The 56,913-nt window shown below is 61.4% G+C and carries 50 protein-coding genes and 1 pseudogene (1 of these 51 only partly in view); 17 read left to right on the top strand and 34 right to left on the bottom strand.

Translation table 11 applies throughout. The features are described 5' to 3' along the window. Window positions 1–956, bottom strand: partial view of a DNA helicase II gene (uvrD, locus tag AUK77_RS13675; RefSeq protein ID WP_296130542.1) — the 5' end (the start) only. It extends 1,249 nt beyond the left edge of the window; the window shows 956 of its 2,205 coding nt (coding positions 1–956); the start codon lies at window positions 954–956; its stop codon lies beyond the left edge, outside the window. A 333-nt stretch (window positions 957–1,289) separates the two neighbouring features. Here uvrD and AUK77_RS13670 point away from each other — a divergent pair, with 333 nt between their 5' ends. From AUK77_RS13670 to AUK77_RS13660, 3 genes are all read left to right on the top strand, one after another. Then, window positions 1,290–4,172: an EAL domain-containing protein gene (locus AUK77_RS13670; protein ID WP_296130540.1), complete on the top strand. Its 2,883-nt coding sequence runs from the start codon at window positions 1,290–1,292 to the stop codon at window positions 4,170–4,172. Between the two features lie 66 nt (window positions 4,173–4,238). Continuing rightward, window positions 4,239–5,507, top strand: coding sequence for an MFS transporter (locus AUK77_RS13665; RefSeq protein WP_296130539.1), 1,269 nt, complete (start codon window positions 4,239–4,241; stop codon window positions 5,505–5,507). 147 nt (window positions 5,508–5,654) lie between these two features. Then, window positions 5,655–6,329, top strand: coding sequence for a hypothetical protein (locus AUK77_RS13660; protein ID WP_296130537.1), 675 nt, complete (start codon window positions 5,655–5,657; stop codon window positions 6,327–6,329). 55 nt (window positions 6,330–6,384) lie between these two features. Here the strand turns inward: AUK77_RS13660 and zwf are convergent, their stop codons facing one another. Then, on the bottom strand, window positions 6,385–7,872 hold the full coding sequence (gene zwf, locus AUK77_RS13655) for a glucose-6-phosphate dehydrogenase (protein WP_296130535.1): 1,488 nt from the start codon (window positions 7,870–7,872) through the stop codon (window positions 6,385–6,387). 112 nt (window positions 7,873–7,984) lie between these two features. Between zwf and hexR the strand changes: the two genes are divergently transcribed. The 3 genes from hexR to AUK77_RS13640 all read left to right on the top strand — a co-directional run bounded on the left by hexR (window position 7,985) and on the right by AUK77_RS13640 (window position 10,353). Continuing rightward, window positions 7,985–8,851, top strand: a complete 867-nt coding sequence (gene hexR / locus AUK77_RS13650; RefSeq protein WP_296130534.1) for a transcriptional regulator HexR — start codon at window positions 7,985–7,987, stop codon at window positions 8,849–8,851. 181 nt (window positions 8,852–9,032) lie between these two features. Beyond that, window positions 9,033–9,242 carry a PA3496 family putative envelope integrity protein gene (locus AUK77_RS13645; RefSeq protein WP_296130532.1) on the top strand — a complete coding sequence of 70 codons (210 nt, stop codon included), beginning with the start codon at window positions 9,033–9,035 and terminating at the stop codon, window positions 9,240–9,242. 100 nt (window positions 9,243–9,342) lie between these two features. Next, window positions 9,343–10,353 (top strand): Ldh family oxidoreductase, encoded by a 1,011-nt coding sequence (locus tag AUK77_RS13640; RefSeq protein ID WP_296130530.1) that lies wholly within the window; start codon window positions 9,343–9,345, stop codon window positions 10,351–10,353. Between the two features lie 72 nt (window positions 10,354–10,425). Here AUK77_RS13640 and AUK77_RS13635 read toward each other — a convergent pair whose 3' ends face one another. From AUK77_RS13635 to AUK77_RS13565, 15 genes are all read right to left on the bottom strand, one after another. Then, window positions 10,426–12,006: an aldehyde dehydrogenase (NADP(+)) gene (locus AUK77_RS13635; protein WP_296130528.1), complete on the bottom strand. Its 1,581-nt coding sequence runs from the start codon at window positions 12,004–12,006 to the stop codon at window positions 10,426–10,428. Between the two features lie 140 nt (window positions 12,007–12,146). Beyond that, window positions 12,147–13,094, bottom strand: a complete 948-nt coding sequence (locus AUK77_RS13630; protein WP_296130526.1) for a dihydrodipicolinate synthase family protein — start codon at window positions 13,092–13,094, stop codon at window positions 12,147–12,149. Window positions 13,095–13,242: 148 nt separating this feature from the next. After that, entirely contained in the window at window positions 13,243–14,274 is a 1,032-nt protein-coding gene (locus AUK77_RS13625; RefSeq protein WP_296130524.1) for a proline racemase family protein, read from the bottom strand. A gap of 10 nt (window positions 14,275–14,284) precedes the next feature. Next, window positions 14,285–15,007 (bottom strand): amino acid ABC transporter ATP-binding protein, encoded by a 723-nt coding sequence (locus tag AUK77_RS13620; protein WP_296130523.1) that lies wholly within the window; start codon window positions 15,005–15,007, stop codon window positions 14,285–14,287. Continuing rightward, the gene (locus AUK77_RS13615; RefSeq protein ID WP_296130522.1) at window positions 15,000–15,650 is read right to left on the bottom strand and encodes an amino acid ABC transporter permease; all 651 of its coding nucleotides are present in this window, start codon (window positions 15,648–15,650) and stop codon (window positions 15,000–15,002) included. The genes AUK77_RS13620 and AUK77_RS13615 overlap by 8 nt, the downstream gene beginning before the upstream one ends. Before the next feature lie 10 nt (window positions 15,651–15,660). Beyond that, window positions 15,661–16,326, bottom strand: a complete 666-nt coding sequence (locus tag AUK77_RS13610) for an amino acid ABC transporter permease (RefSeq protein ID WP_296130521.1) — start codon at window positions 16,324–16,326, stop codon at window positions 15,661–15,663. A gap of 11 nt (window positions 16,327–16,337) precedes the next feature. After that, window positions 16,338–18,086, bottom strand: coding sequence for an aconitase family protein (locus tag AUK77_RS13605; protein WP_296130520.1), 1,749 nt, complete (start codon window positions 18,084–18,086; stop codon window positions 16,338–16,340). Between the two features lie 25 nt (window positions 18,087–18,111). Further along, window positions 18,112–18,930, bottom strand: a complete 819-nt coding sequence (locus AUK77_RS13600) for a transporter substrate-binding domain-containing protein (RefSeq protein ID WP_296130519.1) — start codon at window positions 18,928–18,930, stop codon at window positions 18,112–18,114. Between the two features lie 262 nt (window positions 18,931–19,192). Next, window positions 19,193–19,963: an AraC family transcriptional regulator gene (locus AUK77_RS13595; RefSeq protein WP_296130517.1), complete on the bottom strand. Its 771-nt coding sequence runs from the start codon at window positions 19,961–19,963 to the stop codon at window positions 19,193–19,195. Window positions 19,964–20,027: 64 nt separating this feature from the next. Continuing rightward, window positions 20,028–21,272 carry an FAD/NAD(P)-binding oxidoreductase gene (locus tag AUK77_RS13590; RefSeq protein ID WP_296130516.1) on the bottom strand — a complete coding sequence of 415 codons (1,245 nt, stop codon included), beginning with the start codon at window positions 21,270–21,272 and terminating at the stop codon, window positions 20,028–20,030. Further along, a complete protein-coding gene (locus tag AUK77_RS13585; RefSeq protein ID WP_296130515.1) occupies window positions 21,272–21,505 on the bottom strand; it encodes a 2Fe-2S iron-sulfur cluster-binding protein in 234 nt (77 codons plus the stop codon). The genes AUK77_RS13590 and AUK77_RS13585 overlap by 1 nt, the downstream gene beginning before the upstream one ends. Next, the gene (locus AUK77_RS13580) at window positions 21,496–22,605 is read right to left on the bottom strand and encodes an FAD-dependent oxidoreductase (RefSeq protein ID WP_296130514.1); all 1,110 of its coding nucleotides are present in this window, start codon (window positions 22,603–22,605) and stop codon (window positions 21,496–21,498) included. Before AUK77_RS13580 ends, AUK77_RS13585 begins: the two co-directional genes overlap by 10 nt. After that, a complete protein-coding gene (locus AUK77_RS13575) occupies window positions 22,602–23,537 on the bottom strand; it encodes a 4-hydroxyproline epimerase (RefSeq protein ID WP_296130513.1) in 936 nt (311 codons plus the stop codon). Before AUK77_RS13575 ends, AUK77_RS13580 begins: the two co-directional genes overlap by 4 nt. A 113-nt stretch (window positions 23,538–23,650) precedes the next feature. Next, window positions 23,651–24,331: a GntR family transcriptional regulator gene (locus tag AUK77_RS13570; RefSeq protein ID WP_296130512.1), complete on the bottom strand. Its 681-nt coding sequence runs from the start codon at window positions 24,329–24,331 to the stop codon at window positions 23,651–23,653. Between the two features lie 73 nt (window positions 24,332–24,404). After that, on the bottom strand, window positions 24,405–25,370 hold the full coding sequence (locus AUK77_RS13565; protein WP_296130511.1) for a LysR family transcriptional regulator: 966 nt from the start codon (window positions 25,368–25,370) through the stop codon (window positions 24,405–24,407). A gap of 188 nt (window positions 25,371–25,558) precedes the next feature. Here AUK77_RS13565 and AUK77_RS13560 point away from each other — a divergent pair, with 188 nt between their 5' ends. Both AUK77_RS13560 and oadA read left to right on the top strand, forming a co-directional pair. Next, complete coding sequence (locus AUK77_RS13560) at window positions 25,559–26,974, top strand: acetyl-CoA carboxylase biotin carboxylase subunit (RefSeq protein ID WP_296130510.1); 1,416 nt, start codon at window positions 25,559–25,561, stop codon at window positions 26,972–26,974. 76 nt (window positions 26,975–27,050) lie between these two features. After that, on the top strand, window positions 27,051–28,874 hold the full coding sequence (gene oadA / locus AUK77_RS13555; protein WP_296130509.1) for a sodium-extruding oxaloacetate decarboxylase subunit alpha: 1,824 nt from the start codon (window positions 27,051–27,053) through the stop codon (window positions 28,872–28,874). Here oadA and AUK77_RS13550 read toward each other — a convergent pair. Beyond that, window positions 28,871–29,062 carry a hypothetical protein gene (locus AUK77_RS13550; RefSeq protein WP_296130508.1) on the bottom strand — a complete coding sequence of 64 codons (192 nt, stop codon included), beginning with the start codon at window positions 29,060–29,062 and terminating at the stop codon, window positions 28,871–28,873. The two genes, oadA and AUK77_RS13550, sit on opposite strands and share 4 nt — an antisense overlap. A 149-nt stretch (window positions 29,063–29,211) precedes the next feature. Between AUK77_RS13550 and AUK77_RS13545 the strand changes: the two genes are divergently transcribed. From AUK77_RS13545 to glsB, 3 genes are all read left to right on the top strand, one after another. Continuing rightward, window positions 29,212–30,153 (top strand): sodium-dependent bicarbonate transport family permease, encoded by a 942-nt coding sequence (locus tag AUK77_RS13545; protein WP_296130507.1) that lies wholly within the window; start codon window positions 29,212–29,214, stop codon window positions 30,151–30,153. A gap of 1 nt (window position 30,154) precedes the next feature. Further along, window positions 30,155–30,457, top strand: coding sequence for a transcriptional regulator (locus AUK77_RS13540; protein WP_296130506.1), 303 nt, complete (start codon window positions 30,155–30,157; stop codon window positions 30,455–30,457). A gap of 264 nt (window positions 30,458–30,721) precedes the next feature. Then, window positions 30,722–31,630 carry a glutaminase B gene (gene glsB / locus AUK77_RS13535; RefSeq protein ID WP_296130504.1) on the top strand — a complete coding sequence of 303 codons (909 nt, stop codon included), beginning with the start codon at window positions 30,722–30,724 and terminating at the stop codon, window positions 31,628–31,630. A gap of 26 nt (window positions 31,631–31,656) precedes the next feature. On the opposite strand, the gene AUK77_RS13530 is transcribed toward glsB, so the two are convergent. From AUK77_RS13530 to AUK77_RS13515, 4 genes are all read right to left on the bottom strand, one after another. Then, window positions 31,657–33,012, bottom strand: a complete 1,356-nt coding sequence (locus AUK77_RS13530; protein WP_296130502.1) for an 8-oxoguanine deaminase — start codon at window positions 33,010–33,012, stop codon at window positions 31,657–31,659. A gap of 142 nt (window positions 33,013–33,154) precedes the next feature. Beyond that, on the bottom strand, window positions 33,155–33,610 hold the full coding sequence (locus tag AUK77_RS13525) for a GNAT family N-acetyltransferase (RefSeq protein WP_296130500.1): 456 nt from the start codon (window positions 33,608–33,610) through the stop codon (window positions 33,155–33,157). Window positions 33,611–33,686: 76 nt separating this feature from the next. Beyond that, complete coding sequence (locus AUK77_RS13520; RefSeq protein WP_296130498.1) at window positions 33,687–34,673, bottom strand: asparaginase; 987 nt, start codon at window positions 34,671–34,673, stop codon at window positions 33,687–33,689. An 81-nt stretch (window positions 34,674–34,754) separates the two neighbouring features. Next, the gene (locus tag AUK77_RS13515; protein ID WP_296130496.1) at window positions 34,755–36,197 is read right to left on the bottom strand and encodes an alanine/glycine:cation symporter family protein; all 1,443 of its coding nucleotides are present in this window, start codon (window positions 36,195–36,197) and stop codon (window positions 34,755–34,757) included. 152 nt (window positions 36,198–36,349) lie between these two features. Between AUK77_RS13515 and AUK77_RS13510 the strand changes: the two genes are divergently transcribed. After that, window positions 36,350–37,168, top strand: coding sequence for a helix-turn-helix transcriptional regulator (locus AUK77_RS13510; RefSeq protein ID WP_296130494.1), 819 nt, complete (start codon window positions 36,350–36,352; stop codon window positions 37,166–37,168). A 94-nt stretch (window positions 37,169–37,262) separates the two neighbouring features. Here AUK77_RS13510 and AUK77_RS13505 read toward each other — a convergent pair whose 3' ends face one another. The 3 genes from AUK77_RS13505 to AUK77_RS13495 form a co-directional block, all read right to left on the bottom strand. Further along, the gene (locus AUK77_RS13505; protein ID WP_296130492.1) at window positions 37,263–37,946 is read right to left on the bottom strand and encodes a GNAT family protein; all 684 of its coding nucleotides are present in this window, start codon (window positions 37,944–37,946) and stop codon (window positions 37,263–37,265) included. Next, complete coding sequence (locus AUK77_RS13500) at window positions 37,943–38,593, bottom strand: FMN-binding negative transcriptional regulator (protein WP_296130490.1); 651 nt, start codon at window positions 38,591–38,593, stop codon at window positions 37,943–37,945. Before AUK77_RS13500 ends, AUK77_RS13505 begins: the two co-directional genes overlap by 4 nt. Window positions 38,594–38,764: 171 nt before the next feature. Beyond that, the gene (locus AUK77_RS13495) at window positions 38,765–40,192 is read right to left on the bottom strand and encodes an aspartate ammonia-lyase (RefSeq protein WP_296130607.1); all 1,428 of its coding nucleotides are present in this window, start codon (window positions 40,190–40,192) and stop codon (window positions 38,765–38,767) included. 239 nt (window positions 40,193–40,431) lie between these two features. On the opposite strand from AUK77_RS13495, the gene AUK77_RS13490 reads away from it, so the two are divergent. Continuing rightward, the gene (locus tag AUK77_RS13490) at window positions 40,432–41,337 is read left to right on the top strand and encodes a LysR substrate-binding domain-containing protein (RefSeq protein ID WP_296130489.1); all 906 of its coding nucleotides are present in this window, start codon (window positions 40,432–40,434) and stop codon (window positions 41,335–41,337) included. A gap of 276 nt (window positions 41,338–41,613) precedes the next feature. Here the strand turns inward: AUK77_RS13490 and AUK77_RS13485 are convergent, their stop codons facing one another. The 8 genes from AUK77_RS13485 to AUK77_RS13450 all read right to left on the bottom strand — a co-directional run bounded on the left by AUK77_RS13485 (window position 41,614) and on the right by AUK77_RS13450 (window position 50,784). Beyond that, on the bottom strand, window positions 41,614–42,933 hold the full coding sequence (locus tag AUK77_RS13485) for a sigma-54 dependent transcriptional regulator (RefSeq protein WP_296130487.1): 1,320 nt from the start codon (window positions 42,931–42,933) through the stop codon (window positions 41,614–41,616). Continuing rightward, window positions 42,926–44,845 (bottom strand): ATP-binding protein, encoded by a 1,920-nt coding sequence (locus tag AUK77_RS13480; RefSeq protein ID WP_296130485.1) that lies wholly within the window; start codon window positions 44,843–44,845, stop codon window positions 42,926–42,928. Before AUK77_RS13480 ends, AUK77_RS13485 begins: the two co-directional genes overlap by 8 nt. A 191-nt stretch (window positions 44,846–45,036) precedes the next feature. Beyond that, complete coding sequence (locus AUK77_RS13475; RefSeq protein WP_296130483.1) at window positions 45,037–45,771, bottom strand: amino acid ABC transporter ATP-binding protein; 735 nt, start codon at window positions 45,769–45,771, stop codon at window positions 45,037–45,039. Further along, window positions 45,768–46,436, bottom strand: a complete 669-nt coding sequence (locus tag AUK77_RS13470) for an ABC transporter permease subunit (protein WP_296130482.1) — start codon at window positions 46,434–46,436, stop codon at window positions 45,768–45,770. Before AUK77_RS13470 ends, AUK77_RS13475 begins: the two co-directional genes overlap by 4 nt. Continuing rightward, entirely contained in the window at window positions 46,433–47,179 is a 747-nt protein-coding gene (locus AUK77_RS13465; protein WP_296130481.1) for an amino acid ABC transporter permease, read from the bottom strand. Before AUK77_RS13465 ends, AUK77_RS13470 begins: the two co-directional genes overlap by 4 nt. A 181-nt stretch (window positions 47,180–47,360) precedes the next feature. Next, window positions 47,361–48,269 carry a glutamate/aspartate ABC transporter substrate-binding protein gene (locus AUK77_RS13460; RefSeq protein WP_296130479.1) on the bottom strand — a complete coding sequence of 303 codons (909 nt, stop codon included), beginning with the start codon at window positions 48,267–48,269 and terminating at the stop codon, window positions 47,361–47,363. Between the two features lie 264 nt (window positions 48,270–48,533). Further along, on the bottom strand, window positions 48,534–49,646 hold the full coding sequence (locus tag AUK77_RS13455) for a polyamine ABC transporter substrate-binding protein (protein ID WP_296130477.1): 1,113 nt from the start codon (window positions 49,644–49,646) through the stop codon (window positions 48,534–48,536). 109 nt (window positions 49,647–49,755) lie between these two features. Further along, window positions 49,756–50,784, bottom strand: coding sequence for a histone deacetylase family protein (locus AUK77_RS13450; RefSeq protein ID WP_296130476.1), 1,029 nt, complete (start codon window positions 50,782–50,784; stop codon window positions 49,756–49,758). Window positions 50,785–51,042: 258 nt separating this feature from the next. Between AUK77_RS13450 and AUK77_RS13445 the strand changes: the two genes are divergently transcribed. From AUK77_RS13445 to AUK77_RS13430, 4 genes are read left to right on the top strand one after another with little or no spacing between them, the layout of a single operon-like run. After that, window positions 51,043–51,348, top strand: a complete 306-nt coding sequence (locus tag AUK77_RS13445; RefSeq protein ID WP_296130475.1) for a PepSY domain-containing protein — start codon at window positions 51,043–51,045, stop codon at window positions 51,346–51,348. Next, the gene (locus tag AUK77_RS13440; RefSeq protein WP_296130472.1) at window positions 51,345–52,658 is read left to right on the top strand and encodes a sialidase family protein; all 1,314 of its coding nucleotides are present in this window, start codon (window positions 51,345–51,347) and stop codon (window positions 52,656–52,658) included. The genes AUK77_RS13445 and AUK77_RS13440 overlap by 4 nt, the downstream gene beginning before the upstream one ends. Further along, complete coding sequence (locus AUK77_RS13435; RefSeq protein WP_296130471.1) at window positions 52,655–53,266, top strand: hypothetical protein; 612 nt, start codon at window positions 52,655–52,657, stop codon at window positions 53,264–53,266. Before AUK77_RS13440 ends, AUK77_RS13435 begins: the two co-directional genes overlap by 4 nt. Next, window positions 53,263–55,299, top strand: a complete 2,037-nt coding sequence (locus AUK77_RS13430) for an alkaline phosphatase family protein (protein ID WP_296130470.1) — start codon at window positions 53,263–53,265, stop codon at window positions 55,297–55,299. Before AUK77_RS13435 ends, AUK77_RS13430 begins: the two co-directional genes overlap by 4 nt. Window positions 55,300–55,439: 140 nt before the next feature. On the opposite strand, the pseudogene AUK77_RS13425 reads toward AUK77_RS13430, so the two are convergent. Continuing rightward, window positions 55,440–56,403: pseudogene (locus tag AUK77_RS13425) on the bottom strand (AraC family transcriptional regulator). Between the last annotated feature and the right edge of the window lie 510 nt (window positions 56,404–56,913).

Here is a 56,913-nt window from a genome sequence, read left to right as displayed (position 1 = left end):
GGCTCGCCGTCGCCGTCTTCGGTCCACAGTTCTTTGCCCAACCGGCCTTGGTTGTTGGCGATCAGCGCGTTGGCGGCCTTGAGGATGCCCGCGGTGGAGCGGTAGTTCTGCTCCAGGCGGATCACTTCGGCATCGCTAAAGTCGTCAGAGAACTGCTGGATGTTCTCGATTTTCGCGCCGCGCCAGCCGTAGATCGACTGGTCGTCATCACCCACCACCATCAAGCTGTCGCCGCCCTTGGCGAGCAGACGTAGCCAGGCGTATTGCACGGCGTTGGTGTCCTGAAACTCGTCGACCAGGATGTGCCGGAAGCGCCGCTGGTAATGCTCCAGCAGGCCTGGCTTATCGCGCCACAAATCGAGCGCGCGCAGCAGCAGTTCGGAAAAGTCGATGACCCCGGCGCGTGCGCAGGCAGCCTCGTAGCCTTCATAGATTTTCAGCATGGTGGCGAGGAACAGGTCGCCGCCGGGCTGGATGTTCTTCGGCCGCAGGCCTTCATCCTTCTGCCCGTTGATAAACCACTGCGCCTGTTTTGGCGGCCAGCGTTGTTCATCCAGACCGAGGTCGCGGATCACCCGTTTGACGATGCGTTGCTGGTCGTCGGAATCGAGAATCTGGAAGTTCTCGGCCAGGCCGGCTTCCTGCCAGTGCGCGCGTAACAGACGATGCGCCAAGCCGTGGAAGGTACCCACCCACATGCCGGCCGGGTTCTGCCCAAGCATCTGCTCGATGCGGTGGCGCATTTCGGCGGCGGCTTTGTTGGTGAAGGTCACCGACAGGATGCTGTGCGGCGAGGCCTGCTCGATCTGGATCAACCAGGCGATGCGGTGCACCAGCACGCGGGTTTTACCGGAGCCAGCACCGGCCAGCACCAGTTGGCGGCCCACGCGTGCGGCTACTGCCTGGCGTTGGGCATCGTTTAGTGAAGCAATCAGGAGTTCGGGATCATTGTGCATCGCGGCATTCTAGGGGGCTGCGTCAGGCAGGGCAAACAAGGCCGTGGTGCGTGATGCGCTTTGCTGGGTTTGGGCCGCTTGTGCCCAGCCTCACCCCACCCGCTTCTTTCCCTTAAAGCTCAGATGCGTGCAAAAACGCAGGCGGTTATCAGTAAGGGCGCGCAGGTTTACGGGGTGATTGATGAGTCAGCTGTGCAGGTTGAGTGGGCCTGTACTGCGCCCATCAAAAGTTAGGCTTCCGGGCTGTTAATTCGCATACGTACAGCTTGGACGATGCGTCTAGCTCGGGTATGCTGGCCCGATATTTAGGCAACCACTATAAGAAAATCGCCTATGACTGCATCACCTGATTTTGCTCAGGTTAATGGCGTTAAGCCGACTTCCACGCAGGAAGTAACGCGGCTATTTGCCACCGACATTGCCGCCGAGCGCACCCGTATGCTGTACCAGGGTTCGCAGGTACTGACCCTCTTTATGCTGCTCTGCGGTGTGGCCTGTGCCTTTTTGTTGTGGGGCACTTTGCCTGCGCCGCTGCTGGTTGGCTGGTCCATATGGCTGGTCATTCTGGCCGTGCTGCGCCTGGTGCAGGTGCGCGCGTTCAACCGGGCCTTGCCCAGCCAGCAGGCCGAACAGCGTTGGCGTCAGTTGTTTTTGCTGGGTTCGGCTGTCAGTGGGCTGACCCTGGCGTTTGCCGCGATTTTCCTAGTGCCGGGCCATGTGTTTTTCCTGCAGGCGTTGGTCTATGGGCTGATCGCGGCGGCCATTCTCTCGGCCAGCGTGGCTTATGCCATCAGCCTGACGGCTTTCCTGAGCTTTGCCTTGCCTTGTCTGGTGCCGGCCTTGGCGTTTCTGCTGCTCAGCGACAGCCCCTTGCAACAAGGCTGGGGCCTGATGGGCAGCATTCTGCTGGTGGCCTTGCTGGTGGTGGCTTGGCAGGTCAATCGGCTGGTGCATCGCAGCTTGTTGCAGCAGTTTCAGAACCGGGCGTTGATCAGTAACTTGGAACACGCCAAACAGCAGGCTGAAGGGTTTAACAGCGAACTGGCGCATGAGGTGGAGCAGCGTTGCCGCGCCGAGGGCGAATTGCGTCAAGCCCATGATGAGCTGGAGAGGCGCGTGGCTGAGCGCACCCAGAAACTGGATGAAACCACCGTTGCCCTGAGTAAAAGCCGCGCACGGCTGACCCTGGCCATTGAAGCCAGCGAGCTGGGCCTGTGGGACTGGGACCTGCAAAGCGATGCGGTGCACCACTCGCGCCTCAAGGAGATTTTTGGCCTGGAGCCGCACGAGGTGCAGGTGATGCTGCGCGACCTGACTCCACGCCTGCACCCGGATGACCTGCCGGTGCTGCGCCAGGCCCTGATTGAACACATGAAAGGGCGCAGCGACGACTATCGCGTTGAATACCGCATCAAGCACGCCGACGGCCACTGGGTGTGGATCGAAGACCGTGGCCGCGCCGTTGAGCGTGATGCCGACGGCCGCGTGTTGCGTATGCTCGGCACGCGGCGTGATATCAGTGCGCGCAAGGCCGAGGAACAGCAGCATCAATTGGCTGCCACGGTGTTTGAAGCGGCCAGCGAAGGCATCGTCATCCTCGACCCGAACTACCGGCTGCTGTCGGTCAACCAAGCCTTCAGTGACGTCACCGGCTATCGCCTGGACGAGGTCGTCGGCAAGAGTGTGATCAGGCTGGCGAGCAGCGATGACAGCCGCCGGCAGTACCAACTGATCCGCCTGGAGCTGGAAAAAACTGGCTCCTGGCGTGGCGAACTGATCGAAACGCGGAAAAACGGCGAGCTCTATCCGCAATGGCTGCAACTCAATCTGGTGCGTGATTCACGCGGGCTTGCCAGCCATATCGTCGGCTTCTTCGCCGACCTCTCCGCGCGCCGTGAAGCTGAAGAGCGTCTGCGTTACCTCTCGCATTACGACGAACTGACCGGCCTGGCCAACCGCAGCTTGTTCAAAGAACGGCTGCATGAAGCCAGCCAGCGTGCCCGGCAAAGCGGCCGCAGCATTGCCCTGCTGCACATTGATCTGGATCGCTTCAAATTACTCAACGACAGCCTTGGCCATGAAGTCGCCGACCAGTTACTGCGTCAGGTCAGCCGCCGCTTAAGCCAGGCCGTGCCAGAAGCCGATACCTTGGCGCGCTTGTCCGGCGATGAATTTGCCATTCTGCTCGACAGCTACGGCAGCCTCTCCAGCCTGGCGCGCACTGCCAGCCGGCTGCTGAGTAAAATACGCATGCCGATGACCCTGGGCGGGCATGAACTGGTGGTCAGTGCCTCACTCGGCATTAGCCTGCTGCCGGATAACGCGCGGGAAATCTCGGCCTTGGTCAGCCAGGCCAACATGGCCATGCAACATGCCAAGCATTTGGGCGGCAATACCTTCCAGTTCTTCACCGACAACCTGCAAGCCTGCACCCTGGAGCGCCTGCAACTGGAAAATCAGCTGCGCAAGGGTATCCACGAAGGGCAGTTGGAGGTGTTCTATCAGCCCAAGTTGTGCCTGGCCACCGATAGCCTCAATGCGGCTGAGGCGCTGGTGCGTTGGCGTCATCCGGAGTTGGGGCTGGTGCCGCCCAGCGACTTTATCGGCCTGGCCGAAGAAACCGGGCTGATCGGAGCCATCGGCGAGATCGTTCTGCGTCAGGCCTGCTTACAGGCGCGCGCCTGGCAGAAACAGGGGCTGGCGCAGATTCGCGTGTCGGTGAACCTCTCGGTGCATCAGTTGCGTCAGGGCAACCTGCTCAGCCTGGTGCGTCAGGTGCTCGATGAAACCGGACTAGAGGCGCAGTTTCTGGAGCTGGAACTGACCGAAAGTCAGCTGTTGGACAACGTCGAAAGCGTCATCAGCACCTTCCGCCAATTGCGTGAACTGGGCGTCAAGTTGGCCATCGATGACTTCGGCACCGGTTATTCCTCGCTCAGCTACCTCAAGCGCTTCCCGGTGGATTACGTGAAGATCGACCAGACCTTTATCCGCGACCTCACCCCCGGCAGCGAAGACGCCGCCATCACCCGTGCCATCATCGCCATGGCCCACAGCCTGGAGCTCAAGGTGGTGGCGGAGGGGGTGGAAACCCAAGCGCAGATGGACTTCCTCAAGACCCAGCGTTGCGACGAGATTCAGGGTTACCTGATCAGCAAGCCGGTGCCGGCCGAACAGTTTGCTCAGTTGTTGCGCGAGCAGGGGGATGACCTCTAGCGTGCAGGCTTGTGTGCGGCGGTGCTGCTCGTTACTGTCGCGCTTTTTTGCCGTGCAGGATCATCCATGCTGCCCACCTCTGCTGCACTGACGGCCCGCCCGGCCAATGCCACCCTGATTCTGTTGGCTTCGTTGTATTGCGCACAGGGCTTGCCAGCGGGCTTGATGGCGCATTCGCTGCCGGTGCTGCTGCGCCAGCAGGGGGTTGATCTGGCGATGATCGGCTTGCTCAAGCTGCTGGCGCTGCCCTGGTTGCTCAAGGTGCTGTGGGCGCCGTGGGTGGACCGTCTGGCGTCGCCGCGGCTGGGCCATCACCGGGGCTGGATTGTGCCGCTGCAGATGAGCGTGATTGCCATTGTCAGCGGTCTGGCGCTGTTCAATCCCGAGCGGCTGTTTGACGCGTATTTCCCGCTGCTGATCGCTTTGTTGCTGCTGATCAACCTGGCCGCCTCGACCCAGGACATTGCCACCGACGGCCTGGCCGTGCGCCTGTTGCCGGAGCGTTGGCGCGGGCTGGGCAACAGCCTGCAGGTGGGTGGCTACAAGGTTGGCATGCTGGTCAGCGGCAGCGGTCTGTTGCTGGCCATGGATACCTTGGGTTGGAACCTCAGTCTGGCGCTGGTCGCGTTGTTGCTGGTGCTGATGACGCTGCCGATCTGGCGGTTTAACGAAAAGCGCGAGTTGCCGTTTCAGCCGGCGCTGGCCGAGCCTGCCGGCCCCGGGCTGTTGCTGCGGCATTACCGGGGTCTGTTGCTGCAGCCCGGCATGCTGTTCTGGCTGGCGGTGTTGCTGAGCTTCAAGCTGGGCGATGCGTTGGGTTCGCCGATGATCAAGCCGATGCTGGTGGATCAGGGCTGGAGCAACGCTGCGTTGGGCCAGCTGACCCTGATCAGCAGCCTGGTGGGGATCGCCGGGGCGTTTGCCGGCGGGCTGCTGTATGCGCGCCTGGGCGTGATGCAGGCGTTGCTGCTGTTTGGCCTGCTGCAAGCGGCCGGCATCGGCGCGATGGCCTTGTTGGTGGACGCCGGCGCGGACACGGCGCGGGTGTACGCGTTGGCGTTGTTTGAGCAGGCGGCCGATGGCATGTCCACGGTGGCCCTGTTCGCCGCGATGATGCGCCAATGCCGGCCTGAGCATGAAGGGGCCGACTTCACCCTGCAGGCCAGTGTGCAACTGCTGCTGGCCGGGCTGGTGGGTGCGAACAGCGGTTGGCTGGCCGAACAGCTGGGCTATGCCGGTTTGTTTGTCGGTGCGGCGCTGCTCGGGCTGTTGGCGTTACCGCTGGTGTGGTTGTACTTCTGGCGTCAGGGCCGGCCGGTACAGCGCGCAGCGTAACCCTACGCCCACCTGCGGCTGTTTCCTCTGTTCCCATTTCGCCGCACTGATGCAGGCCTTGCGCGCCAGTAACTGGCGCAAAGATGGCTGCCTTGTATCAGCGTTCGGGCAATCCTGCGCGCCTGTCTGGACTGATGAGAGGTGCCTATGCCAAAACTTCCGAGCCTGAGTGTGGGGCTGCGCCTGTTGCTGGCGTCGCAAGCCATGGCCCCGCTGAGTGTGAAAGTGGGCATGGTGCAGCAACTGGGCGCGCAGAAGGCTGCGCAGCTGGCCCCGCACATGCCGCCCGAGCAGCTGCGCGAGCTGATCATGGCCATGCCGATTGAGTTTGCGGCAGCGGTGACGGTGCACCTCGATCCCCGCTTGATCCTCGATGCGTACCTGAGCTTGCCAGACAGCCTGCATTTGGACGTGGCCCGGCAGTTATGCGCCGATGGTGAGTTTGCCACCGCGGCACGCTATGCCGAGTGCCTCTCGGCCAAGCAGATCAAGCTGCTGATTTACGGCATCAACGATGTGCAGCACGTCCTGCAAATCGCCCGGCACATCGTCAACTTATCGCTGATCAGCGCCAGTGTTCACAGCTTCTCAACCGGCTATTTATGCCGGCTTACCGAGGCCGCGCTGGCCGATCGCAATCTGCCGGTGTCCGCGCAAGTGCTCAGTGGCCTGTCGTTGGCCCGTCAGGCCGATGTGTGCGCCGGTCTGCAACCCGAAACGCTGCGCCAGTTGCTGCCGATGCTGCTGTTGATCAGCGGCGAAAAGCTGCGTGAGCAACTGTCGGACGTGGTGCTGGAGCGTTTCGAACAGCAACTGGCCTAAGCCTTCTACCCGTTGTGGCGTTTCAGCTAGGCCGCGAATAAAACGGCAACAGCCCCTAGAGCATCCACTGCCGTTCGTGTCGCTCCAGCAGGTTGCTGGCCTGTTCCGGGCCGTCGCTGCCGGCCGGGTAGGGGCGCGGGCTTTGGTAGTGCTGGTCCCAGCCTTTGATGATCGGGTCAACCCAGCCCCAGGCGGCTTCCACCTCGTCGCGGCGCATAAACAGCGTCGAGTCGCCTTCGATTACATCCAGCAGTAAGCGCTCGTAGGCATCCCAGCGGCGCTGTTTGTGGAAGGCGTCCGCCAGGTTGAGGTCCAGCTCCACGGGCTGCAGGTGCATGCCCTTGCCGGGGCTTTTGCCCATCAGTTGCAGGCTGATGCGCTCTTCCGGTTGCAGGCGGATCAGCAGACGGTTGGCTTCGCCGCCGCCGAATAACTGGTGTGGCACCGGTTTGAACTGGATAAGAATTTCCGAGGTTTTGCGTGCCAGGCGTTTGCCGGTGCGCAGGTAAAACGGCACGCCGGCCCAGCGCCAGTTGTCGATCTCGGCCTGCACGGCAACAAAGGTTTCGGTGTCGCTGTCGTTGTCCACGTTCTTTTCGAAGTAGTAGGCCGGCACTTCCTGACCGCCGATCTTGCCGGCGGTGTACTGGCCGCGCACGGTTTTGTCCTGCACATCAAGGCCGCTGATGGGCTTGAGGGCTTCAAGGATTTTCACCTTCTCGTTGCGCACGGCTTCGGCGTCAAAGCGCACCGGCGCTTCCATGGCCACCAGGCAGAGCAGCTGCAGCAGGTGGTTTTGGATCATGTCGCGCATGGCCCCGGCTTTTTCGTAGTAAGCACCACGATTTTCCACGCCGAGGGTTTCGCACACGCTGATCTGCACGTGGTCGATATGCCCGGCGCGCCACACCGGCTCAAACAGCGCGTTGGCAAAGCGCAGCGCCATGAGATTCTGCACCGTCTCTTTGCCCAGGTAATGGTCGATGCGGAACACCCGCGATTCGTCGAACACTGCGCCGATGGCAGCGTTGATCGCTTGTGCGGATTCCAGCGAATGGCCGATGGGTTTTTCCAGCACGATGCGCGTTTTGGGCCCGGCCAGGCTGGCGATCTTCAGGTGCGAGGCAATGTCTTCAAACAGATCCGGCGCGGTGGCCAGGTAATAGATGCGCACACGCTCCGGGTCGTCGCCGAGGCGCTTGGCCAGACGGCCGAAGTCAGCGCTTTGGCTGGCATCCATGGCGAAGTAGTCGAGGCGCGCCGCAAAACCGGCCCAGGTGTCGTTGTCGAAGTCGTTGCGGGCCACCTGGGCGCGGCAATGCCGTTCCGCCAGTGCCTGAAAAGCGCCGCGCGTCAGGTGGCTGCGGGCCAGGGCCAGAATGCGCGTATCACCATGCAAGCGACCGGCGCGATGCAGGTGGTAGAGCGCCGGCAGCAGTTTATGCAGGGCCAGATCGCCGGTGCCGCCAAACACCAGCATGTCGCAGGCAATGCTCAAGGTGGGAACTCCGACTCGGTTTAACCGTGCGAGGCCGGCGGCCATGTAGTATAACTACAAAGCTACTACAACCCCTTGTGCGCCGATCATAACCGAGTCATGCCTGCGAAAGCGGCACGCTTGATGGAATCGTTAGCCAAATGCCGAGCCTAAGCCTGTGAACCTGTTGCAACACATTGCCCAGTCGCGCCCCCTGTTACGCAAATCCGAATTAAAGGTGGCGGATCACGTGCTGCTCGACCCTGCGTCGGTCATGCACAGCTCCATGGCCGAGTTGGCGCACAGCGTCGGCATCAGCGAGCCAACCATCGTGCGTTTCTGTCGGACGATTGGCTGCACCGGTTTTCAGGACCTCAAGCTCAAGTTGGCGCAAAGCCTGGCGGCCGGTGCCAGTTTCGGCCAGTTCGCCATTCACGAAGACGACTCGGTGGCGGACTTCAGCCTGAAGATCTTCGACACCACCCTGCACACCCTGATCGACGTGCGCGAAAAGCTCGACACCCAAGCATTGCAACAGGCCATCGCAGCCATCGCCAATGCCCAGCGCGTGGAGTTTTATGGCTTTGGTGCGTCCGGTGCGGTGGCCGCAGACGCCCAGCACAAGTTCTTCCGCTTGCTGCTCACGGCTGCGGCGTATTCCGACCCGCACATGCAGGCCATGAGTGCGGTGACCTTGAAGCCGACCGATGTGGCCATCTGCATCTCCCAGTCTGGCCGCTCCAAAGATTTGCTGATCACCGCCAATCTGGTGCGTGAGGCCGGCGCCACGTTGATTACCCTGTGCCCGAGCCAAACGCCGTTGGCGGATCTGGCCAGCGTTAACCTGGCCATCGACGTGCAGGAAGACACCGAAATCTACACCCCGCTGACCTCGCGCATCGCCCACTTGGTGGTCATCGACGTGCTCGCCATGGGTGTGGCCATGGCCCGTGGCCCAGGGTTGGTCAACCACCTCAAGAGCGTTAAACGCAGCTTGCGCAGCCTGCGCCTGTCGCCCAAGGCGCACAAAAACAACGACGACTGAGCGCCACCCAGCCCTATAGCCTGAGCATGCCTTGGCGTAACCCAAGGCCGATGGGTTACGCGCCGCCGCCAGGCTTAGGCCCCTCGCTGCTAAATTCATCGCAGCGTTATCGTGCAGCCATCAAAGCGTCATCTAGGCGATCGAAGCTGGTACTCCCTTATTCAGCTTGGGAGTTGCCTCTATGTCTGGTTATCTGGATAAACCGCAGTCTCACGAAAGCAGCGACGCTAAGGCCCGGCGCAAGCTGGTGGATCAACGCCGCATGGAATACCGCCGCGCCATTGAGAGCTATTCCGAGCAGCGGCAGTTGCAACATGAGTTAGTCGACTATCCAGAGTTGCTGGTCTTCAACTACCTCGAGTTGAGCCGCAACATGCAACCCCGGCTGTAAGAGGCTATGCCGAATTCGTCATAGTTCGAGCGCAAGGCGATCAAGTCCGATCCACTGTGATGAGCCACTCTTGAGGTAATTAACTTTAAGGGAGGCTGTTATGCAGCGGTTGACGTTGGTTGAAGCTGAACAACTGGCACAAGCGATTCTGCGCCGACATGGGTTTAGTGACGCGTTTGTTGAAGCCATTGCCGCCACTCTAGTGGCGGGTGAACGCGACGGTTGTGCATCCCATGGGTTGTGGCGTCTGCTCGGTATTGTGCAGACCCTGCGCGCGGGCAAAGTGGAGCCTTGTGCCGAGCCGCACGTGTTTGATCTTGCGCCAGGTTTAGTCAAAGTGGACGCGGCCGGCGGCTTTTCCCAGTTGGCTTTTGCCGCGGGTATGCCGCTGCTGGCGGACAAGGCCCGTGCTAACGGTATAGCCGCTTTGGCGATTAATCACTGTGTGCACTTCTCCGCCCTCTGGGTGGAGTTGGAGACGCTGACCGAGCTTGGGTTGGTGGCCTTGGCCTGCAACCCGACTCAGGCTTATGTGGCCCCGGCCGGCGGCAGTCGGCCCTTGTTCGGAACCAATCCGATTGCCTTTGGCTGGCCGCGCGCTGGGCAGGCCCCGTTTATCTTTGACTTCGCCACAAGCGCTATTGCCAGGGGCGAGATTGAGTTACACCGCCGTTCAGGCGAAGCCTTGCCGGCAGGTTGGGGCGTGGATCGACAAGGACAGCCATGCACGGATGCCGCCAAGGTGTTGGATGAGGGCGCCATGCTGACGTTCGGCGGGCACAAGGGTTCGGCCCTGTCCGCGATGATTGAGCTGATCGCGGGCCCGCTGATCGGTGATCTGACCAGTCTTGAGTCCAGTGCCCATGACGCGGGGAGCAAGGCCCTGCCTTACCACGGTGAACTGATTATTGCCCTGGACCCACAGCGTTTTCTTGGCGACCAGGTTGAGCAGCATTTGGCGCGCGCAGAGGCGTTGTTTGAGGCAATCCAGGGGCAGGGCGCACGTCTGCCATCGCAACGTCGTTACGCTGCTCGTGAACGCAGTCTGGTGCAGGGTGTGCAGCTGGCTCAGCCGCTGTATGACGAACTTATGGCACTACTGGACGAATAAAAAGCAGGGTGTGGCGGGATCGATTGGTTTGCCGACACAGGTCGATTCCCACCACCCCTACTACTCGTTTACCTACAACGCGTCTCGGCTGTTCTGGCCATCCAGCAAGCGCATGATACCCAGCGGATTGGCATTCTTGAGTGCGTCAGGCAGCAGCGTGTCAGGGCAGTTCTGGTAACAAACAGGGCGCAGGAAACGTTCGATGGCCAGGCTGCCTACAGAGGTGCCGCGTGCATCTGAGGTGGCTGGGTAGGGGCCGCCATGAACCATGGCGTCGCACACTTCCACCCCTGTTGGATAACCATTGAACAGAACGCGCCCGACTTTCTGCTCAAGCAGGGCGAGCAACTCGCCGCAACCGGCCAGGTCGTCATCTTCGCCGATCAGAGTCGCGGTCAGCTGGCCTTGCAGACCGGCGAGGGCCTTGTGCAGTTCAGCCGCGTCTGCCGCTTCGATGACGATGCTGGTGGGGCCGAAGACTTCCTCTTGAAGCAATTCATCACGCTGCGTCAGCAGAGCAATATCGGCTTGGAACAGCTGTGGCCAAGCCTGACGCCCTTGCTGCGGTTGGCCCGCCAGGTGGTGGATGGCGGGATGCCCATGCAAGCGTTCGACGCCCTTGGCGTAGCTGGCCAGGGTGCCGGCATTGAGCATGGTCTGCGCTGATTGATCGGCCATCTTGGCGGCAAACGCATGGAGAAAATCGCTGAACGCCGGCGAGCGGATACCGATCACCAGGCCCGGATTGGTGCAGAACTGTCCGCAACCCATGGTCACCGACGCGGTGAGTTCCTCCGCAATCTTCGCACCGCGCGCCTTGAGCGCCTCAGGCAGCACAATCACCGGGTTGATGCTGCTCATCTCGGCAAATACCGGAATCGGCTGTGGCCGCGCTGCCGCCATGTCATACAACGCACGGCCGCCTTTGAGCGAACCGGTGAAGCCAACGGCCTGGATTGCAGGGTGCTTGACGAGCCATTCGCCGACCCCGTTGCCGTAGAGCATGTTGAAGACCCCGTTCGGCATGCCGGTGTGCTGCGCCGCCCGTAGGATTGCGCTGGCCATGTAATCGGCGGTCGCCATATGACCGCTATGGGCTTTGACCACCACCGGGCAGCCGGCGGCCAGCGCTGCAGCGGTATCGCCGCCGGCGGTAGAGAACGCCAAGGGGAAGTTGCTGGCGCCGAACACCGCCACCGGGCCAACGCCGATGCGGTATTGGCGGATATCCGCGCGCGGCAGCGGGTGACGTGCGGGCAGGGCACGGTCGATACGCGCGCCATAAAAATCGCCACGGCGCAGCACGCTGGCGAACAGGCGCAGCTGGCCGCTGGTGCGGCCGCGCTCACCCTGGATGCGCGCGGCCGGCAGTGCGGTCTCGCGGCACACCAGCTGGACGAAGTCATCGCCGAGAGCGTCGATCTCGTCGGCGATGGCGCTGAGGAACTGCGCGCGTTGCTCCGGGCTGACCTGGCGGTAGGTCAGGTAGGCGGCCTCGGCGGCGCGAGCGGCGGCGTCCACCTCGGCCTCGGTGGCTTGATGGAAGCGGTAAGGCAGGGCTTCGCCGGTGGTGGCGTCGAGGCTCTGCAGGATGACCTCACCGCCAGCGCTGCGGCCGCCGGCGATGAAGTTGTGGCCGATGGTAGCGGGCATTGTTAGCTCCTGTTGGGGGCCTAAGCACAGGGACGTAAAGGCCCTGACTGTTCAGTTGAACTCGGCAGACTGCCGGTCAAGGTGGCTATTGCCTGGCGGGTCAGCCGGATGCGCGGGGGCATCCGACCGACGTACCGCGATTAGCCGAGGTTCTGCTCAGCCGACCAATTGGCGTACCACTGGCGGAACAGGGTGTACTGGGTCTCGGCGTAGTGGCGCTGAGCGTCGCTGAGCGCATCGGTCTCGTTGAAATGCAGGGCGTATTCCTGGTCACCGTTGAGCACCAGCAGGTGCTTGTAATACAGAACCAGGTCGCAGCCTTCGTCGAAAGACGACAACACGTTCAGCGCCTCGGACAGTTCTGAGGCTCGGCGGCGGGCAACGGCGTCGCCCTTGGCGGCCTGCTTGCTCAGCTCAACCAACTGCAGCACTTCGCGCGGCAGGGCGTTACCGATACCGGTGATGGCGCCGGTCGCGCCGCAATTGACGAAGCCATGCATCACGTGGGTATCGACGCCCGCCATGAGAATCACTTTCTCATCCTGCGAGGTGATGTGCTCGGCGGCATAACGCATGTCGGCGGCACCGCCGAACTCCTTGAAGCCGATCAGGTTGGGGTACTGACGGCGCAGCTTGAAGAACAGCTCGGCGCGAGTGGCAAAACCGTAGTACGGACTGTTGTAGATCACCGCTGGCAGCGTCGGGGCCGCTTCGAGAATGGCGGCGAAGTGTGCTTCCTGGGCGGCTGGCGAAGCGCCACGGGACAACACGCGGGGGATGACCATCAGGCCATGGGCGCCGACCTTGGCGGCATGGGCCGCATGGGACACGGCTTCGCGACTGTTCACCGCACCGGTGCCGACGATGGTCGGGATGCCGGCAGCCACCAAGCGCGCCACGCCTTCCTGGCGTTCGGCTTCGGTGAGCAACGGCCAGTCGCCCATGGAGCCGCAATAGACCACGGCGCTCATGCCCGCTTCGATCAGCTCGCGGCCTTTGCGCACCAGCGCGTCGAAGTCCGGCTTGCGCTCGGCAGTGCAGGGGGTCATCAGGGCGGGGATGGTGCCGGTGAAGATGGTGTTGCGCATGGTGTGCCTCCTGGGCAGATTAAAAGTATTTCGTATACGAAAATAATTGGCCGTTTTAAGCCCTTGTTTTCATGGGTGTGGGCCTTGGCCCGGTTTAGCGCGCCGCTGAGGCGGCGGTTATCAAATCGGGAGAAAACAGATGGTACGGTTAAGGCTCAACCGGCCAGGTATCCGAGAGGCGGTAGCCTTCGGGCCAGGGGTCGCTCGGGTCCAGCAGATGCTGGTGGACACCGGTGATCCACGCGCGCCCCGTAATGCTGGGAAGAATTGCAGGACGTCCGGCCACTTCGCTTAAGCCTTCGATATGGCAGTGGAACGTTGAACCGATGATCGAGCGCCCAACAAACCGTTCGCCCACCTTCAACTGACCACGGGCATGCAGCACCGCCATACGCGCCGAGCAACCGGTACCGGTGGGCGAGCGATCGACCTTGCCGGGACGGATGACCACCGCATTGGCCGCAGTCAGTACGCCATCCTCCCGTTGCAACGGACCCGCCAGTTGGCAGAAGGAAATGTGTGCCCAGTCCTTGTTCAGCGGATGCACGAAGCCCAGTTGCTCGTTGGCGGCCCGGGTGATCTTCAAGCCGGTGGCGGCAAGGTCAGCGGCTTCATCAGCATTCAGGGAAAATCCCAATGCCTGCGCATCGGCGATGACAAAACTGTCGCCGCCGTAGGCCGTATCCACCGTCAGCGTGCCCAGCCCCTCGACTTCGAGCGGAACACCGAGTTGGTCAGCGAAAGACGGCAGGTTTTTCATCTCAACCCGCTCGACTTTGCCGCCTTGGCAATGGGCCACGATGTGGATGAGCCCGCCCGGGGCTTCCAGACACAGCCGGGTGAGCGGTTCGTGCATCGGTAAAATGCCGGTTTCCAGCAGCACCGTGGCCACGCACAGCGAGTTTGAGCCCGACATGGGCGGGGTATCCGCTGGCTCCATGATGATCCAGGCCATCTGCGCCCGTGGGTCTTTGGCCGGCAGCAGTAAGTTGACGTGACGGAACACGCCACCGCGTGGCTCGTTGAGTACGAAGTTGCGTAATTTCTGGTCTTGCGCGATCCAGCGCGACTGCGCCCACAGTGTGTCGCCCGGCGGCGGCGTTACGCCGCCGACAATGACATCGCCGACTTCGCCCTCGGAGTGGCAGCTGACCACATGAATAATTTTGCTCGAACGCATGTTGGTTTTCTCAGTTGACCGACTTCAGGAAGTCAGCAGTTTCGGCTTTCTGCGGGTTGCCAATGACCTGATCCGGGGTACCAATCTCATGCACCAGGCCATTGCGAAAGAACGCCACGCGGTCGGACACGTCGCGGGCAAAGCGGATCTCATGAGTCACCAGAATCATGGTCATGCCGTCTTCGGCGAGCAGGCGCATGGTATCCAGCACCTCACCGACTAATTGCGGATCAAGCGCACTGGTTGCTTCATCGAACAGCATGTAATCCGGGCTCATGGCCAGTGCGCGGGCGATGGCCATGCGCTGCTGCTGGCCGCCGGAGAGCTTGCCGGGAAAGACCTTGAGTTTGTCCGCCAGGCCCACGTGAGTGAGCTGTTTAACGGCCATGGCTTCGGCGTCCTGTTTGCTCAGGCCGAGCACTTTGCGCGGCGCGAGCATCACATTCTCCAGCACGGTCAGGTGGGGAAAGGCGTTCCACTGCTGGAACACGATGCCGATCTTCTGCCGCAGCCGATTCAGGTCGGTGCCTTTGGCGTGCACCTCGGTGCCATCCACGCGAATGCTGCCGCGCTGGATCGGCTCCAGGCCGTTGATGCACATCAGCAGGGTGGACTTGCCTGACCCGGAACCGCCGATGATCGACACCACCTCACCCTTGTTCACCGTCAGGCTGACGCCCTTGACCACTTCCAGGTCGCCAAAGGACTTATGCACCTTGTCGATTTCAATCATTTTCCTGCCACCTTTTTTCCAGACGGTTACCCAGCTGGGCCACCAGCAAACTCATGAAGTAATAGATAAGACCCGCGATGCAGAGCACCAACAGCGGCTCCTGAATACGGGTGACGACGCTTTGCGAGGTGCGCATCAGCTCGAAGATGCCAATCCACATCACCAGAGCGGTGTCTTTCATCACGCTAAGCGCCAGGTTGAGCCAACCCGGAAAGGCCACGCGCGTGGCCAGTGGCAGCACCACATAGCGCAAGTCCTGCCAGTAGCTCATGCCCAAAGAGCGGCCCGCGCGACGCAGGTTGGCCGGGACGGCCTGAATACCACTGCGCACGATCTCGCTGCAGAAGGCGGCGGCATAAACCCCGAGTACCAGGCAGCCGACGGTAAAGGCGCTGATATCCAGCCCGGCGATACTTTTCATCGAGTTGAACAGGACGAACTGGATCAGCAGCGGCACGCTGCGAAACACATCCAGCACCCAGGCCAGCGGCAAACTGGCTTTGGGCAGGGCGGCGCGTAGCAGGCCGCATATCACCCCGGCCAAGGTACCAATCACCATGGCGGCCGCGGTCAGTTGCACGGTGACCCAGGCGCCCTGAAGCATAAAGAGCAGGTCGCTGGCGGTCAGACTTGTAGAGAACATGACGTGATCCTCAGTAGCGGAACAGCCGCCAGGCCATGAGCCGAGCGCTGAGTACGATGGTCTTGGCGATCAGGTAATAGAGCACTGCTGCCAGGGCGAAGTACTCGAAGGTGCGGAAGGTCTTAACGTTGTAGTCCTGAGTCACACCAGTGAGGTCGTTGTTTAACCCCACGATCACGCCAAGTGATGTCATCAGCACCGCCCAAACCATCTGGTTCGATAGCGGGTGGAAAACGATGCGTAATAGCTGCGGGATGATGATCAGGCGATAGGCCTGGAAGGCGTTCATGCCCAGCGACCGTGCGGCGCGCATCTGAGTCTCCGGTACAGCCTTAAGACCGCCACGGAAGTTTTCCGCCAGATACCCGGCGTTGTTGAAGGTGATACCGGCCAGCAACGCCAACCACGAGCTGACATGCAGGCCGAAAGCGCCCAGGCCGAAGTAGAGGATGTAGATCTGGAACAGCGACGGTGTATTGCGTGCAATTGACACCCAAGTCTCGGCGAAGCCGCGCAGCAGCAGGTTCTCTTGCTGGCGCATCAGCGTCAGCAACAGGGCGATAAACGTACCGATCAGCATCGATAAGGCGGCGGTTTCCAGCGTTACCCAGGCACCAGCCAGCATGTCCGGCAGTGCCTTGAGCGCGACATGCCATTGGAAGTTGTAATCGAACATCAGTGGCGTCCTTAGGGTTGAAGGGTGGCAAGCCAAGCGGGCATTTGCTGCGGGTTTCGTCCACTGCACGCAGCCTCTACACACGCGGCAAGGCTGCCGAAGTGCACCTGTCGGCCAACCAGCCCCGGGGCGTAATGGGCGTATTTGCCTGAGTTGGTCATCAGGCTGTGCGTCTGCCGTGGCACCACCGGCTCGCCCAACATGCACCAGCAGGTGTCGGTGAGTACCTCGGCACCGAACTGACGCAGTGTTGCCAGGTAGCCGGCGGCGTCAGCCCGTTCGTGCACGGCACGGCCACAGGTCACCACCAATGCGCTGTCCGGGTGCTTTTGCCGGCCCGTGCAGAGCGCTGCTAGACGGGCTAACTCGGTTAACGAGCAGTGTGGGTTGCCAAGCGCGACCAAAGGCACCTGCTCATCCTCAGCACTATTGAGCGCCTGCCAGCTTTGCATCAGTTCGGCGTTAGTCACGCGCAGGGTGCGCAGCAACCCTTGCCCACGCGTGGCATCGCGGGCTTCCGGAGTAATACCGGCGATATGGAACATGGGTGCCGCCGAGGTGGTGGCGAAGGTGGCGCCGAATGCTTTCAGGTCGTCGTGGCTGGCACCGCTCTGTTCCAGACCGGTCAGCAGCGGTATCTCGCGGCCTGCCAGCAAACCTATGTGGTAGCCGAGCAAGGGCCAGAAGCTGTCATCCGGCGTTTGCGGGTACTGCACATCAATGAGCAACGTCGCACTGCGGCCCTCGTCGAGATGCGCGCCACAACGCGGTGCACGGCCGGTCAGGGCGATGCAGATGTCCATGTAGTCCGGGTACTTGAGGGTGCGCGCACCCAGCACGCTGTTGGCGTACACCACCGCGTTGGATTCGGCCCAGACGATCTGTTCACCCAGTGCCGGCGCGCTGTCCAGCACATAGGGTGCGCAGGTGAAGCTGAGTTGCGCACCCATTGCCATGTACACATCGCCCAGTTCGCTGGCGGGTTCGCCAAACGCCGGATCAATGCCGAGGGCGCGCCACTGGCGTTGGTCCACCGAGATTGCGTTGAGGGTGGTCGGTATGCAGACCGCAGCCCCCCAGTCGCGCAGTTGTTGGGCGAAACGCAGACAGGCTGGACCGGTGTAGATGCAGCCGTCGATATGCGCCTGCGTCACATCCAGCAGCTCGGTTGCCCCCATCAATTCAGCCATACGCACCACCAGCTGCATGGCCACCTGGGCAGCCTTACCGGACTCGCCGGCGAGCAGGGCCTGGTCGCGCGCATTCAGTGAAAGCGAGGTATGCGGTCTTTCTGTGGCCGCGATGGGCTCGGCGCACCAGAGGTCGTCTGGTGTGCTGTTAATAAGTTGTAAGTGCTCGCCGTCGATGCGCACGGTACGGCCAGCATGCTGTTGCAGGTCGGCGAAGGCCGCATGGCCAATGCACAGCACCGGCAGTTGCACGTTAAACACCTGCTCGGCGACCAGCGCGCCGAGGGTGAGAATTTCGTCGGGTTCGGCCAGCACCAGCGCTGCAGGTGCCGGGCCGTTGAGGATCAACTCCAGCAGGACGCTGCTGCCTGTGCAGGAGCCGCGTCCGCTGGGAATGGCCAGAATGCGCCCGGCCAGCGATTGACCGCTCAGCGGGTGGTGTCGATCGATCACCTCCGCGCTGAACGGATCGACACCCCCCCAGAAACTCAGACCCTGATCGGCCCAGAGCAGGCTGCCCTGCCCACGACCGGCCACCAGACTGCGGCCCGTGATTCTTGTTGTAGACATACTTCTCGCTCCCGAGCGCGATCGGTCAGTAATACACGCCAGGGACGGTCAAGTTGGCCGGGCTGATTTCATCGCCCACCCACTTGGTCCACAGTTCTTGATAGCGGCCGCTACGCACTTGCTGGTTGACGAACAGGTTGAGGTAGTTGATCAGGCCGTATTCGTTCCGCTTGGCTGCCAGGGACACGTAATCGACCACATAGGGCGCATCGCCAACGACCTTGAGGCCTTTGTACTTGCCCGATTTAAGGGTGGCGGCGGCCACGGTATTGGTGACAACGGTGGCGTCGATATGACCCTGGGCTACGGCCAAAATGGTGTCGTTCTGGTTCTGGTAGGCGCGAAAGCTACCGCTGCCCCAGCTTTTCACGTCCTTTTCCAGGGCGATGGCCTCGTAGGTGCCGCTGGTATTGCCGACCGGGCGTCCCTTGAGGTCGTCATAGCCCGTTATGCCGGTGTCTTCGCGGGTCAATACCACCATCTGGAAGGCGAAGTAAGGCATGGTCATGCCCACGGTTTTGGCGCGTTCCAGGGTGTCGGAGGTGGAGGCGACGATCACGTCAGCGCGCCCGGAAACCAGTGCTGGGATGCGGTCTGGGAATGGCGTTTCCACCACCTCGGCTTTGACCCCCAAAACGCTGGCCAGGTCGTTGCAATAATCCACATCAAATCCTGCGGGCTGGTTCTTCTCGTCACGGAAACCCATAGGTGGGAAGTCCAGCGTTACAGCGCAACGCAGCTTGCCGGAGCCAATGATGTCGTCGAGCTTGTCGGCATGGGCATTACTGATCAAGGAGCCGCTTAGGAGTGCAAAAGCGGTTGCAGCCAATAGTGGTTTTTTCATGGGTATCTCTCTTTTCTCGTGCGTGTGGCAGATTAGGAGTGACGCTGCGTGTATCGGATTTCGTATACGATATTAAATATGCATTGCACGTGCCACATGCCGCTAGTGAGCTTTATTTTTTAATAAGTATCTGTTTTATATAGAAAATTTAAGATTGAAGCGGCGGCGTTTATAGCGTTAACACCGGCGGTGTAACGGGCATGGCTACGCGGCTGTTACCTAACGGAGCAGGTTGTGGGAAGCGTGCACACTAGAGAGGCGCTCAGCGGTTTTGCAGCGACTCGCGGTACTGGCTGGGGGACAGACCGGTATGCGCTTTGAACTGGCGACTGAAGGCGCTGTGATCGGTGTAACCACAGCGCAGCGCGATCTCGGTGATGGGCAAGTGTTCTCCCAGCAACTGGGTCGCGGCGCCGAGGCGTGCCTTATGGATCATCTGCCGTGGGCTGAGCTGGAAAATGCGCTGGCAATGGCGCTCCAGTTGCGCCACGGAGAGCCCGGCAATGGTTGTCAGTTCGTTCAGGCTGATGTTCTGCGCAAAGTGCTGCTTTATATGGGCATCGACGGCAGCGACTTTCGGGTAGGCGGGGTGCTGGGAGTTAGCGCTGGGCAGGTCACAGGAAACACCGGCCATGCCAATGATCTTGCCCTCGACATCACGCAAGGGCAGCTTGTGGGTCAGGCACCAGCCGGGTTGGCGGCCGGGATAGAGATGAAGCTCCAGTTGGTTGTCGAGCCGCGTGCCGGCATTCAGCACGTGCAAGTCCTGAGCGGTATAGAGCGCGCCAAGGCGGTTGGGGAAGACTTCTTCGGCGGTGTGGCCAAGGAGTTGCTGCTTATCCTTGCAACCCAGGCGTTGCACCAAGGTTTGGTTGAGTAGCAGATAGCGGGCGTTGTGATCCTTGATAAAAAAAACCACGCCCAGCAGTGCGTCAAGCAACGGCGCAATGGCTTGCAGGCTGCTCACCAGGCCGGAGATATCAACAGCATTGCTGGTGGGTAGAAGGTGCAGTGGGTTGCTGGGGGTGGGCATGGCGGCTCCGCGATTGACCGCAGAATAAGGCCTGGCCGCATGCCTGAACAGGCCGCGGCCGTGGTTAGTTGTGCTGATCCAACTGCAGTAGGGTTTCGATACGGGCAGGGCTGAATGGCGGGCGCGGGGCAAACGGTTCCCAGCCGAATAGCGCTTGGCTGGCTGCACCGCAGATACGCCCCTGGCAGGCACCCATGCCGCAGCGGCTGGCCAGCTTGGCTTGGCTCCAGCTCTGGCGGCCAGTCAGCGCGGACAGGGGGACGTCCTCGCAGCGACACAGCAAGGTGTCTTGCTGGGCCAGGTTCTTCACCGCGTCACCGAGCGTAAATGCTGTGCCCAGCGCTCGGGCAAAAGCCTGCCAGCGCTCGCGCTGTGGCCATAGCAGGCGAGCGTTTTGTGGCGCGTCGACGGCCATGTAGCCCGCGATAGCGCCTTCGACCTGGGCCTTCTCGCAGCCGCCAAAACCGGTGCTTTCGCCAGCGGCGTAGACATTGCTCAGGCTGGTGGCCTGCCAGGCGTCCACGGCAATCGCTTGATCGGCAATGTCACAGCCCAGTGCCTGAGCGAGTTGCAGGTTGGGTATCAGGCCAAAGCCGCAGGCAAGTCGCTCGCAGGCGACTTCACGGATTTGCCCGTCGATGTTCAGGCGAACCGCTTCCAATCGGCCATCGCCCAACGCCTCGACAACATGACTGTTTGCTCGGTAACGCGGATGGAAGAGGCTGAAAGCCTGCAGCAGTTTGTTCGGCCAGCGCGGCAGTTGCTTGGCAAAGTTAGCCACGGCACGCCACTCAGCCTGCTCGGCGATATGCAGCACGCGTGCGCCATTTTTCTTCGCTGTGGCCGCGCTGGCCAACAACAGTGGGCCACTGCCGGCGACTACAACGCGTTCACCGCGTATTGGCAGGCCGCCTTTGACCAGGGCTTGCAGGCCGCCAGCTCCGCTCACGCCCGGCAGCGTCCAGCCCGGAAATGGCAGCAGCAGTTCACGGGCACCCGTGCAAAGGATTAATTTGCCGTATGCAATCACCCAACCCCGTTCGGCGTTTTCCACAAGCAATTCACGGGTGCCGGCCCGGGCCACAACGCGTGTGGCGGTCAACAACTGGATGTTCTTGTGGGCGGCAAGACGCTGGCGCTGCTCGTGTGCCTGAGCTGGCAGATGAGCCTGAGGGCCGTCACGCCAGATTTGTCCGCCGGGGCTGGGGTTATCGTCGAGCAGGGCAATGTGCGCCCCGCTGGGTGCTGCTGCTAAGGCTGCCGCCATGCCAGCAGGGCCAGCGCCAATGATCAGAATGTCTACGTTCATCATCTGCTCTCCACGCGCATGCCTTCAAGGCAGAGGGTCTGGCAGGCCAGGCGCCGTTGATCATTAATGGTCACCCGGCATTCCTGGCACACGCCCATGCCGCACAGCGGTGCGCGGCGTTGGCTGCTGACCGAGGTGCGGCTACTGCCGTCCCCGCCCAATCTCAGTGCGGCGGCCACTGTCGTGCCATCGCCGACGTGCAGCGGTTGACCATTCAGGATCACTACAGGCATGGGTTGGCTCCGAGAAAGCGCTGTGGCAGATAGGCGTCCGGCGTCAGTGGCGCCGTTTCGCTGAACAGTTGGGCGACCAGCAGTTCGGCGGTGCCTGGCGCGGTGGTGACCCCTAGACCTTCGTGGCCGACCGCCAGCCAAAGGCCTGGGCGCTGCGGGTGCTCACCGATCAGCGGCAGTCCGTCTGGGGTGGCAGCGCGAAAGCCGGTCCAGGCGCGGATGGCGTTTAGCCCGGCCAGTCCGGGCATATAGTCGACGGCGCGGCGCAGCATGTTGGCCAGCATCAAGGGCTCTACCTCGGAACTCTTGCTGTCAAACTGGCGCGATGCGCCGATCAACAGTTGGCCTGTGGGGCGCGGTTGGATATTGGCCGCCACTGAAGGGCCGCTGGCGTTATGCGCGCTGGTGACATAACCCAGCTCCACCAGGGTATGACTGACCCGAGCGGGGTAGCGGTCGGTGATCAACAGGTGACCTTTCTTTGCCTGTATTGGTAGCTCCGGACACAGTTCGCGGGCATAGATACCGTTGGCCAGGATCAAGGTCTCGGCCCTTAGCCATTGCCCATCATCCAGGCGTATGCGTCGCTCATCGATGTCCGTCACCGTGGCAGTGCACTGAACAATGTTGGGATGCTGCAATAACCAACGTGCCGCGTTGGGTGCGTAGAGAATGCCGTCGCCGCCGACTTTGAGCGCCCCATGCAGGCCATGACGCAGTTCAGGCTCCGTCATCTGCAAGGCGCTTGCGCCAAGCAACTGGCAATCCAGGCCGTGTTCGCGCAGGGCTTGATACTTGGCCTCGGCCACGGCCATTTCCTCGGCATTGGCGGCCAACCACAGGGTACCGTTCTGCCGATAAGCGCAGTCTTCGGGCATCTCGCGACCCCAGTCGCGCCAGCGCTGTAACGAGTATTGGCTGAGCGCCAGTTCCGCCGGGTTGTCGTCCAGTACGATCAGGTGGCCCATGCCGGCGGCGGTTGCGGCGCGCCGGCCGGCATCCAGTACCAGCACGCGCAGGCCACGTTTGGCCAACTCATGGGCGCAGGCGGCACCGATGATGCCGGCGCCAATGATGATGACGTCAGCCTTGAGGCTCACAAGCGGATGCCCCAGGCGAATGGATCATCAGCCTCGATCAGCAGTTGGGCGTCGGCGCTGAGGTGGGCGCGGCCACGAATGGTAGGAATGATGCGGCCGTTATCGACAGCCTCGTAACTAGCCTCGAACTGACTGCCGATCACACTGGCCTGATGCCAGATCTGACCGGGCTGCAGTTTGCCGTCGGCCGCCAAGCAGGCCAGTTTGGCGCTGGTGCCGGTGCCGCAGGGCGAGCGGTCATAGGCCAAGCCCGGGCAAAGCACGAAGTTGCGGCTGTCGGCCTCGGCATCCTCGGCGAACAACTCGATATGGTCGATCAATCCGCCGTCATCACCGCGCAGGCCTTGATCCTCCAGGGCCTGCTGCACCGCTACGCTGTAGGCCGTAAGCGCGGGCAGGTTGTCGCCGGCCACGCGCAGGCCATGCTCGCTAATCAGAAAAAACCAATTGCCTCCCCAGGCGATATCGCCAACCACCGGGCCATAACCCGGCACGTCTACTGTGACGTTGTGGCGATAGCGATAGGACGGCACATTGCGCACGCTGACTGAGCCATCCTCATGCAGTGTTGCGGTGACCGTGCCCACCGGTGTTTCTACAAGGTGCTCGCCCGGACCAATACGGCCGAGATAGGCCAACGAGACGATCAAACCGATGGTGCCGTGGCCGCACATGCCCAGGTAGCCGCTGTTATTGAAGAAGATCACACCGGCACAGGCGCTGGGGTCGACGGGACTGCAAAGTAGGGCGCCTACCAGCACCTCACTGCCACGTGGCTCCAACATGCAGGCGCTGCGCCAGTGGTCGAATTCAGCGGCTAACCGCTGCCGACGTTCAGCCATACTGCCCTGGCCAACATCAGGAAATCCTTCGATGACCAGGCGTGTTGGTTCGCCGCCGGTGTGCGAATCGAGAACATGAATGCGCTGCATGCTGTGGTGCTCCCTAAGGCACTAAAGATGCAGTAAGGGTGCCGCTGACGGTGGGTCAGCGGCTTGATTGATTTAACTCAAGGCAATGACGAAATCAGCACAGGGGTGACGGGTTACTTGGTCAAGTTTTGTTTGGGCAGGTGGGCATAGAGGGTTTGGCAAACGCCGTTGATATGTTCGGCTATCAGGGCGGCGGCATGGTCGGCATCGCCGGCGCGGCAGGCGGCGATGATTTCGCGATGTTCCTGGTCGGCGCGTTGCTTACCTTCAGACAAACTCATTTGCATGCGCAGATAGCGTTCCAGTTTGTCGTGGATGGAGCGGATCAGGTTAACCATAAAAGGGCGCTGTGCTGGCTCGTACAAGCAGGCATGCAGTTGCCAGTTGAGTTCAGACCAGCGCCCCACGTCCTCTTCACCAAGAAAGGCTGAGCAAATACGTTCGGCAGCCGCGAATGTCGCAGCGGTCATGTTAGGCACCGCCAAGCGTATTGCCTGAACCTCCAACAGCACGCGAACCTCGAACATCTGCGCCAACTCCGGTTCGGAGATACGTGTGACCACCGCGCCCTTATTGCGTTGGAACAGCACCAATCCCTCAGCCTCTAAACGCTTGAGTGCCTCGCGGACGGGAATCTTGCTGACGTTAAACAGCTTGGCGACATCGTCCTGACGGATGGGCTCATCCTCATCGAAATGCCCGGAGATAATCGCTTCACGCAGGTGGGTAGCAATCACCTCCGAAGCAGTCGGGGTGATACCAAGGTTCGGAGGGTTGAATTTGGGTAAGGGCACGCTGCAATACCGGAGTGGTGGGCCAACCAAATCATCATATACACAATTGTCCGCTTTTATGGCGGATGGTGAGTCATGTCTGTACCCCTGCGGGTGATGCTATCGGCCCGTCAAAGCGCTCAGCCAGGGCGTTAATCAGGCTGCGTTGCTCGCGCACGAAGGCAAAAAATGCTTGGGCTACGGGTGACAGGTGCTTGCTGCGTGGGTGCACCAGGCACCAACTGCGCAGCAGTGGCAGTTCACTCACAGGCAGCTCGTGCAGTGCGCCGCAAGCCAACTCGCGGCGCACGGCGTGGCGCGGTAGCAGGGCCAAGCCGAGGCCGGCGAGTACGCTTTCGCGCTGACTTTCCATAGAGCCAACTTCCAGCGTTTGCGCAAAATGTGCGCGTTTTAAGTGGCAGTAGTCCTCGCAGGCTTTGCGCGTGCCGGAGCCGGGTTCGCGTACCAGCAGAGGGTAAGCGGTGAGGTCCTGCAGGCTGAGCGTGCCTTGCTGACTGAGCGGGTGGTCGGGCGGAGCGACAGCGACGATCGGGTTATTCAGGAAGGGGAAAAATTCCAGGTTCATGTCTGTCGGCACCCGCGACATGATCAGCAAATCGTCGCGGTTGGCGTTCAGGCGCTTGATCACCTGCGCATGATTGGTGACCACCAACTGCAAGCTAACGTCCGGGTATTGCTGGCGAAAAGCGGCGAACAGGTGGGGAACGAAGTATTTGGCGCTGGACTCCACTGCCAGGCTCAGTTGCCCCTGCAGTGAGCCTTGCAGGTCTGAGAGCTGCATGTCGAGGCTCTCCAGACGGCCGAAGATATCCGCACTGGCGCGTTGCAAGAGTTCGGCGGCCTCGGTCAGGTAGAGTTTTTTGCCGACGTAATCGAACAGCGGTTGGCCGATCAATTCTTCCAGCTGGCGAATCTGCAGGCTCACGGCCGGTTGGGTCAGGGCCATTTCTTCAGCCGCGCGGCTGTACGACAGGTGACTGCACACCGAGCGGAATACCTGAAACTGACGAAATGTCATACGCAGCAATGACTTACGCATTGTTGAGGCCTGCCTAGCGAACATTAGTGCCTGCAACTATAAGTCTTTACTAATGGCTAACCCAATAATTATTGATTTTGGTTAATCGCTAAGGCGGCGTAGCGTGAGCGCCTGACTGCCTGTGCCTTGGTGGTCGCCCCACGACCGGTTGTCCGGTTGCCTGTTCACGTGATCGAGGATGCTGGCCCGTGATCAAGAAAATCCTGATCGCCAATCGCGGCGAGATTGCCGTACGCATTGTGCGAGCTTGCGCCGAGATGGGCATTCGCTCGGTGGCCGTATATTCCGATGCCGACCGCCATGCCCTGCACGTCAAGCGTGCAGACGAGGCGCATGGCATTGGTGCCGACCCGTTGGCCGGCTACCTGAACCCGCGCAAGCTGGTCAACTTGGCGGTGGAAACCGGTTGTGATGCGCTGCATCCCGGTTATGGGTTCCTCTCGGAAAACGCCGAACTGGCCGATATTTGCGCCGAGCGTGGGATCAAGTTCATCGGCCCGTCGGCGGAAGTGATTCGCCGCATGGGCGATAAGACCGAGGCGCGGCGCAGCATGATCAAAGCCGGTGTGCCGGTCACGCCGGGCACCGAAGGCAACGTGGCTGACATTGCCGAAGCGCTGGTCGAGGGCGATCGCATCGGTTATCCGGTGATGCTCAAGGCCACCAGCGGTGGCGGCGGCCGGGGTATTCGCCGCTGTAACTCGCGTGCTGAACTGGAGCAGGCGTTCCCACGGGTGATTTCCGAGGCAACCAAGGCCTTCGGCAGTGCCGAAGTGTTTCTGGAAAAGTGCATCGTCAATCCCAAGCACATCGAAGCGCAGATTCTCGCCGACCGCTTTGGCAACACCGTGCACCTTTATGAGCGCGACTGCTCAATCCAGCGGCGTAACCAGAAGCTGGTGGAAATCGCCCCCAGCCCGCAGCTGACCCCGGAGCAGCGCGCCTACATCGGCGATCTGGCTGTGCGAGCCGCCAAGGCCGTGGGTTACGAGAACGCCGGCACCGTGGAGTTTTTGCTCGCTGAAGGCGAGGTGTACTTCATGGAGATGAACACCCGCGTGCAGGTGGAGCACACCATCACCGAAGAAATCACCGGCATCGACATTGTTCGCGAGCAGATTCGCATCGCTTCGGGGCTGGAGTTATCGGTTAAGCAGGAAGACATCATCCACCGGGGTTTTGCTCTGCAGTTCCGCATCAATGCCGAAGACCCGAAGAACAACTTCCTGCCCAGCTTCGGCAAGATCACCCGCTACTACGCTCCCGGCGGCCCTGGCGTGCGTACCGACACGGCGATTTACACCGGCTACACCATCCCGCCGTATTACGACTCGATGTGCCTGAAGCTGGTGGTGTGGGCGTTGACTTGGGAAGAGGCGCTGGATCGTGGCCTGCGCGCTTTGGACGACATGCGCTTGCAAGGGGTCAAAACCACGGCGCCTTACTACCAGGAGATTTTGCGTAATGCAGAGTTTCGCAGCGGCCAGTTCAACACCAGTTTTGTCGAGGCGCACCCGGAGTTGACCGAGTACTCGATCAAGCGCAACCCGTCGCACTTGGCTATCGCCATCGCCACCGCCATTGCCGCTCACGCAGGGCTTTAACGAATCGTAGCCCGGAGATAATCCGGGATATATCTGCGGCCCCGGAGTGCATCCGGGCTACAGGAGAGCTGAGAACATGAGCAAGCCCGTTTTGCAGAAAAAAATCACCGTCACCGACACCATTCTGCGTGATGCACACCAGTCGATCATCGCCACGCGCATGCGTCTGGAAGACATGCTGCCGATCTGCGCCAAGCTCGATCAGGTGGGTTACTGGTCGCTGGAAGTGTGGGGCGGGGCGACGTTTGATGCCTGCGTGCGCTTCTTGAAAGAAGACCCGTGGGAGCGCCTGCGCAAACTCAAGGCCGGGTTACCCAACACCCGTTTGCAGATGCTGCTGCGCGGGCAGAACCTGCTCGGCTATCGGCACTACAGCGATGACGTGGTGCGTGCTTTTGTGGCCAAGGCGGCGGTCAACGGCATCGACGTATTCCGCATCTTTGATGCGATGAATGATGTGCGTAACCTGCGTGTGTCTATCGAAGCGGTGAAAGCGGCGGGCAAACATGCTCAGGGCACCATCGCCTACACCACCAGCCCCGTGCATACCGTCGACGCCTTTGTGCAGCAGGCCAAGGCCATGCAGGCCATGGGCATCGACTCCATCGCCATCAAAGACATGGCCGGGCTGCTGACGCCATTCGACACGGCCAACTTGGTGGGCGCGCTGAAGGCGCAAGTGGATCTGCCGGTGTTTATCCACAGTCACGACACCGCCGGCATGGGTGCGATGTGCCAGCTCAAGGCGATTGAGGCTGGGGCGGACCATATCGACACGGCCATTTCCAGCTTTGCCTGGGGCACCAGCCATCCTGGCACCGAGTCCATGGTTGCCGCGTTAAAAGGCAGCCCCTACGACACCGGCCTCGACTTGTCGCTGCTGCAAGAGATCGGCATGTACTTCCATGCGGTGCGCAAGAAGTATCACCAGTTCGAAAGCGAGTTCACCGCCGTCGACACCCGCGTGCAGGTCAATCAGGTGCCGGGCGGGATGATGTCCAACCTGGCCAACCAGCTCAAAGAGCAGGGCGCGCTGAACCGCATCAACGAAGTGTTTGCCGAGATCCCGCGCGTGCGTGAAGACCTGGGCTTTCCGCCGCTGGTCACGCCCACCTCGCAGATTGTTGGCACTCAGGCGGTGTTCAACGTGCTTGCCGGTGAGCGCTACAAAACCATCACCAACGAAGTGAAGCTCTACCTGCAGGGGCGCTACGGCTTGGCTCCGGGCAAGATCAACGAGCAACTGCGCAAGCAGGCGATTGGCAGTGAAGAAGTCATCGAGGTACGCCCGGCCGATTTGCTCAAGCCGGAAATGGCCAAGCTGCGCGAAGAAATTGGCAGCCTGGCGCACAGCGAAGAAGACGTGCTGACCTACGCCATGTTCCCCGACATCGGCCGTAAGTTCCTTGAAGAGCGTGCGACCGGCACCTTGAAGCCTGAAGCGTTGTTGGCCATCCCCGAGGCTGGCGCTGTGGCCCCGGCCGGTGGTGAAGGCGTGCCCACTGAGTTTGTCGTGGACGTGCACGGCGAAAGCTACCGCGTCGACATCACCGGTGTGGGCGTGAAGAGCGACGGCAAGCGCCACTTCTACCTGTCCATCGATGGCATGCCGGAAGAAGTGGTGTTCGAACCGCTGAATGATTTTGTTGCGGGTGCCACAGGCAAGCGCAAACAAGCCAGTGCGCCGGGCGATGTCAGCACCAGCATGCCGGGCAACATCGTTGATGTGCTGGTCAAGGTGGGTGATGCGGTCAAGGCCGGCCAAGCCGTGTTGATCAGCGAAGCGATGAAGATGGAAACCGAAGTGCAGGCGCCGATTGCCGGCACCGTTAAAGCGGTGCATGTGGCGAAGGGTGACCGGGTCAATCCGGGTGACGTACTGGTGGAAATCGAAGGTTAACGAAATACCTCTTCAGCGCGGCGTGCGTTGAGGATGTTTTGCCCCGGACGGTTGAACAGGCATTCGATCCGCTTCCGGGGCGTTTTATTCAGTGCAGCGATCAACGTCGCTTTCTCAAAGTGCAGTTGATGGCTGGCAAAACCTGGGGAATTACCCTGGCGAGCCGCAAGGCTCTGGTTTATGGTCATGCCCCGCGCCGTTCGAGTGGCCATTTGGCCAAGCGGACGGTAGAAACCGGGTTTCAGCACAGCCGGGTTTGGGGCGTGGCCTTTTATTGGCTCGATGTGACGCGCTGAGCGTCTATAGGTGCAGACATTATTAACCTGAGGGATATGCGGTGAGCCTGGATCCGGTAGTGCTGTTTTTTGTGTTTGGCTTGGCAGCCGGTTTGCTCAAAAGCGAACTGAAACTGCCGCCAGCACTTTACGAAACCTTGTCGATCATCCTGCTGTTGGCCATCGGTCTGCATGGCGGCGTGGAGTTGGCTGAGCAGGTCAGCTGGCAACTGCTGGGGCAGTCGGCGTGGGTGCTGGCGCTTGGCATCACCATGCCTCTGATCGCCTTTGCCGTGCTGCGCGCCCTGCGCTTTGATCGTGTCAACGCCGCAGCGGTGGCGGCGCATTATGGTTCGGTGAGCGCCGGTACCTTTGCCGTGGTCGTGGCCTACATGATGGCCAAGGGCATTGAGTTTGAAAGCTACATGCCGCTGTTTGTCGCCATTCTGGAAATCCCGGCAATTCTGGTCGGCATTCTGCTGGCCAAGGGCATCGCCCGCGATACCAATTGGGGCGAACTGGGCCGGGAAATTTTCCTCGGTAAAAGCATCATGCTGCTGCTCGGCGGTCTGGTGATCGGCGCGATTGCCGGCAAGGAAGGCATCAAGCCGCTGGAGCCGCTGTACACCAGCATGTTCAAACCGGTGCTGGCGCTGTTCCTGCTGGAAATGGGTCTGATCGCTTCCGGTCAGCTGGGCGCGCTGAAACAGTTTGGCTTGCGCCTGCTGGCCTTCGCCCTGCTGATGCCGCTGTTTGGTGGCCTTGTTGGTGCCTTGCTGGGCCGCATGATGGACCTGAGCCTGGGCGGCACAGCGGTGTTGGCCACACTGGCCGCATCGGCGTCCTACATCGCGGTGCCAGCGGCCATGCGTTTGGCCTTGCCGCAGGCCAACCCTTCGCTGTCACTGACAGCGTCACTGGGGATCACCTTCCCCTTCAACATCTTAATCGGCATACCACTCTACCTGCTGCTGGCCGAGCAACTGATCGCCTGGGGACTCTGAAATGGATGCACATATCCGCACTCTGCTGACGGTGATCTGCGAGGCCGCGCTGGAGAAGAAACTGGTGGTCGACTTGCAACAACTCGGCGCGCCGGGATGGACCATCTCTGACGCTCGAGGCCGTGGTGGACGCGGCGTGCGCAGCGCCGGTTGGGATACCGAAGGCAACATCCGTGTCGAAATCATCTGCACCCGCGACATTGCCGACCGCATCGCCAATCACCTGCAAGCGCGCTACTACGCTAACTTCGCTATGGTCTGCTACCTGTCGCAGGTCGAAGTGTTGCGGCCAGAGAAGTTCTGACCGGCGCTCGATCACGGTGGATGAGAAGAGCGTCATCCGGCCTACGCTGCTGTGCATTGCGCAGGTTGTATGGCGTGAGTTCGGTAGGGTGGACGTCGCTTCACCCGTCCACCGTGCGCGGTTGAATCCCGGTGGATGAAAGAGCGTTATCCACTCTAGGTTGCGGCGGTTCATTCTCTGGTGTTGAGGTGTGATCAGCACCGCCGGGCAAGCGTCTATTTGCCACTGTCCGAGGCGCGCTCGGGCCTAGGGGTGAGCCTGAACATGCAAGCGTTGTTGAATGAAATCCTCGATGAAGTCCGCCCGCTGATCGGTCAGGGCAAGGTGGCTGATTACATCCCCGCGTTGGCCGATGTATCGGCCAACCAGCTGGGCATTGCTGTGTACAGCAACGATGGCGAGCTTTACTGCGCCGGTGATGCGCACACGCCGTTCTCTGTGCAGAGCATTTCCAAGGTGTTCAGCCTGGTGCAGGCCATCGAGCATTCCGGTGAAGACATCTGGCAGCGCCTCGGGCATGAGCCGTCTGGCCAACCATTCAACTCGCTGGTGCAGTTGGAATTCGAGCGTGGCAAACCGCGCAATCCGTTTATCAATGCCGGCGCACTGGTGATCTGCGACATCAACCAGTCACGCTTTGCCGCGCCGGTGTTGTCGATGCGCGATTTTGTCCGACGCCTGGCTGGCAACCCCGAGATCGTGGTGGACCGGCGCGTGGCGGAGTCGGAATACCAGCACCGCGCGCGCAACGCGGCGGCGGCTTACCTGATGCAGTCGTTCGGCAATTTTCATAACGATGTGGAAGCGGTGCTGCGCAGCTACTTCAGCTACTGCGCGTTGCGCATGAGTTGCACCGATTTGGCGCGGGCGTTCTGCTTTCTGGCCAACGACGGCTTCTGCAAGCACAGCGGCCAGCAGATCTTGAGCGCGCGGCAGAGCAAGCAAGTCAACGCGATCATGGCCACCAGCGGCCTGTACTACGAGGCGGGCAACTTCGCCTACCGCGTCGGCCTGCCGGGTAAAAGCGGTGTAGGCGGCGGGATTATTGCCGTGGTGCCGGGGCAGTTCAGCGTGTGCGTGTGGTCGCCGGAACTCAACGCCGCTGGCAACTCCCTGGCCGGAATCAAGGCGCTGGAGTTGCTGAGCGAGCGGATCGGCTGGTCGGTGTTTTAACTGCCCGCACCTACAGTGTGAATGCATTACCCCGCGATCAGTTCCTTGGCCGCTTGGCGGTGATCGGCGATCAGCTGGGCCACGTCGAGGCCTTCGATTTGCCCGTCGATCACCCGCCATTGGCCACCGATCATCATGCGGTCTGCTTTGTCGGCACCGCACAGCAGTAAGGCTGAGATCGGATCGTGACTGCCGGAGAAGCGCAGCTCATCGAGCTTGAACATCGCCAAATCAGCCTGCTTGCCCACCGCCAACTCGCCAATGTCGGTGCGGCCCAGCAGCGCGGCGGAACCCTTGCTGGCCCAACCCAATACCAATTCCGGGGTGATGTGCTCGGCACCGTAGCGTAGGCGCTGCAAGTACAGCGCCTGACGCGCTTCGAGGATCATGTTGGAGCCGTCATTGGAGGCCGAACCATCCACTCCGAGGCCGATCGGCGCGCCGGCTGCGGCTAAATCAAGCGTTGGGCAAATACCGGAGGCCAAGCGCATGTTCGAGCTGGGGCAGTGGCAGATGCCGGTGCCAGCCGCGCCGAGGCGTTCGATTTCATCCGGGTTGAAGTGGATGCCGTGGGCCAGCCAGGTGCGCGGGCCGAGCCAGCCGACGCTGTCCAGATAGTCCACGGTGCGCAAGCCAAAACGTTGCAGGCAGAAGGCTTCTTCGTCGAGGGTTTCCGCCAGGTGGGTGTGCAGGCGCACGTCCAGTTCCTCGGCCAGTTCGGCGCTTTGACGCATGATCTCCTGGGTCACCGAGAAGGGTGAGCAGGGCGCTAAAGCGATCTGGATTTGCGCGCCATCGCCGCGCTGGTGATAGGTCTGGATCAGCCGCTGGCTGTCAGCCAGAATCACCTCGCCTTGCTGCACGGTGTGCTGCGGCGGTAGGCCGCCCTCGGCTTGGCCCAGGCTCATGGAGCCGCGCGTGAGCATGGCGCGCATGCCCAGCTCGCGCACGGCTTCAACCTGCACATCGATGGCGTTTTCCAGCCCGCCGGGGAACAGGTAGTGATGATCCGCCGCCGTGCTGCAGCCGGACAGCAGCAACTCGGCTAGTGCCACTTTGCTGGCCAGGGCGAGCTTCTCGGGCGTCAGGCGCGCCCACACCGGGTAGAGCGTTTGCAGCCAGGGGAACAACGGCTGGTTGACCACCGGGGCCCAGGCGCGTGTGAGGGTTTGGTAGAAGTGGTGGTGGGTGTTGATCAGCCCCGGCAACACCACATGCTCGCGCGCATCAAAGCACCGCTCGCAGGGTTGCGATGGCTGTTGGCCGGCCTTGAGCAGTTCGACGATCACACCGCCCTCAATCACCAATCCGCCGGCAGCGTCGAGGTTGTTGGCAGTGAAGATGGCGAGGGGGTTTTGGATCCAGATACGCGTAGCAGCCATTGAGTTGGCTCCTCTGAAGTTAGGTTCAGGTTAGCCAGCTCAGTGTTCACCCTGTCTGCTGATCCAGGTGTGCACCGGCGCAAGTGGCCGGGCATGGACGTGACGATAACCGCCTGAGGCGGTGGCAGCAAGGCGGTCGGGCTTAGAAGACTTTACGGTACTGAATAAACCCCGAGCGCTCGGCGATGCGTTCATACAGCAGCATGGCGCGGCTGTTGCTCTCGTGGGTCAGCCAGTAGGTGCGTGAGCAGCCCTGGGCTTTGGCCTGCTGATACACATGCTCGATGAGTTGGCGACCTGCGCCGCTGCTGCGGATGTTTTTGGCGATGAACAAGTCTTGCAGGTAGCAGTAGTCGCCGGGCGTCCAGGTCGAGCGGTGGTAAATCCAGTGCACCAGGCCGATGGCTTGGCCTTCATGCCAGGCGAGGGCGGCGTGCAGTGGTTCGGCCGGGTCAAGGAAGCGCTGCCAGGTCAGGTCGCTGGTCGCAGCGGCAATCTCGGTCATGTAGAAGCGCTGGTAGCCCTGCCACAGCGGCAACCAGGCGGCATGGTCGGCACTGCTCACCGGGCGGATTTCAACGGGAATGCGAACGGTCATGCGGGTCACTCCTTACTGGGGCAAAGCCTTTAGATCGGACAGCGGCTCTTGCAGCCTAGCTGCAAGCCCGCATCCTTCAATCCGCGCGCTCACCACACAGGTCAATGGCAAACCAGTGTGCCACGTCGGTGGGCGATAGGCCCGCACCGAGCAGGGCGAACAGCTTGCCCAGCGCCGCTTCACGGGTCATGCCGCCAGCGGAGATAAGCCCGGCGCTGGCCATTTGGCTGCCTGCCGCATACACACCAAATTCCACATGGCCGTGCGGGCATTGGCTGATGGCTGCCAGGACCACACCGCGTTCATGCGCGGCCTTGAGTTCGCCGAGTAGTTCGGCGTCATCGGCCGGGCCAGTGCCGCTGCCGTAGCATTCCAGCACCAAGCCCTGCACGCCGCTGTTGAGCAGCGCGCGTAGGTGGCTCGCCTGAATGCCGGGGTAGAACGGCAGCACCGCCAGGTTGACCGGCTGACGCGGCTGGCGAAAGTCGATGCTGGCCGGAATGTGCTCGGCACGCGGGCTTTGACGCAGGCGCGGCAGCACGTGGAAGGCATCAAAGGCATCGCTGCGCAGCTTGCTGACCCGCGCCCCGTGCAGCAGCGCACCGTTGAAATACAGGTGCACGCCCGGCGCGATGCCGTCATGCAATGCGCTCATCGCGCCGAACAGGTTGCCCCAGGCATCGCTGCCTTCTGCACCGGCTGGCAGCATCGAGCCGCTGAGCACAACCGGCACCGGCAAGCCCAACAGCAAAAAGCTCAACGCGGCGGCGCTGTAGGCCAGGGTGTCGGTGCCGTGCAACAGCAGTACGCCATCGCAGCCGTCTTGTTCAACCCCGGCGCGAATGGCCGCGCCCATCGCCAGCCAGTTGCGCTGCTGCATATTGGCGCTATCAATCGGCGGCAACAGCTCGCGGAATTGCCACTGTGGCAGGGGTTGGTCTTGCAGGGCTTGTTGCGTGCGCATACGCGCTTCAAAACCAGACGCCGGGGCCAGGCCAGCTGTACTCATCTGCATGCCGATGGTGCCACCGGTGTAGAGCACCAGAAGTTGTTTGCAACCCATCGTGGGGTCTCCGTGATTTCTATTGTTCTTATAAGCAAACAGGGGGCCAAGCCCCCTGTTTTTTAACATCTTTTCAAACGCTTAGCGCTGGTGTGCCACGTTGCTTGCCTCTGCGGCATTAACCGTCGCAGCGTTGCCTTTGCTCGGCCATGCAGCGGGGTCGAGGTCCAGGTCTGCGAAGTTCTTCGCGTCAAATACAGGCGACTCTACACCGGCTTTGATCTGGCTGTCGTAGTCGCGCATCAGGCGCAGGCCCGTTTTGAACAGCAGGAACATCGCCGTCAGGTTGACCAAGGCCAGCAAGCCCATGGTCACATCGGCAAAGCCGAATACAGTCGACAGGTCCTGCATAGAACCCCACAGCACCAATGCAATCACCATCACACGGTACGCTTGTAACAACCAGTTCTTCTTGCTGAAGAAGCTCAGGGCGTTCTCACCCAGGTAATAGTTGTAAACCAGCGTGGTGAAGACGAAGAGCAGTAGCGCCATGCTGACGAACACCCGACCCCATTCACCCACTTCGGCGGCCAGGGCTGTTTGGGTCAGGACAACGCCTGCCATTTCACTACCCGGCTGGTAAACGCCCGAGAGCAGGATGATCAGTGCGGTGCTGGTGCACACCAAAATGGTGTCGATGAACACGCTCAGCGACTGCACGATACCTTGTGCGGCCGGGTGTTTGACTTCAGCCACTGCCGCGACGTTGGGCGCACTGCCCAGGCCCGCTTCGTTGGAGAACAGGCCGCGCTTCACGCCCATCATAATGGCCGCACCGATACCGCCGGCGAACGCTGGCTCAAGACCAAAGGCACTGCGTACGATCAGGGACAGGGTTTCCGGCACTTCGGTAATGTTCATGCCCAGCACAACCAGCGCCATGCCGATGTAGGAGAACGCCATGATCGGTACCAGCACGTCAGCCATGCTGGCAATGCGCTTGATGCCGCCAAAAATGATCAAGCCGATTATGGCCACCAGTGCCAAGCCGCTGACATAAGTCGGTAACCCGAAGGTGTCATGCAATGAGGTGGCGACGGTGTAGGACTGAACAGCGTTGAAGCCAAAACCGAAAGTCACCAACAGCAGGATCGAGAAGGTAACTGCCATCCAGCGCTGACCCAGGCCGTGCAAGATGTAAAAAGCGGGGCCGCCCCGGTAAGTGCCATCTGCCTGGCGGCGCTTGTACAGCTGCGCCAGGGAGCATTCGAAATAGCTGGTAGCCATACCCAGCAGCGCCACAACCCACATCCAAAAGATCGCACCGGGGCCACCGAGCATGATGGCGACCGCCACACCGGCGATATTACCTGCACCCACACGCCCGGCTACTGAGAGCATCAGTGCCTGGAACGAACTGAGCTGGCCGGGTTGACGCTCGAATGCTTCAGCGAAGATGCGGAACATGTCGCCGAAGTAACGGAATTGGACAAAACGCGAGCGAATCGAGAAGTACAGCCCGAGGCCGACGAGGGCAACGATGAGGACCTTGCTCCAGAGCAGGTCGTTAAGAATATCGAGCATGGCAGTGAGGTCTCTCTTGTTGTTTTGAGAAGGGAATATGCGTGGGACCCGAATGGTTGAGCAGACGCGCTGTCCATGCAATTTCGCGGGTGGCGTCGACTTGGCGCGAGTTGATGCTAAAATTGCGTCGCTCGCATCACCAGGAATCTGCCATGCCTGACCATCTAGGGCCCAATCTAAAGCTGTTGTGCAGCCATTACCGGTCAATTGCCGAGGTTTGCCGCAAACTCACCATCAATCGCGCCCAGTTCAATAAGTACCTCAGCGGGCAGAGCCGACCGACGGCCTTCAACCTCAAGCGCATTTGCGATTTTTTTGGTGTCGAGGCTTATGAACTGAACCTGCCGGCCGAGCAGTTTGCCGACCTGATTGGTGCGCGCATCGGCAGCCATGACACCCGCCTGCCAAGCGATCCGCTGTTGGAGTTGTTTCAACCGCTGGGCGAGCACTCCAGTAGCCTGTCGCGTTACTGCGGTTATTACTTCGAGTACGCCAACTGCATGTCGGTGCCGGGGCAGATTCTGTTGTCGCTGGTGCACCTGCGTGAGGAGCGCGGCAGCTTTCTTTTTGAACGCCAGGAGCGTCAGGAACCGTCGCGCGCCGACAGTGGCAAGGCCGAAGACTGGGTGCGCTGTCGCTACCTAGGCGCGGCGTTCTACCTGCAAGACCGGCTGTTTCTCATCGACTACGAGTCGCTGACCGGCAACGAAATGAGCCAAACCATCCTGATTCCCAGCTACAAGAGTCGCATCACCCGCTTGAACGGCCTGAAGACCGGTGTGTCCAGCGGCGACCTGCGCACCCCGGCGTGCACCCGTGTGGTCTGGGAATACCTAGGCACCGAGATCAACCGGGTCAACGCCTACCGCCAAGTGATGCTCTACAGCCCAGACGACCCGCGCATCGACGCCGATATCCGCCAGCGCCTGGCCGGCGCGCAGATTCGTCATGGTTTGTTTGAGATCGAATAAGCGGTTGATCGCATGATGCGGGTGGCCCAAGCCGCGTACGCGTCGAGGCCGGGTGCAGCGTTGGGCTTCGCTGCGCTCAACGCCAACCTACTCTTTATTTCCTCATAATATCTTCTAGGCGCTGTTTCTGTTGTGCACAGGCGTCGAAGTTATCCGCCGCCAGCCAGCGCTCAAAGCCGATGGCCAGGGCAGGCCATTCGCGGTCGATGATCGAATACCAAGCGGTGTCGCGATTACGCCCTTTGCGCACCATGTGCTGACGAAACAAGCCCTCGTAACTAAAGCCCAGGCGTTTGGCCGCGTGCATGGAGCGGGCGTTGGCCGCGTCGCACTTCCATTCCAGACGACGGTAACCCAGCGTGGCAAACGCTAGCTTGGCCAGCAGGTACACCGCCTCGGTCGATGCCGGGCTGCGCTGCATGGGGGCACCGAAGATCACATGGCCGATCTCGATGCAGCCGTCCGCGGGGACGATGCGCATCAGGCTGAGCAGGCCGACGGCGCGCTGCTGGCGCAGGTCAATCACGCTAAAGAACAGCGGGTCGTCACTGGCGGCATGGCTGCTTAACCACGCATCGAAGGCCGCGCGTTCGTTGAACGGGCCGTAGGGCAGGTAATCCCAGAGCGCCGGGTCGCTGTCCGGGCCTTGCAGCGCCTGCCACAGCTCGTCGCTATGGCGCGCCGAGTCAAGCGGTTCAAGGCACACATAGTGGCCATTTAAGGCAGTGCGGGGCGGGGTTGCTGCGGGTTGCCAATCGAGCAAGGTCGACGGGGTCATGGCGCTTCCTTGGGCATGGTTGAGCGGTTGATCTGCGCGGCCAATTCGCGGTCGCGTGGGTCTGGGCTGGCGAGCAGACCTTCGCGCATGCCCGTTTGGTCAGCCTGGCTGCGGTTCTGTCCGAGCTTCCATTTACCCTCCAGGCGTTCGATGGGCAAGGCGAAGCCGACGATAGCGCGCAGCATGCTGTCGATGTACTCGCGCGGCGCATCGCTCACCGCCCAAGGCCGCGGGCGCTCGGCTTCGTGCTGATCGCTGAGGCGGCTGACCAGATTCAGCAGGCGCTCGGCGTCCTCAAACACCTCGGCGCGGCCATGGGCCTGCACGCTGATGTAATTCCAGGTCGGCACCACCTTGCCGTGCTCGGCCTTGGCGGCGTACCAAGACGGGCTGATATAGGCTTCCGCGCCCTGTAAGATCACCAGCGCCGGGCTGCCGTCAGCCAAATCGCGCCACTGCGGGTTGGCCTTGGCGAAGTGGCCGTACAGCGTGCCATAGGGCCCTTCGTCTGCGTCCAGTAGCAACGGCAAATGGCTGGCGAGCAAACCCTGCGCACCATGGCTGACCAGCGTCGGCAGGCGCGTGGCGAGCATCTGCTGGTGCAGTGTGGCGAGGTCGTCCTGGCGAAAGGCGGCGGGCGTGTACATGGGCGGGCTCCTGAGCTGATGCGCCATGCTAGGTTGAGTCGCGGTCCGTTGTAAGACCTGTGTGCAGCGCTGAGAAGTGATGGCGCACGGCATATGCGCCCACAAAAAAGGGATGGCCGAAGCCATCCCTGGGAAGCGGAGGGGGGACATCCTCCGTTACAGCAGGCTATGTCAGTGGCTTAGCAGGGGTGCCAAGCGCGGGGCGATCATGTTTTCGGGGCGCAGGATGTCAGCCAGGGTGGCGTCGTCCAGTAGCTTTTCTTCGCGCACCAACTCCAGCACGCCACGGCCGCTGTCCAACGCTACTTTGGCGATGCGCGTGGCGTTCTCGTAGCCGATGTAAGGGTTAAGCGCGGTGATCAGGCCGATGGAGTTTTCCATCAGTTCACGGCAGCGCGCTTCGTTGGCGGTGATGCCGTCGATGCACAGTTCGCGCAGCATATCCATGGCGCGGGTCAGCAGGCGGATCGAGTCGAAGATCTTGTAGGCGATCAGCGGCTCCATCACGTTGAGCTGCAGTTGGCCACCTTCAGCGGCCATGGTCAGCGCCAGATCGTTGCCGATCACTTCGAAGGCTACCTGGTTGACCGCTTCCGGGATCACCGGGTTGACCTTGCCGGGCATGATCGAACTGCCGGGCTGGCGCGCGGGCAGGTTGATTTCGTTGATGCCGGTGCGCGGGCCGCTGGAGAGTAGGCGCAGGTCGTTGCACATCTTCGACAGTTTGACCGCGGTGCGTTTGAGCATGCCGGAGAACAGCACAAAGGCGCCCATGTCCGAGGTGGCTTCGATCAAATCGGCGGCTGGCGTAAGCGGGTGGCCGCTGATAATCGCCAAGCGCTTGACCGCCAGCAGTTGGTACTGCGGGTCGGCGTTGATCCCGGTGCCAATCGCGGTGCCGCCCAAGTTCACTTCGGTGAGCAGAGTCGGGGCAAAGCGTTTTAGGTGCTGCAGGTCTTCGCCGAGGGTGGTGGCGAAGGCGCGGAATTCCTGACCAAGGGTCATCGGCACGGCGTCTTGCAGCTGGGTGCGGCCCATCTTCAGGACGTGGCTGAACTCCAGATGCTTTTTCGACAGCGACTGGATCAGCTTATCCAATGCGCTCAGCAGGCTTTCATGACCGAGCAGCAGGCCCAGGCGAATGGCGGTTGGGTAGGCGTCGTTGGTCGACTGCGCCATGTTCACGTCATTGTTCGGGTGCAGCTGCTTGTAGTCACCTTTTTCGAAGCCCATGGCCTCGAGCGCGATGTTGGCGATGACTTCGTTGGCGTTCATGTTGGTCGAAGTGCCCGCGCCACCCTGAATCATGTCGACCACGAACTGCTCGTGAAACTCACCCTGAATAATGCGCGCACAGGCGGTGCTGATCGCTGTGTGCTTGGCGGCGGAGAGGTGACCCAGCTCGCGGTTAGCGTCGGCGGCGGCCTGCTTGACCATGGCCAGGGCGATGACCAGTTTTGGGTAATGCGACAGCGTCACGCCGGACAGGCGGAAGTTCTGCACGGCGCGCAGGGTCTGGATGCCGTAATAGGCGTCAGCAGGAACGTCGAGGGTGCCAAGCAGGTCTTTTTCAAGGCGAGTGGATGCAGCAGCGGACATGATCAAGGTCATCTCAGGAAATACGGCAAAGGCCGCGATGCGCCGTAGATTAGGGGTTTCAGGCGGATTAAGGCCAATGCTGTTAAACGCTGGGTCATGCATAATCGGCATAACGTGGGTGTGACGTGCCGCTTGACCAGAGCGTACGACGTACCTGTGGGAGGAGCTTTAGCCGCGACCGTCGCCGCTGAAGCGCCTCCCACAGTGCCTTGCCTCGATATCGGCTTTACGGAGAAGAGATGAACCTCGAAAGCAAATGGCTGGAAGACTTTGTCACCCTGGCCGCCACCCGCAGTTTCTCTCAGGCGGCGCAAAAGCGCTTTGTCACGCAGCCGGCGTTTAGTCGGCGGATTCGCAGCCTGGAGAACATGCTCGGGCTGACGCTGGTCAACCGCGCGTGCACGCCCATTGAATTGACCGAATCTGGCCAGTTGTTTCTGGTCACGGCACGCAGCATGGTCGAGCAGCTGGGCGAGGTGGTGCGCCATCTGCACAACCTTGAAGGCCAGCAGGGCGAGGTGTTACAGATTGCCGCTGCGCATTCGCTGACCTTGGGTTTCTTCCCAGCATGGATCGCCCGCCTACGCCGCGAGGGCTTGCCGCTGAACACGCGATTGGTGGCGACTAACGTGGGGGAGGCGGTGCATGTGCTGCGTGAAGGTGCGTGCGACCTGATCCTCGCCTACTACGATCCGGACGCTGCCCTGCAGATGGACCCGGAGATCTTCCCCTCGCTGCATCTGGGCCGCACCGAAATGCTCCCGGTGTGTGCCGTGGGCGAGGACGGTGCACCGCTATTTGATCTGTCCAACGGCCAGAGTGTGCCGTTGCTGGCCTACAGCGCCGGGGCTTTTCTCGGGCGCTCGGTCAATCTGCTGCTGCGTCAGCGCGCGCTGCGTTCAACCACGGTGTATGAAACGGCGATGGCCGACAGCCTGAAAAGCATGGCCCTGCAAGGTATGGGCGTGGCCTGGGTGCCGCGCTTGAGCGTGACCGGCGAACTGGCCCGCGGCGAGTTGGTGGTGTGCGGTGACGCGCAGTGGCGGGTGCCGTTGGAGATTCGCCTGTACCGCTGCGCCTTGGTGCGCAAGGCAGCGGTAAGGTTGCTTTGGCGCAAGCTGGAAGCCGGCACCGGAGCGGCTTAGAACCTCTGTACGATCAGCTGCGCGTCGGCCCTGCTGCGTTAAAAACAGGCTGGTGCGCCAGCCCGGTCGGAAGCCGCTTGCGGCTAACGCGCTTTAGCGCAACCCGCAGGGCGAGTAGAACGAGTCATGCTCATTTACAGCTCGTAAACTCGCGTGCGAGCCCAGTCCGCGTCCTCGCCGCTTTGACCAGCCGGAGGCTGTTACTAACGTAGCGCCTTGCAGGACTCTAGCTCGCAAGACCGTAAACAGGTTCTTAGGCGTGGGGTGGGGCTGTGGCTACAGGCCGTACTTCTTTACTTTATCGAACAGTGTGGTCTTGGCCATGCCCAAGGCTTGGGCGGCCTGGCTGAGGTTGCCGGCGTGGCGGCCCAGGGTATCGCTGAGAAGGCTGCGTTCGAAGGCCTCCACCGTTTCGGCGAAGTTCGGGCTGGTCTCGCTACCCAGTTCGCTGCCCTTGAATACTGGCAGGCCAAGGGCGAAACGCTCGGCGACGTTACGCAGTTCGCGCACATTGCCCGGCCAGTCGTGGCTCATCAGGCGGCTCAGGGTCTGGCGGTCGAGTGACGGTGCGATGCGGTCGAAGCGTAGCGCAGCCAGTTGGAGGAAATGCTCGAACAGCAGGGCGATGTCCTCACGCCGTTCGCGCAATGGTGGCAGTGCCAGGGTCACCACGTTGAGCCGGTAGTAAAGGTCGCTGCGAAACTGCCCGGCCTTGCCTTGCTGTTCCAGGTCGGCTTTGGTCGCGGCGATTATCCGGCAATCCACTGCCACGCTCTGGTTCGAGCCGAGGCGTTCCAGGCTGTGCTCCTGCAACACCCGCAGCAATTTGATCTGCAGGTTCAGCGGCATGCTCTCGACTTCGTCGAGAAACAGCGTGCCGCCGTTGGCGTGTTCGATCTTGCCGATGCGCCGCTTGCCCGCGCCAGTGAAGGCGTGGGCCTCGTGGCCGAAGATTTCGCTCTCGAACAGGTTTTCCGGCAGGCCGCCACAGTTGAGCGCGACAAACGGCTTGGCCTGGCGTCGGCTGAAGTCGTGCAGGCAGCGCGCCACCAGCTCCTTGCCGGTGCCGGTTTCACCTTCGATCAGCACGTTGGCCCCGGTATCGGCAACGTTGGCGATCAGCTCACGCAGTTGCTGCATCGCTGGCGAGCGGCCGATCAGGCGCTGCTCCAAGGCCTGGCGGCCCGCCAGCTGGCGGCGCAGGGCCGTTACTTCGCGGGCCAGGCTGCGTTGTTCCAGGGCGCGGCGCACAACATCCACCAGGCGCTCGGGGGAGAAGGGTTTCTCCATAAAGTCGTAAGCGCCGTCACGCATGGCATTGACCGCCATCTCGATGTCTCCATGACCGGTGATCAGCACCACCGGCAGGCTGGGGTCGCGCTGTTTGAGACGGCTGAGCAGTTGCAGGCCGTCGATGCCGGGCAGGCGGATATCGCTGATGACGATGCCGGCAAAGTCCGCGTTGATGCGTTGCAGGGCTTCTTCGGCGCTGCCCACGCCGACGCTGGGAATGTCTTCCAGGGCCAGTGCCTGCTGGCAACCAAGCAATACGTGGGGGTCGTCTTCGACGATCAGAACGCTCAGTGGTTCACTCATGGCCTGGGGTCTCCTGGTGGGCGGTGACTTTGGCCAGGTTCAGCTCGAAGGCCGTACCGCCGCTGTCCGGGTGTTGCACGGTCAGGCTGCCGGCGGCGGCGGCAGCCAGGCTGGCAGAAAGGGTTAGGCCCAGGCCCAGGCCTTTCTCGCCGGGTTTGGTGGTGAAGAACGGCTCGAACAGGTGCACGCGTACATCGGCGGCGATCCCCGGGCCGTTGTCGCGCACGCTCAGGCGGTAGCGTTCGCCGTCATCGTGGCCGGTCAGCCAGAGCTGGCGCTCGGTTTGCTCGCTCATGGCGTCGAGGGCGTTGGCGATCAGGTTGACCAGAATCTGTTCCAGGCGCGTCTGTTCAATGGCCAGGCGCACATCGGCCGGACCGTGGGCATAGTCACGGTGCAGTTGCACGGCGGCATAGCCGGGGTGGTTCTGCAACAGCAGCAGGGCGGCGTCCACCGCCTGCTCCAGGCTCGCCTCGCCCTGGTCGCCACTGCGGCGGGCAAAGGCGCGCAGGCTGGCGGTGATCTTGCCCATGCGGTCGACCAGTTCGCAGATGGTTTTAAGGTTGCTGCTGGCTACATCAAGGGCACCGCGCTGGAGGAAACGTACGGTATTGCCGGACAGGGTGCGCAGCGCCGCCAGCGGCTGATTCAGTTCGTGGGCGATGCTGGTGGACATCTGCCCGATCACTGCCAGCTTACCGGCCTGCACCAGTTCGTCTTGGGCTTGGCGCAAGGTGGTTTCCGCTTGCTTGCGTTCGCGCACTTCGGCCTGCAGGCGCTGGTTGCTGGCCTGCAGATCGGCAGTGCGTTCGGCGATCTTGCGTTCCAGTTCGTTGTTGGCTTGCTCCAGTGCTTCACGGGCGGCCAGGCGGGTGGCGATCACCTTGCGCCGCTGGTTCAGCGCCAGGCCCAAGAAGATCAGCAGGGCGCAGGCCACGGCCGCCAGCATGGCGTGGCTGAGGGCGGCGCGGCGTTGGTCTTGCAGTGGGGTGAGCAGGGTCAGGTGCCAGGGGGTGTCGTCCAGCGGCCGAGTCTGCGCCAGGTAGGTGATCGGCCCAGCGTCTACCTCGCCGTCCTGGTCGGCGGCGAAGCTGACTTGCTCCAAGCCGTCGCCGAGGGTGCGGCGGGCCAGCGGTTGCAGTTCTTCCAATGCCCACCAGTGGTACTGCAGGCTGCGCGCCAGCCGCTCGCGGGTGTTCGGGCCCAGCGGATGCACGGCCTTGAGGCGCCGGCTGGGGTTGCTGGAGAGGATGATGATGCCGTTCTCGTCACTGACATACGCCTGCAGACGGGCGCGCTGCCAGCGTTGTTCCAAGCTGTCCAGGCGCACTTTGACCACTGCCACGCCGATGATCCGCTCGCCGCTTTTCAGACCGTGGGCCAGGTAGTAGCCGGGCTCGCCGGTGGTGCTGCCGATGCCGTAGAAGCGTCCGGGTTTGCCCTGGATGGCGTCCTGGAAATAGGCGCGAAACGACAGGTCTTCGCCGAGAAAGCTACTCGGCTCGCGCCAGTTACTGGTGGCCAGCACCCGGCCGCTGCGGTCCAGCACGTAGATGGCCAGGCTGCCACTGCGCTGGTTGAGGCCTTCGAGGTAATCGTTGACCAGTCCCCGGCGGTAGGTGGTGGGCGTTTGCAGCAGGCGGCCGACGTTGTACTCCAGCTCCAGCAGGCTGGGCAGGTAGGTGTACTTGGTGATCTCGCTTTCTACCGCGCGGGCGTTGAGTTCCAGCTGGCGTTCACCCCCTTCAGCGAGGTCACGGATGCCGCTGCGTTCGCTGAGGTGATAGCCGGCATAACCGCAGCCGAGCACCAGCAGGAGCAGCAACAGGATCAGCAGCAGAAGGCGAGCGAGGCGCGGTTTCACGGTCAGGGCTGGCGGCACGGCGCAAAGAGAGGCGGTGGGGCATTGCATCACAGTCCTCCTTGGCTGGGTAGTTGTGGGCGCGCGTAATCCGTGGGAGGGGCTTTCGGCTCTGGCATCCTGCTTCGCTCTAACTCCTGCATCCATGCAGTCGTAGCCGCGATGCTGTTGCAACCTTGCCTGGCCAATCGCCGCTGAAGCGCCTCCCACAAGCGCTCAGCGGCCTGGTCCCACCTTTGGGGTTAGTGCTGGAGAATCTTCGCCAGGAACTGCTGGGCGCGCTCGGAGCGCTGGCTGACGTCACCGAAGAATTCTTCCTTGGCGCAGTCTTCGACGATCTGCCCGGCGTCCATGAATATCACCCGGTCGGCCACCTTGCGCGCAAAGCCCATCTCGTGGGTCACGCACATCATGGTCATGCCTTCCTGTGCCAGTTGCACCATCACATCCAGCACCTCGTTGACCATCTCCGGGTCGAGGGCCGAGGTCGGTTCGTCAAACAGCATCACCACCGGGTCCATGGCCAGCGCACGGGCAATCGCCACGCGCTGCTGCTGGCCGCCGGAAAGCTGGCCAGGATGCTTGTGCGCATGCGCCGACAGGCCGACACGTTCCAGCAGCTTGAGGCCTTTCTCGGTGGCCTCGGCCTTGCTGCGGCCGAGCACCTTGATCTGCGCGATGGTCAGGTTCTCGGTGATGGAGAGGTGCGGGAACAGTTCGAAGTGCTGGAACACCATGCCGACCCGCGAACGCAGCTGGGGCAGGTTGGTCTTCGGGTCGGCAATCGAGGTGCCATCGACCACAATGTCACCCTTCTGGAACGGTTCCAGGGCGTTGACGCACTTGATCAGGGTGGATTTGCCGGAACCGGACGGCCCGCACACCACCACCACTTCGCCTTTCTTCACTTCGGTGGTGCAGTCGGTCAGCACCTGGAAGTTTCCGTACCACTTGTTGACGTTTTTGATGGAAATCATACGGCTAACCTTTTTTGCAGATGCTTGACCAGCAACGAGGCGGAGAAGCTGATGAGGAAGTACACCAGGCCGGCGAAGATCAGGAATTCATGGGGCTGGCCGATGATGTCGCCACGCGAGCGGGCGGCGTTGAGGAAGTCCATCAGGCCGACGGTGTAGACCAGCGAGGTGTCCTGAAACAGGATGATGCTCTGCTGCAGCAGCAGCGGGGTCATCTTGCGGAACGCCTGCGGCAGGATGATCAGGCGCATGGTCTGCCCATAGTTCATCCCCAGCGCCTGGGCGGCGCCCATCTGGCCACGGGGGATGGCCTGAATGCCGGCGCGGACGATCTCACAGAAGTACGCCGCTTCGAACATTACAAAGGCCACCAGGCAAGAGGTGAAGGCACCGATTGGGGTGTCTTCGCCGGTGATCCAGCGCAGGATGAACGGCACCGCAAAGTAGAACCAGGTGATCACCAGCAGCAGCGGGATCGAGCGGAAATAGTTGACGTAGGCGGCGGCGATATTCGCCAGCAGCTTGTTATGTGACAGGCGCATGAGCGCCAGCACGGTGCCCAGGACCACGCCGCCAATGATGCCCATGACCATCAGCTGGAGGGTCATGGCCATGCCATCCCACAGGCCTGGCAGGGCCGGAACGATTGCACTGAAATCCATCATTTACCTCCCATAGCGATCAGGCCGGGCACCGCGACTTTCTTCTCAATCAGGCGCATCAGCAGCATCAGGCTCATGTTCAGGGTGAAGTAGATCAGCGTGGCCAGGGTGAAGGCTTCGAACAGGTTGGCGCTGAACTCAGCGGTCTGTTTGGTCTGCGCCAGCAACTCCATCAGGCCGATTAGCGAAGCCACCGATGAGTTCTTGAAGATGTTCAGAAACTCGCTGGTGAGTGGAGGGATGATGATCCGGTAAGCCTGCGGCAGCAGTACGTTGCTGTAGATTTGCGGCAGTTTGAAACCCATGGCATAAGCAGCGGCCGTCTGGCCTTTGGGCAGCGCCTGGATGCCGGTGCGCACCTGCTCGCAAACCCGTGCGGCGGTAAATAAGCCAAGACAAACCACAACCGACAAATATGCCGATGTGGCAGGGTTGAGATCCTGCTTGAACCAGATTTCTAATGGCTCGGGCAGCAGGTCCGGCACCAGGAAGTACCAGAGAAACAGCTGCACCAGCAGCGGTACGTTGCGGAAGATTTCCACGTAGGTGGCGGCGATGCCGGAGATCCAGCGGTTCGGCACCGTACGCATGACGCCGAGCAGCGAGCCCAGCGCTAGGGCGATGATCCAGCCGACGATGGCGATGGCGATGGTCCAGCCCAGGCCGGTGATGAACCAGTCCAGGTAGATCTCGCTGCCGATGCCGGTGGGCTTGAAGAAAATGCCCCAGTCCCAGTTGTAGTTCATGTGGGTTGCCCCTCGGGTGTTGCGAAATAGGCCGTGGGTCGGAGGAGGCCGGGCAGGTGTTTGCCTGCCCCGTTCGCGGGTGGCGAACGTGCCTCGATCCAGTCAGATGGAAGGTGGAAGACGGGTGCTTCCGGGGTTCCCCGTCTACCGCCGCTCTTGTGAAGCGGCGGCAGGCGTACCGTCAGATCTGCTCGGCAGACTTGTCGGTGGGGTTGGCGATCAGCTTTTTCAGTTCATCGCTCATGGGGAAGTTGAGGTTGAGGTTCTTCGGCGGGATTGGTTGCATGAACCACTTGTCATAGATGGCGTTGACTTCACCGGAGGCAAAGGTGGCGCTGATGGCCTTGTCGACCACCTGCTTAAAGCCTTCGTCACCTTTGCGCATCATGCAGCCGTAAATCTCAAAGGACTGCGGCTCGCCGACCACCACCCAGTCAGCCGGCTGTTTGGCCTTGGCCATTTCGCCGTAGAGCAGGGCGTCGTCCATCATGAAGGCCAGGGCGCGGCCGGATTCGAGCATCAGGAAGGACTCGCCATGGTCCTTGGCCGAGATGATGTTCATGCCCATCTGCTTCTCGGCATTCATGATCTTCAGCAGGCGCTCGGAGGTGGTGCCGGCGGTGGTCACCACGTTCTTGCCCTTGAGATCAGGGAAGTCGCTGACCCCCGAGGTTTTCTTGGTCAGCAGGCGGGTGCCGACTTCGAAGATGCCGACGGAGAAGTCCACCTGACGCTGGCGCTCGATGTTGTTGGTGGTGGAGCCGCACTCCAGGTCGACGGTGCCGTTCTGCACCAGCGGGATACGGGTCTGCGAGGTGACCAGGTTGTAGCGCACCTTGAGGTCCGGCATGCCCAGTTCCTGCTTGATCGCTTCAACCACTTTCAGCTGCAGGTCGTGGGAGTAGCCCACGGGCTGCTGTGGGTTGTCGCCGAAGTAGGAGAAGGGGATGGAGGCGTCGCGGTGGCCCAGGGTGATGGTGCCGGAGTCTTTGATCTTCTTCAGGGTGCCGGTCAGTTCGCTGGCGAAGGCCGGGCTGCTGATCAGGGCGGCGGCAATGGCCGCACTCAGTACGCGGGGGACAATACGCATGAATCTGTTCCTCGATGTTGTTCTTATGGGCGGCCGGGCCTGTTGGGCTTAACCGCTGGCTTGGAAGAGCTATCGCATTCCTGCCGGTACAGGGAGCAGGATGTATGCCAGGCCATCGAGGGTTTTTATGAATATGTAAGCTATTGAAATATATGAGTAAATTTTAAAATTTGGCGGATGAAAAACGCCCAGCTGTTCGGCTGGGCGATTAATCAGTGGTTTGGCATTCGGAAAACCGAACGCTTTTCAGGGGCTGATGGGCGATCAGGTCCCCGACTTGATGGTGTTCCACACCCGTGTACGCACGCGTTCGATTTTCTGCGGCAGCGGTTGCAGCACGTAAAGGGTCTTCTGCGCTTCGGCGGTCGGGGTCAGGCCGGGGTTGTCGCGGATTTCTGCGCCCACCAGTGGCATGCCGTCTTTGTTCGGGTTGGGGTAGCCGAGGAAGTCGCTGATTGGCGCGATGACCTTGGGCTCAAGCAGATGGTTGAGGAATTCATGGGCCTCGGCGACGTTCTTCGCGCTTTTCGGGATGGCGAAGGAGTCGTACCACAGCGGCGCGCCTTCTTTCGGCAAGCGCCAATCGACCACCACGCCGTTGCCCGCTTCTTTAGCGCGGTTGGCGAACTGGTAGAAGCTGCCCGAGTAGCCGATGGCCACGCAGATGTCACCGTTGGCGATGTCAGTCATGTACTTGGCGGAGTGGAAGTAGGCCACGTGGGGACGAATCTTCAGCATCAGCGCGCTGGCTTTTTCGTAGTCTTCGGGCTTGGTGCTGTTGGGGTCCAAGCCCAGGTAGTGCAGGGCGATGGGCAGGATATCGCCGGGTGAGTCGAGCATGGCCACGCCGCATTGCTTGAGTTTGCTGATGTTCTCTTCCTTGAAGATCAGGTCCCAGCTGTCCACCGGTGCATCGGCACCGAGCACGGCTTTGACCTTGTCCGGGTTGAAGCCGATCAGCACGGTGCCGTACATGTAAGGCACGGCGTACTGGTTGCCGGGGTCGTTGGCGGTCATCAGCTTTAGCAGGCCGGGGTCGAGGTGCTGCCAGTTGGGCAGTTTGCTCTTGTCCAGCGGTTGGAATACCCCAGCCTTGATTTGCGTATCAAGGAAGGTGTTGGTCGGCACCACCAAGTCATAGCCGGAGTTGCCGGTGAGCAGCTTGGCTTCCAGCGACTCGTTGGTGTCGAACACGTCCCACGTCAGCTTGATGCCGCTGTTGTCAGCGAACGCTTTGGGCACCGAGGGCAGCATGTAATCGGCCCAGTTATACACGCGCAGTTCGCGCGGCTTCTCGGGTGTTTGCGCTTGGGCTGCGCCGGTCATCAAGGTTGCGCCGCAGACAGCGACGGCGAGTAGGTGTTTGATTGTTGTCATCGTATTCACCTTTTTAGACGTTATGAAACTCTAGATCGTCGGGCGGGGCGGGACGCGCTCGCGGTGGATGAGAAGAGCGTCAGCTGCGCGCCCCGGTCCACCCGACGTGCTACCGGCCCTCGAAACCTTCCAGTACGTTGACGGCGTTGACGCCGATGGCCTCCACCGCATAGCCGCCTTCCATCACGAACAGCGTCGGCTTGCCGAGGGCGGCGATGCGTTGGCCCATGGCCAGGTAATCCGGGCTGTCGAGTTTGAACTGGGAAATCGGGTCGTCCTTGAAGGTGTCCACGCCCAGCGACACCACGATCACTTCAGCACCGTATTCGGCAATCCGCTGGCAGGCTTCATCCAGCGCGGCGCTCCACACGGCCCACGGGCTGCCCATTGGCAACGGGTAGTTGAAGTTGCAGCCTTCGCCCGCGCCTTCTCCATGCTCGTCGGCATAGCCGAGGAAGAACGGAAATTCATCGGCCGGGTCGCCGTGGATCGAGGTGAAGAGCACATCGTTGCGGCGATAGAAAATGTCTTGGGTGCCGTTGCCATGGTGATAGTCGACGTCAAGAATAGCCACGCGCTGCATGCCTTGATCCACAAAAGCCTGAGCGGCGATGGCGGCGTTATTCAGGTAGCAGTAGCCGCCCATCAGCTCCCCGGCAGCGTGATGACCCGGCGGGCGGCACAGGGCAAAGGCGCTGTGTGCGCCGTCGGCGATGGCTTGCTGGGCGCTCAGCGCCACCTGTGCTGCACTGTAAGCCGCCTGCCAGGTGCCAGCGGTGATCGGCGCGCCGCCGTCGAAACTGTAATAGCCGAGCTGGCCGTGTAAGTCCCGGGGGATGAGTGGGCGTAACGTACGCGCCGGCCAGGTGAAAGGCAGCAGATCGCCGCTGCCGTTTTGCGCTTGCCAGCGATCCCAGGCCCCCTTGAAAAAGTCCAGATAAGCGGCGCTGTGGATGCGCTCGATTGGCGCGAGGCCGAAATCCTGTGGCGGGCGCACGTCGCCGAGTTGGCGATCCTTGACGCGCTGCAAGATATGGTCGGCGCGTTGCGGTTTCTCAAAGCAGGGCATCAGCTGACCGTCAATCAGCTCGCAGCTGCCGTGGTGCAGGTGATGGTCATCGCTGTAGAAAGTGAGCATGTGAAGCGGCTCCAGGCCTGTTGTTGTGCCTGCATTGTTCGCCTGCCCAAGGCGGTTGGAGAACGCTGACAACGGCCAAAAGGGGATCGAAGTGGCCAAAATGCGCGGTTCTCAGAGGTTTGCTGCAACTTTTGAGCAGGCGTGCTAAAACCCCGGGCCAACTGTTACAAGCCATGAGTCTTAAGCCTTTCTTAAGCTTATTTGCAGCATTTTGCTGCCCGCCGGGGCTTTGCCCCTTGAGTGTTGACGGGGTCAAGCATGTTTAAACAGGTTCACCGATGTGGTCGCGCAGCGTTGCTGCTGCTCTCTATGGCGCTGCCTACGGTTGTTCTGGCTGAAGTGGAGTGCACCCGCGCCGACCGCTCGACCTGGATGGACGAGTCGGATTATCGCGAGCACATGAAAGACCAGGGCGTGCAGATCACCAAGTTCGTGATCACGCCAGGCAACTGCTACGAAATCTACGGTTTTGATAAAACCGGCGAGAAAGTCGAGATCTATTCCAACCCCGTGGATGCCTCAGAGGTGGCGCAAATCAAGCCTCAGACGGTGGCTAAACCATGATCAAGGCCTTTGCCGTTCCCGCCTTGCTGAGCGCCGCTGTGGCGGTGTTTGCCTACACTTGGTACAGCGAGCCGCAACAGCCGTTGGCCGGGTTTGCGTCGCTGACGCATACGCCGAACCCGTCCACTGCGCCGGCATTCGCCGCGCACCTGGCTTCAAGCAACATGGAAGACTTTGTCCATTCTGCGTCGGTATCCGGGCTGGGTGGCGGCGATTTGATGGCAGTCTGGTTCGCCGGCACCCGTGAAGGCTCGGCGGATGTCCAGATCCGCTCAGCGCGCTTTGACGCCGAGACTCGCCAGTGGAGCGCCGAACGCGTGCTGGCGACCCGTAAAGGCACCGAGCAGGCCGTTGGCAAGCGCATCCGCAAACTGGGCAACCCTGTGATCAGCCTGGCCCCGGACAACCGCCTGTGGCTGTTCTATGTCTCCGTTTCAATTGGCGGTTGGGCCGGCAGTGCGGTTAATGCCATGGTCTCGGACGACCTGGGTGAAACCTGGTCCACGCCGCGGCAGTTGGTCACCACGCCTTTCCTTAATATCAGCACCCTGGTGCGCGGTGCGCCGGTGTTCCACGCCGACGGCAGTATTGGTCTGCCGGTGTTCCACGCCGACGGCAGTATTGGTCTGCCGGTCTATCACGAGTTCCTCGGCAAGTTCCCCGAGTACCTGCATCTGAACGCCGACGGTCATGTGCAAGGCAAGTACCGCATTGGCAAGGCACGTTATTCCTTACAGCCCAGTGTAGTGCCGCTCGATGAGCACCGTGCTGTGGCACTGTTGCGCTACTCCGGTGAGCAGGACCATCGCCTGCTCGCCAGCCGCACCGAAGACAGCGGGCGCACCTGGAGCAAGCCCCATGCGTTGGAACCAAGCAACCCCAACTCGTCGGTGGCCGCCGTGGGGCGTCCCGACGGCAGCCTGCTGGTGGCGATGAATGATCTGGAAGACGGCCGATTCCGCCTGACGCTGTACGCCACCGACAGCAACCTGGACAACTGGCGCACGCTCGGTGAGCTGGATGAAAGCCCCAACCCATGGGGTGAGCCGATCCCGCATGCGGAGTTTCCGGCGGTCATCCTGGAGAAGTTCCGTGACAGTGGTGGGGCGCGGTTTGCCGACCGTGAAGCGGTCTTTCTTGAGCGCGTGACGGCCCGCATGTGCAGCGGCCACGGCTGCGAATTTGACTACGAATACCCCTACTTTACCCGCGATGCAGAGGGTAACTACCACCTGGTTTATTCCTGGAACGATATGTTCATCAAGCACCTGACCTTTAACGAAGCCTGGCTCGCGGAGCGTCGTCCATGATCGATTTCTGGCTGCCGCATCTGGCGTTTACCTTGTTGGTTTTCCTTCTTCTATCGCGCTCGCGTGCGGTTCAGCCTTGGTTATGGGGCGCGCTGCTAGCGGCTGCTGTATTGAGTGTGGCCCCTCTACAAGGCATGAGCCTGGCCTTGCAATTGCGTACCTACATGGGCGATCTGTCCATCAGCAGTTTGGTACTGCTGACGTGTGCCGTGCTGGGCCGTTTTGGTCTGCCTGCGCCTGCCGCGCGTGACCGCCTGATGATGCTGGGTTTGTTTGCCGCGCTGGCCTTGCTGCTCTACCCGGCCTCGTTGGGGCTGAGCTACAGCGACCCGTATCAAGTCGGCTTTGAGCCGCGCCCCTTGTTGCTGGTGCTGGGTGCGCTGTGCCTGATACTCATCGTGCTGCGCAGTTGGCTGGGTGCGTTGGCGTTGTTGCTGGCGACCCTGGCCTTTGCCTTGCGCCTCAATGCCTCGGAAAACTATTGGGACTACCTGATTGACCCTTACCTGGCCCTCTACAGCCTGGGCGCTCTGTTGGTGTTTGGCCTGCGTGCGCTGCTGGCGCGCCGTAATCAACGTTCTGCTTCTGACACAAGGACCCCCGCATGAGTTGGTTGGGATCGCGCCGTCTGCATTTTTTAGTCGGCCTTACCGTATTGCTGTTTGTGTTGTTTGCCAGCCTGCGCGGGATATTCCTGCTTGGCTTCTCTGGCCTGCCAGACGTGACCGACCCGGATGTGCTGCACACCCTAGGCATAGGCCTGCGCTTTGACCTGCGCCTGGCGCTGCTGTTGATGCTGCCGGTGGGGCTGCTGCTGGCGCTGCCCAAGCTGCGTCTGGCACGGTTTCGCGCATTCCGTTGGTTAGTGCGCGCCTATCTGGGCCTGGCCATTGCTGCGCTGGGCCTGCTGTACATCATCGACTTTGGTCACTACGCCTACCTGGGCGTGCGCCTGAACGCCACTGTGCTGCGCTTTGCCGGTGACGCGCAAACATCGGCGGGCATGCTCTGGCAAACCTACCCGGTGATCTGGATCACGCTGGCCTGGTTCGCGGGTGTGGCGCTGTGGCTGTATGCCCTGTTGCGCCTGGAGCGTGCCACGTTGGATCGCCCGCAGGCGCGTCACGTCGGCGTATTGCCGGCGCTGGGCGGCGCGGCGCTGGTCGGGGTGCTGGTGTTCTTTGGTTTGCTCGGCCGTGCGGCCGCGTTAAATCTGGAAAACCCGGTGCCACTGCGCTGGAGCGATGCCTTCTACAGTGGCAACAGCCAGGTGGCGGCCGTGGGCCTGAACCCGGCCCTGTTCCTCTTCGATACGCTCAAGCTGGAGCCCGTCGCGTTTGATGAAGCGGCCACTCGCGAGCACTACGACGTGGTGGCCGATTATCTGGGGGTAACCACGCGCGACCGCGAGGCGCTGAATTTCGTCCGTGAGCAGGATGTGCAACCGCATCGCCTGACCACCGAGCGCCCGCCCAATATCGTTTTTGTCATGCTCGAATCACTTGGCACCACCGCTGTAGGTGCCTATGGCAACCCGCTCAACCCCACGCCGAATCTGGATCGCCTGGCCCAGGAAAGCTGGTTCTTCCGCCACTTCTACGTGCCCGTGACCGGCACCGCGAAAACCGTGTGGGCGAGCATCACCGGTATTCCTGATGTATCGCGTGAAGAAACCGCCACGCGCAACCCGTTCATTGCCCGTCAACACACCCTGATCAACAACCTTGAAGGGTATGAGAAGTTCTACATGATTGGCGGTAACGCCGGTTGGGCCAATATCAACAGCCTGATTCGACAGAGCATCGATGATGTGCAGCTGTATGAAGAGCGCCATTGGCAATCGCCACAAGTGGACGTGTGGGGCATCTCTGATCTCGACTTCTTCAAGGAAAGTACGCGCATTCTCGGCGCTCTGCCCAAGGACAAGCCCTTCTTCGCCTATCTGCAAACCTCGGGTAATCACCGGCCTTTCACCATCCCTAAGGAAAATGACGGCTTCAAGCCGCTCGACTTGCCGTTGGAGCAGGTGCAAGAAGCGGGTTCGCGCAGCGTGGAACAGTTCAACGCCGTGCGCTTGCTCGACTTCAATATTGGCCGCTTGATGGAGTTGGCCAAGGAGCAGGGCTTCTACGACAACACGATTTTCGTGCTCTTCGGCGATCACAACACGCGTATCAGTCAGATTCCGCACATGGCCCCGGCCTTTGAGCAACTGGGGCTGGAAAGTAACAACGTGCCACTGCTGATCCACGCGCCCAAATGGTTGGCCCCACGTGAATTTGAGGAAGCGGTGGGGTTGGCGGACTTGCTGCCGACCATGGCGGGCTTGCTCGGTGTGCCATTTACCAGTGGTGCGCTGGGGCGCGATATTCAACGCCCGGCACCCGAGGGCGAGCGAGTGGTGCCGCTGGTGCTGCAGGAGGGCAGCTTTCCGATTATTGGCGCGGTCACCCAGGACTTCCTGCTGCAGATGCGCCATGACGGCACTTCACCGACCCTGCACGACCTGCATTCGCCCACCCCGCGTGACAACGTGGCAGAGGCCCATCCGCAGGAGTTTCAGCGGCTGAATGCACTGAGTCGCGGCCTGCACGAAGCCTCACGTCTGCAGATGTACCGCAACGTACGCCCTGAAGAGTGACGCCAGCTCGGTGGATGACGCAGGCGTCATTCACCGGGGTTAAGCCGAATCGCTGCATGGGTGCCGTTTTGTAGGGTGGATGACGCTGTGTTCATCCACTATTATTCAGCGGGCTTTGCGGGCGAAAACGCTTGCTTGCGCTAGGCGCGAAAACGGCTCGGCGGCACGCCGCTCCAGCGCTGAAAGGCGTGGCGAAAGCTGGCGGTTTCACTGAAGCCTAGGTGCTCGGCAATCCGGCAGATCGGCCAGTCTTGCTCGCCCAGCAGGGTTTTCGCGCGCTCAAAGCGCAGCTCATCGAGCAATTCCTGATAGTGCGTGCCGAGCTCCTGCAAATGCCGGCGCAAGGTGCGGGGCGAGCAATGCATCTGCTGCGCCAGTTGCTCCAGACCGGGCGGTGCGGTGAGTTGGGCGGCCAGTAATTGGCGCACCCGCTGCAGCCACGCTTGGCGCGTATTGAATTCACTGTTCTGCTTGCGGCAGCGCTCCAGCATCTCGCGGTGCGTCACCGCATCGGCCAACGGCAAAGGCTGTTGCAGCCAACTGGCCGGGAAGGCAAAGCCATTGCGCGCCCCCGCAAAATGCAGGGGGCAGGCAAAACTCTGTGCATAGCGCGCACTGTAAGCGGGTTCCTCATAACGGAACTGTGCGGCACTCAATGGCAGGGGGTGGCCGAGCAAGTCATCGCTGATCAGCTTGAGCGAGGCCAGGCACATTTCTAGGTTGAACACCTCAAGCGCCGGGCTGTGCTGATAGTCACAGGCGCTGACCCAAGCCAACTCGCCTTCAATCTGCAATTCCAGTTTGAAGTAAGTACCGAGCAGGGCTGGGTACTGCAGCATCAGACGCCAAGCGTCACCAAAGGTGGCACTCGACAGCGCGGCGTAACCGACCATGCCATAGGCCGACACGTGCATGCGCCGCCCCAACTCCAAGCCCAGATCACTGCGCACTTTCAGGGCATTGGCGCACACCTGCAGCTCTGCTGTACGGGTGATGCGGGTGTCCGCACAGGCCAGATCAGCCGCAGTAATGCCGCTGCCCGCCAGCAAGGGCTCGGTCAATCATCGAAACCACATGCAGGGTGGTCAGGTGCGCGTGCAACATCGGGGCAACCGTAACTGTTCAGGATGCCCAAACAACGCAAGAACTATGCCGCGCCCTGCCGATGAGAGGCGCACAGGGCTTAGCCTTGACCGTGATTGAGTTACAGGTTGCGCAGTAACTCACAGGCTTTTGCCCAGCTCGGTGCGCCTGACTTGGCGAATTCACTGCCCTGTAACCCGCATGCTTGCAGGGCTGTATTTTCGAGAAAGGACCTTTTCAGACCATCCCTAGCAACACAATCACGCTCGATTGCAGGCACAGGATAAAGTCAGGGTAATGCTTGATGGCACCATTTAGGGCCCAGACCTGCCACTTTGATTGCGGTGTAATCAGCGCACGTTGCTGCAGTCAGCAAGAAAATCATTCATGCGCTCCTCAAGGCTATTACCGCGTTCTTCACGCTGATAAAGGCTGGCGGCGGCAAAAACTGAGTGCAACACCTGACCTTTCCGGTACGGTGCTGCCCCTATGTCTTATTCCGAACTCAGCGTTGAAGAACGCGCCACCATT

The sequence above is a fragment of the Pseudomonas sp. Ga0074129 genome, assembly GCA_001465025.1.
GTDB lineage: Bacteria > Pseudomonadota > Gammaproteobacteria > Pseudomonadales > Pseudomonadaceae > Aquipseudomonas.
Note: the sequence above shows the minus strand (reverse complement) of the source record. Positions and strands in the feature narration are given on the sequence as shown.

Bases quoted from the DNA above. Each gene is read 5' to 3' on its own strand.
- AUK77_RS13585 (WP_296130515.1), bottom strand. From the start codon at position 21,505: ATGCCTGTAGTGATCCTGAATGGTCAACCGCTGCACGTCGGCGATGGC.
- AUK77_RS13620 (WP_296130523.1), bottom strand. From the start codon at position 15,007: ATGATTGAAATCGACAAGGTGCATAAGTCCTTTGGCGACCTGGAAGTG.
- AUK77_RS13500 (WP_296130490.1), bottom strand. From the start codon at position 38,593: ATGTACACGCCCGCCGCCTTTCGCCAGGACGACCTCGCCACACTGCAC.
- AUK77_RS13470 (WP_296130482.1), bottom strand. From the start codon at position 46,436: ATGATGGATTTCAGTGCAATCGTTCCGGCCCTGCCAGGCCTGTGGGAT.
- AUK77_RS13465 (WP_296130481.1), bottom strand. From the start codon at position 47,179: ATGAACTACAACTGGGACTGGGGCATTTTCTTCAAGCCCACCGGCATC.
- AUK77_RS13645 (WP_296130532.1), top strand. From the start codon at position 9,033: ATGTCTGGTTATCTGGATAAACCGCAGTCTCACGAAAGCAGCGACGCT.
- AUK77_RS13480 (WP_296130485.1), bottom strand. From the start codon at position 44,845: ATGCAATGCCCCACCGCCTCTCTTTGCGCCGTGCCGCCAGCCCTGACC.
- AUK77_RS13510 (WP_296130494.1), top strand. From the start codon at position 36,350: ATGCCTGACCATCTAGGGCCCAATCTAAAGCTGTTGTGCAGCCATTAC.
- oadA (WP_296130509.1), top strand. From the start codon at position 27,051: ATGAGCAAGCCCGTTTTGCAGAAAAAAATCACCGTCACCGACACCATT.
- AUK77_RS13600 (WP_296130519.1), bottom strand. From the start codon at position 18,930: ATGAAAAAACCACTATTGGCTGCAACCGCTTTTGCACTCCTAAGCGGC.
- AUK77_RS13605 (WP_296130520.1), bottom strand. From the start codon at position 18,086: ATGTCTACAACAAGAATCACGGGCCGCAGTCTGGTGGCCGGTCGTGGG.
- AUK77_RS13505 (WP_296130492.1), bottom strand. From the start codon at position 37,946: ATGACCCCGTCGACCTTGCTCGATTGGCAACCCGCAGCAACCCCGCCC.
- AUK77_RS13440 (WP_296130472.1), top strand. From the start codon at position 51,345: ATGATCAAGGCCTTTGCCGTTCCCGCCTTGCTGAGCGCCGCTGTGGCG.
- AUK77_RS13475 (WP_296130483.1), bottom strand. From the start codon at position 45,771: ATGATTTCCATCAAAAACGTCAACAAGTGGTACGGAAACTTCCAGGTG.
- AUK77_RS13430 (WP_296130470.1), top strand. From the start codon at position 53,263: ATGAGTTGGTTGGGATCGCGCCGTCTGCATTTTTTAGTCGGCCTTACC.
- AUK77_RS13595 (WP_296130517.1), bottom strand. From the start codon at position 19,963: ATGCCCACCCCCAGCAACCCACTGCACCTTCTACCCACCAGCAATGCT.
- AUK77_RS13590 (WP_296130516.1), bottom strand. From the start codon at position 21,272: ATGAACGTAGACATTCTGATCATTGGCGCTGGCCCTGCTGGCATGGCG.
- AUK77_RS13550 (WP_296130508.1), bottom strand. From the start codon at position 29,062: ATGACCATAAACCAGAGCCTTGCGGCTCGCCAGGGTAATTCCCCAGGT.
- AUK77_RS13670 (WP_296130540.1), top strand. From the start codon at position 1,290: ATGACTGCATCACCTGATTTTGCTCAGGTTAATGGCGTTAAGCCGACT.
- AUK77_RS13520 (WP_296130498.1), bottom strand. From the start codon at position 34,673: ATGGGTTGCAAACAACTTCTGGTGCTCTACACCGGTGGCACCATCGGC.
- AUK77_RS13435 (WP_296130471.1), top strand. From the start codon at position 52,655: ATGATCGATTTCTGGCTGCCGCATCTGGCGTTTACCTTGTTGGTTTTC.
- AUK77_RS13525 (WP_296130500.1), bottom strand. From the start codon at position 33,610: ATGACCGTTCGCATTCCCGTTGAAATCCGCCCGGTGAGCAGTGCCGAC.
- AUK77_RS13530 (WP_296130502.1), bottom strand. From the start codon at position 33,012: ATGGCTGCTACGCGTATCTGGATCCAAAACCCCCTCGCCATCTTCACT.
- AUK77_RS13565 (WP_296130511.1), bottom strand. From the start codon at position 25,370: ATGCGTAAGTCATTGCTGCGTATGACATTTCGTCAGTTTCAGGTATTC.
- AUK77_RS13445 (WP_296130475.1), top strand. From the start codon at position 51,043: ATGTTTAAACAGGTTCACCGATGTGGTCGCGCAGCGTTGCTGCTGCTC.
- AUK77_RS13630 (WP_296130526.1), bottom strand. From the start codon at position 13,094: ATGCGCAACACCATCTTCACCGGCACCATCCCCGCCCTGATGACCCCC.
- AUK77_RS13455 (WP_296130477.1), bottom strand. From the start codon at position 49,646: ATGACAACAATCAAACACCTACTCGCCGTCGCTGTCTGCGGCGCAACC.
- AUK77_RS13540 (WP_296130506.1), top strand. From the start codon at position 30,155: ATGGATGCACATATCCGCACTCTGCTGACGGTGATCTGCGAGGCCGCG.
- AUK77_RS13495 (WP_296130607.1), bottom strand. From the start codon at position 40,192: ATGTCCGCTGCTGCATCCACTCGCCTTGAAAAAGACCTGCTTGGCACC.
- AUK77_RS13660 (WP_296130537.1), top strand. From the start codon at position 5,655: ATGCCAAAACTTCCGAGCCTGAGTGTGGGGCTGCGCCTGTTGCTGGCG.
- AUK77_RS13485 (WP_296130487.1), bottom strand. From the start codon at position 42,933: ATGAGTGAACCACTGAGCGTTCTGATCGTCGAAGACGACCCCCACGTA.
- AUK77_RS13665 (WP_296130539.1), top strand. From the start codon at position 4,239: ATGCTGCCCACCTCTGCTGCACTGACGGCCCGCCCGGCCAATGCCACC.
- AUK77_RS13460 (WP_296130479.1), bottom strand. From the start codon at position 48,269: ATGCGTATTGTCCCCCGCGTACTGAGTGCGGCCATTGCCGCCGCCCTG.
- AUK77_RS13575 (WP_296130513.1), bottom strand. From the start codon at position 23,537: ATGCAGCGCATTCATGTTCTCGATTCGCACACCGGCGGCGAACCAACA.
- glsB (WP_296130504.1), top strand. From the start codon at position 30,722: ATGCAAGCGTTGTTGAATGAAATCCTCGATGAAGTCCGCCCGCTGATC.
- AUK77_RS13610 (WP_296130521.1), bottom strand. From the start codon at position 16,326: ATGTTCGATTACAACTTCCAATGGCATGTCGCGCTCAAGGCACTGCCG.
- zwf (WP_296130535.1), bottom strand. From the start codon at position 7,872: ATGGCCGCCGGCCTCGCACGGTTAAACCGAGTCGGAGTTCCCACCTTG.
- AUK77_RS13640 (WP_296130530.1), top strand. From the start codon at position 9,343: ATGCAGCGGTTGACGTTGGTTGAAGCTGAACAACTGGCACAAGCGATT.
- AUK77_RS13635 (WP_296130528.1), bottom strand. From the start codon at position 12,006: ATGCCCGCTACCATCGGCCACAACTTCATCGCCGGCGGCCGCAGCGCT.
- AUK77_RS13450 (WP_296130476.1), bottom strand. From the start codon at position 50,784: ATGCTCACTTTCTACAGCGATGACCATCACCTGCACCACGGCAGCTGC.
- AUK77_RS13490 (WP_296130489.1), top strand. From the start codon at position 40,432: ATGAACCTCGAAAGCAAATGGCTGGAAGACTTTGTCACCCTGGCCGCC.
- AUK77_RS13625 (WP_296130524.1), bottom strand. From the start codon at position 14,274: ATGCGTTCGAGCAAAATTATTCATGTGGTCAGCTGCCACTCCGAGGGC.
- AUK77_RS13515 (WP_296130496.1), bottom strand. From the start codon at position 36,197: ATGCTCGATATTCTTAACGACCTGCTCTGGAGCAAGGTCCTCATCGTT.
- AUK77_RS13615 (WP_296130522.1), bottom strand. From the start codon at position 15,650: ATGTTCTCTACAAGTCTGACCGCCAGCGACCTGCTCTTTATGCTTCAG.